Annotated in this window: 54 protein-coding genes (2 of these 54 running past the window's edge); 24 read left to right on the top strand and 30 right to left on the bottom strand. The window is 72.1% G+C overall.

Annotated elements, in window-relative coordinates; genetic code table 11:
• From lhgO to ACZ4UV_RS20715, 4 genes are all read left to right on the top strand, one after another.
• A protein-coding gene (gene lhgO, locus ACZ4UV_RS20730; protein WP_451016823.1) for an L-2-hydroxyglutarate oxidase crosses the window boundary here: on the top strand, positions 1-570 show its final stretch. 630 nt of this gene lie to the left of the window's left edge; the window shows 570 of its 1,200 coding nt (coding positions 631-1,200); its start codon lies beyond the left edge, outside the window; it ends in the stop codon at positions 568-570.
• A gap of 140 nt (positions 571-710) precedes the next feature.
• On the top strand, positions 711-1,571 hold the full coding sequence (locus ACZ4UV_RS20725) for an amidohydrolase family protein (protein WP_351502495.1): 861 nt from the start codon (positions 711-713) through the stop codon (positions 1,569-1,571).
• A 13-nt stretch (positions 1,572-1,584) separates the two neighbouring features.
• The gene (locus ACZ4UV_RS20720; protein ID WP_467839644.1) at positions 1,585-3,285 is read left to right on the top strand and encodes a thiamine pyrophosphate-dependent enzyme; all 1,701 of its coding nucleotides are present in this window, start codon (positions 1,585-1,587) and stop codon (positions 3,283-3,285) included.
• A gap of 20 nt (positions 3,286-3,305) precedes the next feature.
• A complete protein-coding gene (locus ACZ4UV_RS20715) occupies positions 3,306-4,358 on the top strand; it encodes an Ldh family oxidoreductase (RefSeq protein WP_467839641.1) in 1,053 nt (350 codons plus the stop codon).
• Between the two features lie 276 nt (positions 4,359-4,634).
• Here the strand turns inward: ACZ4UV_RS20715 and ACZ4UV_RS20710 are convergent, their stop codons facing one another.
• Positions 4,635-5,573, bottom strand: a complete 939-nt coding sequence (locus ACZ4UV_RS20710; RefSeq protein WP_451019082.1) for an alpha/beta hydrolase fold domain-containing protein — start codon at positions 5,571-5,573, stop codon at positions 4,635-4,637.
• 483 nt (positions 5,574-6,056) lie between these two features.
• Between ACZ4UV_RS20710 and ACZ4UV_RS20705 the strand changes: the two genes are divergently transcribed.
• The 6 genes from ACZ4UV_RS20705 (at position 6,057) to ACZ4UV_RS20680 (ending at position 12,199) form a co-directional block, all read left to right on the top strand.
• The gene (locus ACZ4UV_RS20705; protein ID WP_467839637.1) at positions 6,057-7,520 is read left to right on the top strand and encodes a glycosyltransferase; all 1,464 of its coding nucleotides are present in this window, start codon (positions 6,057-6,059) and stop codon (positions 7,518-7,520) included.
• Positions 7,517-8,242 (top strand): polysaccharide deacetylase family protein, encoded by a 726-nt coding sequence (locus tag ACZ4UV_RS20700; RefSeq protein WP_390044893.1) that lies wholly within the window; start codon positions 7,517-7,519, stop codon positions 8,240-8,242. Before ACZ4UV_RS20705 ends, ACZ4UV_RS20700 begins: the two co-directional genes overlap by 4 nt.
• An 89-nt stretch (positions 8,243-8,331) precedes the next feature.
• Positions 8,332-8,868: a MarR family winged helix-turn-helix transcriptional regulator gene (locus ACZ4UV_RS20695; RefSeq protein ID WP_351500758.1), complete on the top strand. Its 537-nt coding sequence runs from the start codon at positions 8,332-8,334 to the stop codon at positions 8,866-8,868.
• Between the two features lie 97 nt (positions 8,869-8,965).
• A complete protein-coding gene (locus ACZ4UV_RS20690) occupies positions 8,966-9,343 on the top strand; it encodes a DoxX family protein (RefSeq protein ID WP_467839633.1) in 378 nt (125 codons plus the stop codon).
• Positions 9,344-9,811 carry a peroxiredoxin gene (locus ACZ4UV_RS20685; protein WP_467839629.1) on the top strand — a complete coding sequence of 156 codons (468 nt, stop codon included), beginning with the start codon at positions 9,344-9,346 and terminating at the stop codon, positions 9,809-9,811.
• A 57-nt stretch (positions 9,812-9,868) separates the two neighbouring features.
• A complete protein-coding gene (locus ACZ4UV_RS20680) occupies positions 9,869-12,199 on the top strand; it encodes an ATP-binding SpoIIE family protein phosphatase (RefSeq protein ID WP_451019078.1) in 2,331 nt (776 codons plus the stop codon).
• 44 nt (positions 12,200-12,243) lie between these two features.
• Here ACZ4UV_RS20680 and ACZ4UV_RS20675 read toward each other — a convergent pair whose 3' ends face one another.
• The 4 genes from ACZ4UV_RS20675 to ACZ4UV_RS20660 all read right to left on the bottom strand — a co-directional run bounded on the left by ACZ4UV_RS20675 (position 12,244) and on the right by ACZ4UV_RS20660 (position 15,358).
• Positions 12,244-12,678, bottom strand: a complete 435-nt coding sequence (locus ACZ4UV_RS20675) for a cupin domain-containing protein (protein ID WP_390044883.1) — start codon at positions 12,676-12,678, stop codon at positions 12,244-12,246.
• 133 nt (positions 12,679-12,811) lie between these two features.
• Positions 12,812-13,420 (bottom strand): DNA polymerase ligase N-terminal domain-containing protein, encoded by a 609-nt coding sequence (locus tag ACZ4UV_RS20670; protein WP_467839624.1) that lies wholly within the window; start codon positions 13,418-13,420, stop codon positions 12,812-12,814.
• Between the two features lie 48 nt (positions 13,421-13,468).
• Positions 13,469-14,299 (bottom strand): aldo/keto reductase, encoded by an 831-nt coding sequence (locus tag ACZ4UV_RS20665; protein WP_451019076.1) that lies wholly within the window; start codon positions 14,297-14,299, stop codon positions 13,469-13,471.
• 78 nt (positions 14,300-14,377) lie between these two features.
• The gene (locus ACZ4UV_RS20660) at positions 14,378-15,358 is read right to left on the bottom strand and encodes a phosphotransferase enzyme family protein (RefSeq protein ID WP_451019075.1); all 981 of its coding nucleotides are present in this window, start codon (positions 15,356-15,358) and stop codon (positions 14,378-14,380) included.
• Positions 15,359-15,697: 339 nt separating this feature from the next.
• Between ACZ4UV_RS20660 and ACZ4UV_RS20655 the strand changes: the two genes are divergently transcribed.
• Together ACZ4UV_RS20655 and ACZ4UV_RS20650 are read left to right on the top strand one after the other, a co-directional pair.
• Complete coding sequence (locus tag ACZ4UV_RS20655) at positions 15,698-16,321, top strand: lasso peptide biosynthesis B2 protein (RefSeq protein WP_467839620.1); 624 nt, start codon at positions 15,698-15,700, stop codon at positions 16,319-16,321.
• 1 nt (position 16,322) lies between these two features.
• A complete protein-coding gene (locus ACZ4UV_RS20650; protein WP_467839617.1) occupies positions 16,323-18,122 on the top strand; it encodes an asparagine synthase-related protein in 1,800 nt (599 codons plus the stop codon).
• Here the strand turns inward: ACZ4UV_RS20650 and ACZ4UV_RS20645 are convergent.
• Positions 18,106-19,392 carry a hypothetical protein gene (locus tag ACZ4UV_RS20645; protein ID WP_451019072.1) on the bottom strand — a complete coding sequence of 429 codons (1,287 nt, stop codon included), beginning with the start codon at positions 19,390-19,392 and terminating at the stop codon, positions 18,106-18,108. The two genes, ACZ4UV_RS20650 and ACZ4UV_RS20645, sit on opposite strands and share 17 nt — an antisense overlap.
• A gap of 221 nt (positions 19,393-19,613) precedes the next feature.
• Here ACZ4UV_RS20645 and ACZ4UV_RS20640 point away from each other — a divergent pair, with 221 nt between their 5' ends.
• Entirely contained in the window at positions 19,614-20,573 is a 960-nt protein-coding gene (locus ACZ4UV_RS20640) for a TauD/TfdA dioxygenase family protein (protein WP_467839614.1), read from the top strand.
• Position 20,574: 1 nt separating this feature from the next.
• Here ACZ4UV_RS20640 and ACZ4UV_RS20635 read toward each other — a convergent pair whose 3' ends face one another.
• From ACZ4UV_RS20635 to ACZ4UV_RS20620, 4 genes are all read right to left on the bottom strand, one after another.
• Positions 20,575-21,609 (bottom strand): LLM class flavin-dependent oxidoreductase, encoded by a 1,035-nt coding sequence (locus ACZ4UV_RS20635; RefSeq protein WP_467839611.1) that lies wholly within the window; start codon positions 21,607-21,609, stop codon positions 20,575-20,577.
• 66 nt (positions 21,610-21,675) lie between these two features.
• Positions 21,676-23,178 carry a metallophosphoesterase family protein gene (locus tag ACZ4UV_RS20630; protein WP_467839608.1) on the bottom strand — a complete coding sequence of 501 codons (1,503 nt, stop codon included), beginning with the start codon at positions 23,176-23,178 and terminating at the stop codon, positions 21,676-21,678.
• Between the two features lie 59 nt (positions 23,179-23,237).
• Positions 23,238-24,224 carry an MHYT domain-containing protein gene (locus ACZ4UV_RS20625; protein ID WP_467839605.1) on the bottom strand — a complete coding sequence of 329 codons (987 nt, stop codon included), beginning with the start codon at positions 24,222-24,224 and terminating at the stop codon, positions 23,238-23,240.
• A gap of 159 nt (positions 24,225-24,383) precedes the next feature.
• Complete coding sequence (locus tag ACZ4UV_RS20620) at positions 24,384-25,034, bottom strand: NADPH-dependent F420 reductase (RefSeq protein WP_390044861.1); 651 nt, start codon at positions 25,032-25,034, stop codon at positions 24,384-24,386.
• Between the two features lie 184 nt (positions 25,035-25,218).
• Here ACZ4UV_RS20620 and ACZ4UV_RS20615 point away from each other — a divergent pair, with 184 nt between their 5' ends.
• Both ACZ4UV_RS20615 and ACZ4UV_RS20610 read left to right on the top strand, forming a co-directional pair.
• The gene (locus tag ACZ4UV_RS20615) at positions 25,219-25,671 is read left to right on the top strand and encodes a GNAT family N-acetyltransferase (protein WP_451019067.1); all 453 of its coding nucleotides are present in this window, start codon (positions 25,219-25,221) and stop codon (positions 25,669-25,671) included.
• A gap of 258 nt (positions 25,672-25,929) precedes the next feature.
• Entirely contained in the window at positions 25,930-28,332 is a 2,403-nt protein-coding gene (locus ACZ4UV_RS20610) for a M4 family metallopeptidase (RefSeq protein WP_467839602.1), read from the top strand.
• 65 nt (positions 28,333-28,397) lie between these two features.
• On the opposite strand, the gene ACZ4UV_RS20605 is transcribed toward ACZ4UV_RS20610, so the two are convergent.
• The 3 genes from ACZ4UV_RS20605 to ACZ4UV_RS20595 form a co-directional block, all read right to left on the bottom strand.
• Positions 28,398-29,597, bottom strand: a complete 1,200-nt coding sequence (locus tag ACZ4UV_RS20605; RefSeq protein WP_451023153.1) for a glycoside hydrolase family 64 protein — start codon at positions 29,595-29,597, stop codon at positions 28,398-28,400.
• A gap of 160 nt (positions 29,598-29,757) precedes the next feature.
• Positions 29,758-30,513 (bottom strand): dienelactone hydrolase family protein, encoded by a 756-nt coding sequence (locus tag ACZ4UV_RS20600; protein ID WP_390044855.1) that lies wholly within the window; start codon positions 30,511-30,513, stop codon positions 29,758-29,760.
• A gap of 115 nt (positions 30,514-30,628) precedes the next feature.
• Entirely contained in the window at positions 30,629-31,249 is a 621-nt protein-coding gene (locus ACZ4UV_RS20595; protein ID WP_293995093.1) for an L-threonylcarbamoyladenylate synthase, read from the bottom strand.
• A 472-nt stretch (positions 31,250-31,721) separates the two neighbouring features.
• Here ACZ4UV_RS20595 and ACZ4UV_RS20590 point away from each other — a divergent pair, with 472 nt between their 5' ends.
• Positions 31,722-33,251, top strand: a complete 1,530-nt coding sequence (locus ACZ4UV_RS20590; protein ID WP_467839598.1) for a helix-turn-helix domain-containing protein — start codon at positions 31,722-31,724, stop codon at positions 33,249-33,251.
• Between the two features lie 123 nt (positions 33,252-33,374).
• Here ACZ4UV_RS20590 and ACZ4UV_RS20585 read toward each other — a convergent pair whose 3' ends face one another.
• From ACZ4UV_RS20585 to ACZ4UV_RS20555, 7 genes are all read right to left on the bottom strand, one after another.
• Positions 33,375-34,607, bottom strand: a complete 1,233-nt coding sequence (locus ACZ4UV_RS20585; RefSeq protein ID WP_467839595.1) for a cytochrome P450 family protein — start codon at positions 34,605-34,607, stop codon at positions 33,375-33,377.
• On the bottom strand, positions 34,604-35,830 hold the full coding sequence (locus ACZ4UV_RS20580) for a cytochrome P450 family protein (RefSeq protein WP_451018003.1): 1,227 nt from the start codon (positions 35,828-35,830) through the stop codon (positions 34,604-34,606). Before ACZ4UV_RS20580 ends, ACZ4UV_RS20585 begins: the two co-directional genes overlap by 4 nt.
• Positions 35,827-36,450 carry a GTP-binding protein gene (locus tag ACZ4UV_RS20575; RefSeq protein ID WP_351502561.1) on the bottom strand — a complete coding sequence of 208 codons (624 nt, stop codon included), beginning with the start codon at positions 36,448-36,450 and terminating at the stop codon, positions 35,827-35,829. The genes ACZ4UV_RS20580 and ACZ4UV_RS20575 overlap by 4 nt, the downstream gene beginning before the upstream one ends.
• Positions 36,422-36,784, bottom strand: a complete 363-nt coding sequence (locus ACZ4UV_RS20570; protein WP_351502559.1) for a DUF742 domain-containing protein — start codon at positions 36,782-36,784, stop codon at positions 36,422-36,424. The genes ACZ4UV_RS20575 and ACZ4UV_RS20570 overlap by 29 nt, the downstream gene beginning before the upstream one ends.
• A complete protein-coding gene (locus ACZ4UV_RS20565; protein ID WP_390044848.1) occupies positions 36,781-37,203 on the bottom strand; it encodes a roadblock/LC7 domain-containing protein in 423 nt (140 codons plus the stop codon). Before ACZ4UV_RS20565 ends, ACZ4UV_RS20570 begins: the two co-directional genes overlap by 4 nt.
• The gene (locus ACZ4UV_RS20560) at positions 37,200-38,711 is read right to left on the bottom strand and encodes an ATP-binding protein (RefSeq protein WP_451018004.1); all 1,512 of its coding nucleotides are present in this window, start codon (positions 38,709-38,711) and stop codon (positions 37,200-37,202) included. Before ACZ4UV_RS20560 ends, ACZ4UV_RS20565 begins: the two co-directional genes overlap by 4 nt.
• Positions 38,712-38,927: 216 nt before the next feature.
• Positions 38,928-40,175: a serine hydrolase domain-containing protein gene (locus ACZ4UV_RS20555; protein WP_467839590.1), complete on the bottom strand. Its 1,248-nt coding sequence runs from the start codon at positions 40,173-40,175 to the stop codon at positions 38,928-38,930.
• 236 nt (positions 40,176-40,411) lie between these two features.
• Between ACZ4UV_RS20555 and ACZ4UV_RS20550 the strand changes: the two genes are divergently transcribed.
• Positions 40,412-40,585 (top strand): hypothetical protein, encoded by a 174-nt coding sequence (locus tag ACZ4UV_RS20550; RefSeq protein WP_451018006.1) that lies wholly within the window; start codon positions 40,412-40,414, stop codon positions 40,583-40,585.
• Between the two features lie 2 nt (positions 40,586-40,587).
• Here the strand turns inward: ACZ4UV_RS20550 and ACZ4UV_RS20545 are convergent, their stop codons facing one another.
• Positions 40,588-41,058: a hypothetical protein gene (locus tag ACZ4UV_RS20545; protein WP_351502333.1), complete on the bottom strand. Its 471-nt coding sequence runs from the start codon at positions 41,056-41,058 to the stop codon at positions 40,588-40,590.
• 333 nt (positions 41,059-41,391) lie between these two features.
• Here ACZ4UV_RS20545 and ACZ4UV_RS20540 point away from each other — a divergent pair, with 333 nt between their 5' ends.
• Together ACZ4UV_RS20540 and ACZ4UV_RS20535 are read left to right on the top strand one after the other, a co-directional pair.
• A complete protein-coding gene (locus ACZ4UV_RS20540) occupies positions 41,392-42,741 on the top strand; it encodes a transaminase (RefSeq protein WP_451018007.1) in 1,350 nt (449 codons plus the stop codon).
• A gap of 42 nt (positions 42,742-42,783) precedes the next feature.
• Positions 42,784-43,224, top strand: a complete 441-nt coding sequence (locus ACZ4UV_RS20535) for an Lrp/AsnC family transcriptional regulator (protein ID WP_293995112.1) — start codon at positions 42,784-42,786, stop codon at positions 43,222-43,224.
• 28 nt (positions 43,225-43,252) lie between these two features.
• On the opposite strand, the gene ACZ4UV_RS20530 is transcribed toward ACZ4UV_RS20535, so the two are convergent.
• On the bottom strand, positions 43,253-44,350 hold the full coding sequence (locus ACZ4UV_RS20530; protein WP_451018008.1) for a PP2C family protein-serine/threonine phosphatase: 1,098 nt from the start codon (positions 44,348-44,350) through the stop codon (positions 43,253-43,255).
• Positions 44,351-44,593: 243 nt separating this feature from the next.
• Here ACZ4UV_RS20530 and ACZ4UV_RS20525 point away from each other — a divergent pair, with 243 nt between their 5' ends.
• Both ACZ4UV_RS20525 and ACZ4UV_RS20520 read left to right on the top strand, forming a co-directional pair.
• The gene (locus tag ACZ4UV_RS20525) at positions 44,594-45,502 is read left to right on the top strand and encodes a GNAT family N-acetyltransferase (RefSeq protein WP_451018009.1); all 909 of its coding nucleotides are present in this window, start codon (positions 44,594-44,596) and stop codon (positions 45,500-45,502) included.
• Between the two features lie 44 nt (positions 45,503-45,546).
• Positions 45,547-45,867, top strand: a complete 321-nt coding sequence (locus tag ACZ4UV_RS20520; RefSeq protein ID WP_467839584.1) for a hypothetical protein — start codon at positions 45,547-45,549, stop codon at positions 45,865-45,867.
• Positions 45,868-45,879: 12 nt separating this feature from the next.
• Here the strand turns inward: ACZ4UV_RS20520 and ACZ4UV_RS20515 are convergent, their stop codons facing one another.
• The 5 genes from ACZ4UV_RS20515 to ACZ4UV_RS20495 form a co-directional block, all read right to left on the bottom strand.
• Positions 45,880-46,767, bottom strand: coding sequence for a Gfo/Idh/MocA family protein (locus ACZ4UV_RS20515; protein ID WP_467839582.1), 888 nt, complete (start codon positions 46,765-46,767; stop codon positions 45,880-45,882).
• A 47-nt stretch (positions 46,768-46,814) separates the two neighbouring features.
• The gene (gene tgmB / locus ACZ4UV_RS20510) at positions 46,815-47,798 is read right to left on the bottom strand and encodes an ATP-grasp ribosomal peptide maturase (RefSeq protein ID WP_390044831.1); all 984 of its coding nucleotides are present in this window, start codon (positions 47,796-47,798) and stop codon (positions 46,815-46,817) included.
• Positions 47,799-47,813: 15 nt separating this feature from the next.
• Positions 47,814-48,005 carry a putative ATP-grasp-modified RiPP gene (gene tgmA / locus ACZ4UV_RS20505; protein WP_089102565.1) on the bottom strand — a complete coding sequence of 64 codons (192 nt, stop codon included), beginning with the start codon at positions 48,003-48,005 and terminating at the stop codon, positions 47,814-47,816.
• 165 nt (positions 48,006-48,170) lie between these two features.
• Complete coding sequence (locus ACZ4UV_RS20500; protein WP_467840691.1) at positions 48,171-49,007, bottom strand: fructosamine kinase family protein; 837 nt, start codon at positions 49,005-49,007, stop codon at positions 48,171-48,173.
• A gap of 57 nt (positions 49,008-49,064) precedes the next feature.
• Complete coding sequence (locus tag ACZ4UV_RS20495) at positions 49,065-49,544, bottom strand: hypothetical protein (RefSeq protein WP_467839578.1); 480 nt, start codon at positions 49,542-49,544, stop codon at positions 49,065-49,067.
• 301 nt (positions 49,545-49,845) lie between these two features.
• Between ACZ4UV_RS20495 and ACZ4UV_RS20490 the strand changes: the two genes are divergently transcribed.
• The 3 genes from ACZ4UV_RS20490 to ACZ4UV_RS20480 all read left to right on the top strand — a co-directional run bounded on the left by ACZ4UV_RS20490 (position 49,846) and on the right by ACZ4UV_RS20480 (position 52,703).
• On the top strand, positions 49,846-51,234 hold the full coding sequence (locus tag ACZ4UV_RS20490) for a glycoside hydrolase family 43 protein (protein WP_467839575.1): 1,389 nt from the start codon (positions 49,846-49,848) through the stop codon (positions 51,232-51,234).
• A 235-nt stretch (positions 51,235-51,469) separates the two neighbouring features.
• Positions 51,470-51,898: a hypothetical protein gene (locus ACZ4UV_RS20485; protein ID WP_390044823.1), complete on the top strand. Its 429-nt coding sequence runs from the start codon at positions 51,470-51,472 to the stop codon at positions 51,896-51,898.
• Between the two features lie 109 nt (positions 51,899-52,007).
• A complete protein-coding gene (locus ACZ4UV_RS20480; RefSeq protein ID WP_390044821.1) occupies positions 52,008-52,703 on the top strand; it encodes a class F sortase in 696 nt (231 codons plus the stop codon).
• Positions 52,704-52,724: 21 nt separating this feature from the next.
• Here the strand turns inward: ACZ4UV_RS20480 and ACZ4UV_RS20475 are convergent, their stop codons facing one another.
• The 3 genes in view from ACZ4UV_RS20475 to ACZ4UV_RS20465 are tightly spaced (at most 17 nt apart) and all read right to left on the bottom strand, a layout consistent with a single transcriptional unit that may run on beyond the window.
• Entirely contained in the window at positions 52,725-53,732 is a 1,008-nt protein-coding gene (locus ACZ4UV_RS20475; protein WP_451019610.1) for a LacI family DNA-binding transcriptional regulator, read from the bottom strand.
• A 2-nt stretch (positions 53,733-53,734) separates the two neighbouring features.
• The gene (locus ACZ4UV_RS20470) at positions 53,735-55,036 is read right to left on the bottom strand and encodes an alpha-galactosidase (RefSeq protein WP_467839570.1); all 1,302 of its coding nucleotides are present in this window, start codon (positions 55,034-55,036) and stop codon (positions 53,735-53,737) included.
• Positions 55,037-55,053: 17 nt separating this feature from the next.
• On the bottom strand, positions 55,054-55,439 hold the 3' end of the coding sequence (locus ACZ4UV_RS20465) for an alpha-N-arabinofuranosidase (protein ID WP_451019612.1). 1,138 nt of this gene lie beyond the right edge of the window; the window shows 386 of its 1,524 coding nt (coding positions 1,139-1,524); its start codon lies beyond the right edge, outside the window; its stop codon occupies positions 55,054-55,056.

Raw genomic sequence — 55,439 nt, 5'->3', positions numbered from 1 at the left:
AAGCTGGCACAGGACAGGCAGGAGCCCCGGATCATTCCGTTCCGCGGCGAGTACATGCTGCTGAAGCCGGACCGGGCCCATCTCGTGCGCGGGCTCGTCTACCCGGTGCCCGACCCCCGCTACCCCTTCCTCGGCGTGCACTTCACCCCGCGCGTCGACGGCTCGGTGGAGGTCGGACCCAACGCCGTCCTCGCCCTCGCCAAGGAGGGATACACCCGGACCACAATCTCGCCCCGCGACCTGCTGGCCCTCGCCGCCTACCCCGGCGCATGGCGGATGGCTGCCCAGCACTGGCGTACCGGCATCAGGGAGTACCGCGGGTCCTTCTCCGCGGCCGCCTTCATGGAGGACGCCAAGCTGTACGTCCCGGGGGTCGGCGTCCGTGACGTGGTGCGCGGCGGCGCGGGCGTACGCGCCCAGGCGCTGGACCGCGACGGCACGCTCGTGGACGACTTCCGCATCCACCGGGTCGGCCGGATCACCGCCGTCCGCAACGCCCCCTCGCCGGCCGCCACGGCCTCCATGGCGATCGCCGAACACATCACCGCGGCCGTCTTCGACGACGCCTGAAACACCGGCGACATGCCCCGCGAACAGCGCACTTCCGCGCAACAACAGCTTGCGCGCCGGGATCTCCGCAAGAGCGCACCGGCCGCCTAGCGTTCCTTCCACACCGCTCCACCACCCCCTTCGAGAGAAAGAGTTCGGACATGTTCGTCGTCGACACGCAGATCCACATCTGGAAGGAAGAGACCCCGGACCGCCCGTGGGTGCCCGGCGCCCGGGAGCGGATCCGGCTCAATGGCCATCGCGAGGACCCCTTCTCCTACGAGGAGGCCCTGGAGCTGATGGACGAGGCCGGCGTGAACCGGGCGCTGATCCTGCCGCCGTCCTGGGAGGGCGACCGCATCGACTACGCCCTGGAGGCCTGCGAGGCCCACCCGGACCGGTTCGGCATCATGGCCCGCATCCCGCAGAACAAGCCCGAAGAGGGCAAGGCCATGCTCAAGGACTTCGCGCAGAACCCGCACGTCAAGGGGACCCGGCTCACCTTCCACCGGCCGCAGGACCGCAACTGGATGATCGACGGCACCAACGACTGGTACTGGCCGATCGCCGAGGAACTGCGCATCCCCACCATGGTCCACGCGCCGATCTGGAAGCGCGAGCTCGGCGAGATCGCCGCCAAGCACCCCGAGCTGAAGATCATCATCGACCACATGGGCATCATGGCCCGCTGCGTCGACGACGCCATCGGCTACTGGGTGTCGGAGACCGCCGACCTGCATGTGCACCCCAACATCTACGTCAAGGTGTCGGCGCTGCCGGGCTACTCCACCCAGCCGTTCCCGAACAACAACATCCAGAAGTACGTGCGCGAGATGGTCGACAAGATGGGCCCGCAGCGCTGCTTCTACGGCACCGACATCACCCGCCTGCTCGGCCACGGCATCACCTACACCGACACGATCGAGCAGTTCACCAAGCACTGGGACTTCACGCCCGAGGAGCTTGAATGGATCATGGGCCGCGGTATCTCCGAGGTCCTGAACTGGCCGATCGAGGGCTGAGGAAACACCGGCGATGACCAACAACCCACGAATCGACGGCGGGGACGCCGTCGTCTCCGCCTTCAACGCGGCGGGCGCCGACTACGTCTTCTGCTCCTCGGGGTCCGAATGGGCCCCGGTGTGGGAGGCGCTGGCCCGCCGCCACCGCGACGGCGAGCCCGCCCCGCGGTACCTCGACCTGACCCACGAGACGGTCGCCGTCGGCATGGCCACCGGCTACGGGCTGGTCGAGCGCCGCCCGCAGGGCGTCCTGCTGCACGCGGCGCCGGGCCTGCTCCAGGGCTCGATGGCCGTGCACGGCGCGCTGCTGGCCGGCGTGCCGATGGTGGTCGCCTCGTCCGAGTCGACCACGTACGGCGACGCTCCCGGGCACGACCCGGGCGGTCAGTGGTACCGCAACCTGTCGATCGTGGGCGGCCCGCACGGCATCGCCCAGCCCTTCACCAAGTGGTCGACCGAGGCCGCCGGCGTGCACACGCTGCCCACCATGATCACCCGGGCGGCGGAACTGGCCTGGCGGGCCCCGGCCGGACCGGCGTACCTGAACATCCCCCTGGAGATCCTCCTGGAGGAGTGGGACGGCCGCGAGGCCAAGCCCGTCGTCCCGCCGGGCTCCACGCACAGCTCGCCGGAGGAGGTCGACCCGGTCGCGCAGCTGATCCGCGAGGCCGCCAACCCGGTGATCGTCACCGAGACGGCGGGGCGCGAGGCGGGCGGCTTCGAGGCCCTCGTCGCCTTCGCCGAGGCCTGGAACATCCCGGTCGTGGAGCCGGACTCGGCGGTGTGCGGCAACTTCCCGCGCACCCACCCGCTGCACGCGGGCAGTGACATCGGCCCCTGGATGGACTCGGCCGACCTGATCCTCCTCGTCAACTGCCGCGCCCCGTTCTATCCGCCCTCGCGCCGCCCCGCCAAGGCGAAGATCGTCGTCGTCGACGAGGTCCCGCAGCGCCCGCACGTCGTCTACCAGGTGCTGTTCGCCGACGCCTACCTGGAGGGCAACGTCGCCAACACGCTGCGCCAGCTGGCCAAGCGGGCCAAGGACCTCGACGAGGAGGCGGTCGAGATCCGCAGGGCCGCCCAGCAGGAACGGCACGCCGCCGAGCAGTCCGCGATCGCGGCGGCGGAGACGAAGGCGGCCGAGGCCAAGGGCGTCGACCCGGTGCTGGTCGCCGCCACCCTGCGCCGGCTGCTGCACGGGCAGGACGCGATCGTCGTCGACGAGACCATCACGCACAGCCGCGTCGTCAAGCGGCACGTCCAGACCGCCGACCCGGACTCCTACTTCTACGTCCAGGGCGGACTCGGCCAGGGCATCGCGGTCGCCCTCGGCGTCAAACTCGCCGCGAAGGAGCGGCCGGTGGTCCTCACCATCGGCGACGGCGCCTTCACCTACAACCCGGTGATCCCGTCGTACGACGCCTCCAACGCGTACGAACTGCCGTTGCTGATCGTGGTGTTCAACAACCGTGTCTACAAGTCGATGAACCTCAACCACCGCCGCTTCTACCCCGACGGAGCGGCCGCCGAGACCGGCGAGTGGCTCGGCACCGATCTGCACCGGCTGCCCCGGCTCGCCGACTTCGCCGAGCCGTTCGGCATGCACACCGAGACCGTCGACACGTCGGAGGCACTCGCGCCGGCGCTCGAACGCGCCCTGAAGGCCGTGGCCGAGGGCACGACCGCCGTCGTGGACGTCCTAGTCACCCGCTAGCCAGGAGACACACCGCAACCATGTCCAACACCCCCACCAAGATCTTGGTGCCCGCCGACGACCTGCGCGCCTTCTCCGCCGCCCTCCTCGAAAAGGGCGGCCTGAGCGCCGAACACGCCCGCACCACCGCCGACGTGTTCGTCTGGGCGGCGCAGCGCGGCGTCGACTCGCACGGCACCGCCCGCGTCCCCGCCTACCTGGACCTGCTCGCCAAGGGCGTCGCCAACGCGCGGCCGGAGATGACGATCGAGTCGACGGCCCCGGCCGCCGCCGTCCTCGACGCCGACCGCGCCCCCGGCCCGGTCGCCCTGACGGCCGCCGCCGACGAGGCGGTACGGCGTGCCCGCGAGACGGGCATCGCCTCGGTCGGCGTCCGCCGCACGGTGCACACCGGCGCCATCGGCTACTACGTGTCCCGGATCGCCGAGCAGGGCCTGGTCGGGCTCGGTTTCGTGGCCGGCATGCCCAACATGGGCTACACCGGTGTCAAGGGCGCGGCCGTCGCCACCAGCCCCCTCGCCATCGCCGTGCCGGCCCGTGACCACGCCCCGCTGCTGCTGGACATGGCCACCGCCACCATCGCCCTCGGCAAGATCCGGCAGGCCAAGGCGAGCGGCACGCCGTTGCCGGAGGGCGCGGCCGCCACGGAGGACGGCACCCCGACGACCGACCCGGAACTGGCGGTCATGCCCCTGCCGTTGGGCGGCGCGAAGGGTTCCGGCATGTCCCTCGCCTTCGAACTCCTCACCAGTGTTCTCGTCGGCGCGCCGATCTTCGCGTCGTTCCACGCGGGCGACCGCAAGCACCGGCAGAACGCCCTGCTCATCGCCGTGGACCCGGCCGCTTTCGGTGACCCGGAGGCTTTCACCGCGAACGTGGACGACACCCTGAGCACGCTGAAGGGTCTGCCGGTCGCGGCAGGCGCGGACGGGGTGTTCTACCCCGGTGAGCGCAGCGCGGCGGTGGCGGAGGGGCGGGGGACGAAGGGCATCCCCGTGGCCGCGAAGGTGTGGCGTGAACTCGCCGAGCATGCCGACCGGTTGGGGGTCACTGCGCCGCGGTTCGAAGGGTAGATGCTCCACTGGAAGGGCTGCGATCGGCCGACTGCGGCGCCGTCGTGGCCGGTCGCGCAGTTCCTCCCCCAGCCTTCGGCCGGGGGTACCCCCAGCGCCCCGATGGGGCGCTGCCGAACCGCAGCGGACTTCGACGGATGCACCTGGCCCTGTGAGCAACGGTCCGTCGGTGCCCCGTCAGGGCGCGGGGCTGCAGTGAATGTGCGGCTACCGCCGCGTGGGCGCGACCAGCCACCGGCAACGGTCAGCCGCCCACCGGCAGCACACCCCGATCTCTCAGGCGCCCGGCCCCCCGACTGACCGCACATGACGCGCGATGAGCGCATACACCTCCCGCGCCTTCACATCGTCCGTGCCGTCGTACCCGTGGTCCACGCCCGCCACCTCGTGGTGTTCGACCAGTGCCCCCACGGCCTCCAGCCGTGAGGCGTACCGCTCGCCCTCCGCCCTGAGCAGGTCGTGCTCGGCGGTGATCACCAGCGCCGGCGCGATGCCGGTCAGGTCGGCCGTGTCGGACGGGTGCGCGGGGGACACCAGCGGGTCGGCGCGCCGCTTCGGGTCGGGGACGTACGCCGTGTCGAACACCTCGGCCATCCAGGGCCGCAGTACCGGTCGGGCGACGGCGGACCGCTTGTCGGTGGCGCTCGTCGCCAGGTCCAGCGGGGGATAGTGCAGGACCTGGAGGGCGATCGAGGGGCCGCCCTCGGCCAGCGCCTGCCGGGCCACCGCCGCCGCGAGGCCGCCGCCTGCGCTCTGCCCGCCGACGGTGAGCCGGGCGCCGTCCCAGCCCTGCTCGGCCGCGTGTCCGGCGATCCAGCGGACCACCTCGTAGGCCTGGCGCGGCGCGGCCGGGAAGGGGTGCTGCGGGGCGACGACGTAGTCGACGTTGACGACGGCCACCCCGGCCTGCGCGGCCAGGAACCGGCAGAGCGGGTCGTCGAGTTCGGTGAGCGACATGACGTAACCGCCGCCGTGGAAGTTCACGTGCACCGGGGGAGCGGGATCCGTGGTCGTCGGCAGGTACACCGTGGCGCGGGCCGGGGCGACGGCGGTGGGGATGGTCAACGTCCGTACCGTGCGGGGGAATTCGGGGAACCGGGCGTGCGCGGCGGCGTCGGAGCCCGGGCCGCTGGGGCGCCTGCTCGCGAGCAGGGTCAGCCGCTGCATGGTCTTCGCGGCGAGCGCGGCGACCCAGGGACGGGCCAGGAGGGACATGGGGCTCCGATCGGAAGGGGCCTGCGCCACGGGGCGGCACCCGGCGGGCGACGGAACGACCATCAGGAAACCTGACGATCGTCGGGTGACGATAACCCTCGTTCAGATCGTGGTGTCAAGCCCTGCGGCGATCAGCGCGGGTCCCGGAACGGCCCGTCGTGGTCGCGGGGCCGGTGCCCGCAGGGGCTGTGCGCGGGCGGCTGTGCCGGCCAGTCCGGTGTCCTTCGGCGCGGTCACGCACGCGGCGAACCGGACGCCTCGCCGGTCTCGTCGATCTTCCGGTCGCGCACCGTTCACCATCCTTCAACCTGCGTTCGAGACCACAGCCCACCCGGACTGCTACTACGGCATGCAGGAACGGGGGGCGGGCGCTGCCTAGCTGCACGAAACTGTCTACTACGAGTTGTACGAGTTTACCTACTACATGTTGTAGAGTTTCGCCGCTCCACTCCACCTGCGGAGTCTCTGCGGAGGAACCCACCCATGCCCCACCTCGGAAGTACGGTGCATCTGCGTGCCCTGGCGGCCGCCGCCCTGCGTCCCCGGCCCGCCCGCGCTCCCCGGCCCGTGCCGCCGGCCGAGCGCGTCGTGATCGTCTCCGCGAGCATCGGCGCGGGTCACGACGGCGCCGCGCGCGAACTGGAACGCCGGCTGACGGCGGCCGGTGTCGCGGTCGACCGGTACGACCTGCTCGACCTGCTGCCCGCCCGGCTCGGCCGGGCCGTCCGCGACGGCTACCACCGGATGCTCGTCCGGGCGCCCTGGGCCTACCAGCGCGTCTACACCAGCACCGAACGCGCCGGAGGCGGCGGCCCGTTGGCCCGGGCCCTGCTGCGCACCGCCGAGAACCGCATGCGCGCCGCCCTGCCCGCCGACACCGGCGCCGTCGTCTCCACCTACCCCGGCGCCAGCCGCGTCCTGGGCATGCTGCGGCTGACCGGCCGCCTCGACGTGCCGGTGTTCACCTATCTCACCGACTTCTCGGTGCACCCGCTGTGGGTGGCCGAGGGTGTCGATGTCCACCTCGCCGCCCACGCCGTACCCGCCGCGCAGGCCCGCGCCCTGGGTGCCCGGGACGTCCGGGTGGGCGGCCCGGTGGCGGACCCGCGCTTCCGCCCCGCCGACCCCGAGCGGCGCCGGGCGGCCCGGGCCCGCTTCGGGCTCCCCGCGGACGACCCGCTGGCCCTGCTGGTCGCGGGTTCCTGGGGGGTCGGCCCGGTCCGGCAGGTGGCCCTGGAACTGCGCGACTGCGGCGCGGCCGTACCGGTCGTCGTCTGCGGCCGCAACGAGGTCCTCGCGGCGCAGTTGCGCGCCGACGGCATCGAGCACGCCTACGGCTGGGTCGACGACATGCCGGGCCTGATGCACGCGGCCGACGTGCTGGTGCAGAACGCGGGCGGTCTGACCTCGCTGGAGGCCTTCGCCGCCGGCCTGCCCGTCGCGAGCTACCGCTGCATACCGGGGCACGGCCTCACCAACGCCGCGGCGCTCGACGAGGCCGGGGTCGCCGCCTGGATCCGCGACCCGGGCGAACTCAAGGACGTCCTGTACGAGTTGATCGACGGCCCGCGCGGCCTGCTGCAACGCGAGGCGGGCCGCGCCCTGTTCGCCGCCGCCGGGGCGGGCCCCGCGGACGAGATAGCCCGCGCCTGCCGTACCGGCGGCCCGCTGCCCGCCCCGCCCGGCCCCGGCCTGCCGTCGACGCCCGCGGCGGGCCCGGTCGTCCGCGCTCCGCGCGTCGTGCCCGCCCGGCGTGGGCCGCGCCCGGCGCTCCGGCGTCTCGCCGCCAGCGCGGCCGTGGCCTGTGCCCTCTGGGCCGGCGCGGTCGGCACCGCGGTCGCCACGACCGGCAGCGCGCCGGGCGTCATCCACGCCATCGACCACACCCTCGACCTCGACGACGACACCCACCCCGGCGGCCCGCACCAGGAGGACCACCACTCGTGACCGCCCCCGTACGGCTCCTGCGCACGGCCGCCCTCGCCACCCTCCCGGCGCTCGCCCTGCACGCGGCCCCCGTGATCTCCACCTTCGGACCGCTGCGCAACCGCGCCATGCCCCGCCTGGCCGGCCGGGGCCGGGCGGACCACGTCGCCCTCACCTTCGACGACGGCCCGGACCCGCTGTCGACCCCGTTCTTCCTGCGTGCCCTGGACGAGCGGCGGGTCCGGGCCACCTTCTTCCTGCTCGGCTGCCAGGCCCGCCGCTCACCCGGCCTGGTCCGGGAGATCGCCGCGGCCGGACACGAGGTGGGGATCCACGGCTGGCTGCATCGACCGCTCCTGCTGCGCGGCCCCCGGGCCACCCACGACGACTTCGCGCGGGCCCGGGACACCGTCGGCGAGCTCACCGGACAGGCGCCGCGGCTGTTCCGGCCGCCGTACGGAGTGATGTCCACGGCGGCCCACCTGGCCGCCCGCAGGCTCGGTCTCACCCCCGTGTTGTGGACCTGCTGGGGCGAGGACTGGACTGCCCGCGCCACCCCGGACTCCGTCCATCGCACGGTCGTCCGGGACCTGGACGGCGGCGGCACGATCCTGCTGCACGACTCCGACTGCACCTCGGCGCCGGGCGCCTGGCGCTCGGCGCTGGGCGCGCTGCCCCGCCTCCTGGACAGCTGCGACCGGCGGGGACTCACCGTCGGGCCGTTGCGAGAGCATGGAATCTGACCCCCGGGGTGTACGCGCCCGGCAGTACGGGGGGTAAACCCACGCAGTAACTTACTTGAGTTACGCAACGATATGGTAAACTGGCCGGTATGCCCACAGAACCGCTGCCAGACGTCCCCGCCGCCACCCCGGAGGTCGTGGAGATCGAGCGCGCCCTGACGCGCATCACCTACCTGAGTACCCGGGCCCGCCAGCACGAGCGGCTGATGGCCCTGGCCGGGGTGCCGCTGGACCGCGCCGCGGTGGCCCTGCTGCGCCAGGTCGCCGACTCCGAGCCGCTGCGCCCGGGGGAGCTGGCGCAACGGCTCGGGGTCGAGGCGTCCCACGTGACGCGGACGGTGCAGCAGCTCCAGCGGTCGGGCTACGTCACCCGCGTCCCCGACCCCGACGACCGCCGCGCCCAGCGGATCGAGCTCACCGACGCCGGCCGGGCCGCCGTCGACCGGGTCCGGGACGCCGGGGCACGGGGCATGCAGCTGGCCCTCGGCGACTGGGAGCCGGAGGAGCTGCGGCAACTGGCCGTGCTCTTCCACCGCATGGTCGACGACTTCCTGGCCTACGCGGTCGAGGACGAGCCCGGCCAGGAGAGCGCCGAGACGGCGCCGCCGGCGTCCCGGGCCGTGTGAGGCGGCGGCAGGCGCGGACGAGCGGACGGCCCACCCGGCGCGGAGCGGGCCGGTACCGACCGGTAGTATCCGGCGGCAGGTCGTCAGAGGAGGCTTCGTGGCCCGGTCCGAACGTTCACCCCTGCTGCTCGCGGGACTGCTCGCCACCGCCGGGGTCGCCCACTTCGCGGTGCCGAAGCAGTTCGACGCGACGATCCCGAAGGCGCTGCCGGGGTCCCCGCGCGCCTGGACGTACGGCAGCGGGGCCGTGGAGCTGGCGCTGGCGGCGGGGATCGCCCTGCCGCGGACCCGCAAGGCGGCGGCCCGGGCGGCCGCCGCCTTCTTCGTGGGTGTGTTCCCGGCCAACGTGCAGATGGCCGCCGACTGGCAGAAGCGGCCCGAGCCGCACAGGACCGCGGCCCTCGTTCGCCTGCCGCTCCAGATCCCCCTGGTGCTGTGGGCGCGCGGGGTCGCACGCAACGAGGAGGGCCGATAGATGGCGGCACCTGTCGAGGTGGGAAGCAAGGCCGAGGACTTCGCGCTGCCGGACGAGACCGGTACGACGCGGACCCTCACGGAACTGCTGGCCGACGGGCCGGTCGTGCTCTTCTTCTATCCCGCCGCCCTGTCGGCCGGCTGTACCGCCGAGGCCTGCCACTTCCGGGACCTCGCCGCCGAGTTCGCGGCCGCCGGCGCCCGGCCCGTCGGGATCAGCGGGGACAGCGTGGAGCGCCAGCAGGAGTTCTCCGGGAAGCACACGCTCGGCATGCCGCTGCTCTCCGACGTGGACGGCACCGTCCGGGAGCTGTTCGGCGTGAAGCGGGGCTTCTCACTCGCCCCGACCAAGCGGGCCACCTTCGTGATCGCCCAGGACCGTACCGTCCTGGAGGTCGTCCGCAGCGAGCTGCGCATGAACACCCACGCCGACCGGGCGCTGGCCGCCCTGCGGTCCCACCAGGCCTGAGCGGACGGCCCGGGACCGCGCTTGATGCCCCGGGGCACAGGTCTCATCCTGGGGCGTATGGAGCGTGTCGCTGCCACGGCGGTCATCGATGCCCTCGGCCGGGTGACGGGGTGGAGCGAGGGCGCGCGGGCGCTCACCGGTCACCGGGCGGAGGAGGTCGTGGGCAGGCCCGCCACCGCCCTCCTCGCCGAGCAGGTGCCCGCCGAGGCGCTGGCCGCCCGCTCCGGGACCGTCGCCCTGCGCCGCGCCGACGGACGCCGCACGGAGCTCGCCCTGACCGCCTGCCCCGTCCTCGGCTCCGACGGCGCGACCACCGGCTACGTGCTCACCGCCGACCCGCCCTTTCCGGCCGCCCCCACCCTCGCCGACCAGGCCTTCCAGCAGGCCTCGATGTCCATGTCGGTCTTCGACGTACGCCAGCGCCACCTCCGCTCCAACGACGTCGCCTGCCACGTCATGGGCGTCCCCGAGGCGGCCCTGCTCGGCCGCTTCTTCCTGGACACCGTCGAGGAGGCCCCGCACAGCGAGGGCTTCGTGCGCCATCTGCGGCAGGTCGTCGAGACCGGCCGGCCCGTCCGCTACGAGAGCTTCACCGGCGCCCCCACCCTGAACCGGGAACACGCCTGGAGCATCGAGATGTGGCCGCTGCGCGACCCCGCCGGCGAGCTCATCGCCGTCGCCCTCGCCGCCTTCGACAGCACCGAGCAGTACCTGGCCCGGCTCCGGCTCGCACTCCTCAACGAGGCGGCCACCTCCATCGGCACCACCCTGGACGTGGTGCGCACCGCCGAGGAACTCGTCGAACTCCTCGTCCCCCGGTACGCCGACTTCGCCAGCGTCGACCTCCTCGACTGGGTCCTCGGCGCCGAGGAACCGCCCACCGTGCCGGAGGGCGACATCTCGCTGCGCCGCGTCGCCCACGGCTCCGTGACCGAGGGCACCCCCGAGGCCGCCGTACGGCTGGGCGACGCCGAGGTGCACCCGGCGGCCTCACCGCCGGCGCGGGCGCTGCGGGAGCGGCGGGCCGTGGTCAGCCAGGCGGGCGAGCCCGAGTTCCGCCGCTGGGTCGACGAGCGCAACGCCCGCGCGCCCGAGGGCCGCCCCTACCGCGCGGGCGTCCACTCCATGATCGCCGTACCTCTGCAGGCCCGGGGCGTCCTGCTCGGAGCCGTCGTGGGCGTGCGCATGCGCCACCCCGACGCCTACGTCGTCGACGACACCCTCTTCGCCGAGGAACTGGCCAGCCGCGCCGCCGTCTGCATCGACAACGCCCGCCGCTTCGCGCGCGAGCGCGCCACCGCCCTCGCCCTCCAGCACAGCCTGTTGCCCCGCGGCCTGCCCCAGGCCGCCGTCGAGGTCGCCCACCGCTACCTGCCCTGCGGTTCGCTGGCCGGCATCGGCGGCGACTGGTTCGACGTGATCCCGCTCTCCGGCAGCCGCGTCGGCCTGGTCGTCGGTGACGTCGTCGGCCACGGCATCCGCTCCTCCGCCACGATGGGCCGCCTGCGCACCGCCGTACGCACCCTCGCGGACGTGGACCTGCCCCCCGACGAACTCCTCACCCACCTGGACGACCTGGTCACCCACCTGGCCGCGGACGGTTCCGGCGAGGAGGTCGCCGAACTCGGCGCCACCTGCCTGTACGCCGTCTACGACCCCGTCTCGCGGCGGCTCAGCCTCGCCGCCGCCGGGCACCTGGCGCCCGCGGTCGTCCTGCCGGGCGGCCAGGCCGAGCTGATCCCGATGACCGCGGGCCCGCCGCTCGGCGTCGGCGGTCTGCCCTTCGAGGCGACGGAGCTCGAACTGCCCGAGGGAGCCGTCGTCGCCCTCTACACGGACGGTCTGATCGAGGACCGCGACCGGGACGTGGACCGCGCCACCGAGGAGATGTGCCGCGCCCTGAGCGCACCCGCCGACTCCCTGGAGGACCTCACCGACAACGTGCTCAAGGCCGTCATGCCGGAAGAGCCGTCCGACGACGTCGCCCTGCTGCTGGCCCGGACCCGCGCCCTCGGCGCCGACCGGGTCGCCACCTGGGACGTGCCGCGCGACCCCGCCGCGGTGGCGCACTTCCGGCAGGCGGCCACCGAGCAGCTCACCCACTGGGGCCTGGACGAGGCCGCGTTCGTCACCGAACTCGTCGTCAGCGAACTCGTCACCAACGCCATCCGCTACGGCGAACCGCCCATCCAGCTGCGGCTGATCCGCGACCGCGCGCTCATCTGCGAGGTCTCCGACGGCAGTTCGACCTCACCGCACCTGCGCCGGGCGCACGCCTTCGACGAGGGCGGCCGCGGCCTGCTCCTGGTCGCCCAGCTCACCCAGCGCTGGGGAAGCCGGCAGACGGGCAGCGGCAAGACGATCTGGGCCGAACAGCCGCTGCCCTGAGGCCCGTTGCGGCTGCCCCCCCGACAGCGACACGACGCCCGGCGCTACTCGAAGTCGCAGCCCGGGTTCGGCACCGACTCCGAGTACGGCGAACCGTGCGGCAGGATGTACAGCACGTCCAGGACCAGGTCGGTGTCGCCGAGGTTGGCGCCCAGGTGCACGTCGTCCGGCCCGCCCGACTCGTACACCGCGCCGCCCCGCCGGTAGACGCCGTCCTCCTTGCAGTCGGAGTGGAAGTGGCTCAGCGTGCCCTTCTGGACGTACCCGTAGACCGGGCCGTCGTGGTAGTGCCAGCCGGTGGTCTGGCCGGGCGGGACGGTGATCTCCCGCAGCACGTAGTCGGTGTCGCCGACGGTGGTCTGGCTGATCACCCTGCCGGTCACGCCGGGTCCGGCGGGGGTGGCATGGGCGGTGCCGCAGGTCAGCAGAGTGCCGGCGGCGACCGCCCCGGCCATGGCGGTACGGAGCGCGGTACGCATGTGTGGGGGCCTCCTGGACCGAAGGTCGAGTACCTTCGTGAACATAGGCCCCCGCCCGGCCGGCCGGGGCAGGAACGGCTCAATCCGCGTACGCGCAGGAGGCGTTGCCGCTCACGCGGCCGGACACCGCCCGTCACGCCTCGCCGGCGTCCGCCGCGACCTGGGCGAGGGTGCGCCCGGACCGCACCGAACGGGCCCGCCGGGGGTCGGGCGTGCCGTGGCCGTCCGAGCGGCCGGCCCCCTTCTTCACCAGCAGCCAGGCGTCCTCGCCGTCCCGGCCCCGGAACCGGGTCAGGGCGTACTCGCCGTGCAGCTTGGAGCCGTGCAGCCGGAAGGTGGCGTGCCCGCGCTCCAGCGACTCCCCGAAGCCGACCGGGCGCCCCCTGCGGTCGTGACCGAGCGGCTCGTACCAGCCGTGGTCCCAGACGATCACGGTGCCACCGCCGTACTCGCCCTTCGGGATCACGCCCTCGAAGTCCTCGTACTCCAGCGGATGGTCCTCGGTGGGCACGGCCAGCCGCTTGTCGCCGGGGTCGGCGGACGGGCCCTTCGGGACCGACCAGGACCTCAGGACGTCGCCGACCTGCAGCCGGAAGTCGAAGTGCATCCGGCGCGCGTCATGGATCTGCACCACGAACCGGAGCCGGTCACCGGCCCCCGTCGCCTCTCCCGACGGCTCCCTGGTCCGCTCGAAGTCACGCTTGTCACGGTACGTACGCAACCGGTCGTCGTCGCCACCCACCACGGCTCCTTCCCTCGGACGCGCGTCCCGAGTACCCAGGCGGGCGGCTCAGAACTCCTCGTGGCTGTCCGGGTCGCCGCCGAGCCGCCGGCGGGACCGCTCGGAGACCGCGGCCATCTGGGCGGCGTCCAGTTCGAAACCGAACAGGTCCAGGTTGGCCCGCTGCCGCCCGGGGTCCGCCGACTTCGGGATGGGCAGGGCACCGAGCTGGACGTGCCAGCGCAGCACCGCCTGGGCGGGCGTCACCCCGTGCGCCTCCGCGACGGCGGCGACCGCCGGGTCGTCGAGGAGCCGGACGTCCCGGCCGAGCGGGCTCCAGCTCTCGGTGACGATGCCCTTCTCCGCGTGGAAGGCCCGCAGCCCGTCCTGCGGGAACAGCGGGTGCAGCTCCACCTGGTTCACCGAGGGCAGCACCCCGGTCTCCTTCTCCAGCCGGGTGAGGTGCTCCTCGGTGAAGTTGGAGGCGCCGATCGAGTGCGCGAGCCCCTCCTCGCGCAGCTTGATCATCGCCCGCCACGAGTCGACGTACTTGCCGACCCGCGGGTTGGGCCAGTGGATCAGATACAGGTCCACGTACTCCAGGCCCAGCCGGTGCCGGGACTCCTCGAAGGAGGCGAGGGTCTCCTCGTAGCCGTGGTGGCGGCCCGGCAGCTTCGTCGTCACCACCACCTCCTCACGGGGCACGCCGCTGCTCGCGACACCCCGGCCGACCCCGGACTCGTTGCGGTAGTTCACCGCCGTGTCGACAAGCCGGTAACCCAGCTCCAGGCCGTGGCGAACGGCCTGCTCGGCCTGCGTGTCGTCCATCGGCCAGGTGCCGAGGCCGACGGCGGGGATCGTCGTACCGTCGTTGAGCGTGTACGCCGGAAAGCTTGTCACGATGGGACCTTCCGTCGACTGTGTCCTTCGCCCACCCTCACCGATGGGGTGCGCGGTGATCAAGCGGACCGGGCACGGCTACTCGTCCGTGACGGCCGCGACCAGTCGGAACACGGCCGCGAGGTCCGGCACGTCGGCCAGCCGGGCCACGACCTCGCCGTTCGCGAACGCGCGCTGCGCGGCCGTCAGTTCGGCATCGACGGCGGCCTCGGCCTGGACCCGGATGTAGTTCAGCGCGGTCGCGAAGAGCATGGAGAACGACTCCGGGCCCCGGACGGTGGCGGGGCCACCCGCCTGCCGGTAGGCGTGGACCAGGCGCCGGGCGGCCGCCGGGTCCCCGTGGTTGCCGCCCGACCAGACGAACAGGGCCTGTGCCAGCTCCCGTTCCGCGGACGTGGGTCCGGCGTTGTCCCAGTCGAGCAGGACCGGGCCGGCCGGGCCGACCAGGACGTTCTGGGGTTGCAGATCCAGATGGGAGATCACCCGGTCGGCCGCGTCGGACGGGCTCACCCAGCGGGCCAGCTCCACCGCCGAGGTACTGATGAACCGGCCGAGCGCGTCCTCCCAGGGCAGCCCGGCCTCGGTCACCTTCCCGTGCAGGTCCTTCCAGTCGCCGTCCCGGGGACACCGCTCGTACCACTCGTTCGGTGCCTCCGTCGCGCCCGCGCCCGCACGGTGGAGCAGGCCCATGGTCCGGCCGAACCAGTCCAGGAGCGCCGGGTCGGCGACGTCCGCCCGGGTGCCCTCGACCCAGTCGTACAGCTTCACACGGGTCACCCCCTCGGCGGTCGGGACCCGCGTGAGACGGGCGCCGTAGCGGTTGGCGAACAGGCGGGGCGCGGAGATGCCCAGGCGCTCGCCGGCGAGCCGTAAGGCGGCCTCCCGCGCCACGTCCTCCTCGTCGCAGTCGAACAGGAGCTGCTTCGCCGCCCGGGCGGGGCCGTCCGGGCCGGTGAGCCTCCAGATCTGCCCGAGCGCGCCACGGGCCACGGGGGTCAACGTCCAGGGCCCCGGACCGAGTTCATAGGCCTCGGCGATGAAGTCGGCGCTGTCGTGCATGGGCGGCTCCTTCGGTATGGGTGTACTTCGATCATGGCGTTGCCGACTGCTTCCGCAACGCCTTTTGTCCCGCGCGGCGCCGTCACGCGCACGACTCGGGCGTCGGCGGGCTCCACGGTTGCGAGGCGCCGGGGGCGGAGTAGCCTGGACATGATCGTTGCCACCTGGCTCTGGAGGTAGGCGATGTTGATCCGATTCCTGCGGCGCCGTATGCCGCACGGCCTCGTCCTTCTCGGGAACGGCCGTCTGATCCGCGGGTTCAGCGGCGGCGACTACGACGGTCACGGATACCAGTCCTGACGCACCCGCACCCGCACCTGTGACACGGGAGGAGGCGCGGTGGAACAGGACACCGATGCCCTCGTGGCCATGACGCGCATCCTTTCACCGCACTGCCGTGTCACCAGGCTGTCCGGCGGAGCCCTGATCGCCGACTGGAGACGGACGCGCTTTCTCGGCATGACGACGGCCGATGTGCAGACGTTCGCCGACGGCAACGCCGAGAAACGCGCCGAACTCGTCACCGGCCTCGTCCGCGCCGGATGCGCGCCGGCGCGCCGGAAGGCCTATACCGACGGCGAGATCGGGATCTGGCTGTGCGGCGTGTACCTGCTGATCCGCACGCTGGGCTTCGGACGGGTCCTTCGGCTGCTGCCCTTGGCCGCGCCCGGATACGCCCGTGCGGACGTCCCTCCCGCACAGGACGTGGCCAGGCTGAAACGAGCGGTCCAGTCGCACAGCCGTGGCAGCTGGTTCGTCGACGACGACTGCAAGGCCGAGGCCGTGACGGCGTTCGTCCTGCTGCGACGGCGCGGCTTCGAGGCCACACTGCAGGTCGGCGTCCGTGAGCACCCGTTCGCCCTGCACGCCTGGACAGCCGCGGCCGGACTGTGCATCCCGGATGCCGATCCGCGGGGGCATGCCTTCACACCGGTCCTCTCGATCGGCTGCGGAAGCCAGTGAGATGGAAGCGCTCCGACTCGACTGGCACGGGGATGCGGCGAGCCTGTGGACCGCCGACGCCATGGTGCGACAGGGACTGGTGACGACGGTCACCGCACCGGCCGGCACCGCGGCGGTCGTCGGCTGGGTCGGCTCGGTCCAGGACCGCCTGGCAGGTGCTCGCGCGCTCCTCGACGCCTTCGACCGTCCCGGAGCCGAACCGCCGCTGCCGGCCGGTGACTTCGCGGCTGTCCTCGTGTACCGGGACCGCGTGTTGCTGATGCGGGACGCGCAGGCCCGCATCCCGCTGTTCTTCAGAGAGACCGGGGGCCGCGTGAACGCCGTGAGCACCGCGGCGCGCGGCCTGGGCCGCACCACGGACTTGGAACCCCGTTACCTCTGCCGCCACCTGACCGGGAACATGGCCCAACCGCACACGCGGCTGACCCCGTTCGCCGGGGTGCACCGTGTCCTCGGCGGCGAGGTGGTCGAGCTCTCGGCCACCGGGCGGCTGCGCGGCCGTCGGGCCGGCTGTCCGGCGGCACCGCCCCCCGTACTCCGTCCCGGTGGGGCCGGGCAGGATCTGCGCCGGGCCCTGGAGCAGGCTGTCGGGCGCCGCCTCGGCAGGACGACCGCATGCCACGTCTCCGGCGGCACCGACTCCACCAGCGTCGCCTTGCTCGCGGCGCGCCTGCTCGCCGAGGGCGAAGACCCCGACGCGGACCTGGTCCTGCTCGCCGGTCGCTTCGACGGGGGAGAACTGGCCGGTGAGCGGCCGTATCTCACGGAAGCCGTGGACGCGGTCCGCCGGCTTGCACCAGCGGCCCGTCCGGTGATCGTCGAGGCCGACGACGTGGCCGACTTCGACGACTTCGAGCACCACGCGGGCGACTCGGACGAACCCCACGCGCACGCCTTCCGCGCCCCGTTCTGGAAACGGCTGCACGGCACAGCGGCGGAACTGGGCTGTGACATCCTGCTGACCGGTTGCGGAGCCGATCCGGTCGTCGACACCAACCTGCTGCACCTGCACCGGCTTGCCCGCTCCGGCAGGCTCCGGGAGCTGACCCGGCAGGCACGAGCCCTGGCCGCGGTCAATGAACGGGGTGTCCGTGAGATCGTCGGCACCCACGTGGTGCGGCCGGCCCTTCCGCTCGCGGCCGAACGGTGCGCGAGGCTCGTTCATCGCGGAACCGTACTCGGGGGACTCGGCCCCTTCACCCGCCCGCCCTGGCTGCGACCCGGATTCGCGCGGGCTCACGGCTATCGGGCGGCCAGCATCGCCGAGAGCCGCTTCGTGTTCGGGAGCCGGCCGGAGCAGTCGCTCTACGACGCGGCCAACTACCTCGCCGCGCCGGACCCGTTGTCCTGGCGCTACGCACAGCAGAACGGGTTCTTCCTCTCACACCCCTTCCTCGACCCTGAGGTGATCGCGACGATGCGGCGCCTCCCCGCCGAAGCCACGACCCGAGCGGGCCGTTCGAAGGCGGTTCTCCGCGAGGCCATGGCGGACCTGCTCCCGCCCCGGATACACGGCCGAACGGCCAAGATCCCTTTCAACGACCTCTACGTCCGCGGCCTGCGGGCCCACGGCGACGAACTCGTCGACCTCTGCCGCTCCGCACGGCATCCCCTCGTCGGGGAGATGTTCGACGTCGACACGCTGTGCCGGGCCGTGCGGGAGGCGCAGTGGGGGATGGGCGACTCGTACGCCTGGGACCGCGTGAACTGCTCGCTCGCGCTCGTGATGTGGCTGGAGAGGCTGGGGGAAGGGCGCTCTGCCGAACCCGGGACTGATGTGCCGGTCACCGTTTGCTCTTGATGCCCCACAGGGTGAGTTCCACCGGTCCTGTTTCGGCGATGCGGATGCCATACCGGTTGTGCGTCACGGGCTCGGGCTCGTCCTTGCCACTTCTTGAGCTGATGGATTCCGTGATGTTGACGCCGTGCATGCCGAAATTCCAGTAGACGGTGATGTGACGCGTGTCCCTCGTTTTCGCGTCGATCGCGTTGTTCTCGTGGAGCGGGCTTTCATAGATGAGGGAATCAGTACTCTTCTTGACCCATCCGGGTACATGCCCGCCGCCCCAACTCGTGAATCCGGCTGCGGGATTGAGGTGGTCGAGGGCCACGCGGTCCTTGCGCGTGAGGTGTGCGCTGGCGTAGAAGGCCATCTGGTCGTACTTCGTGTCCATGGGCAGCTGTACGACGACTTTGGCGTTGACGGTGTCGTTCGCGTCGATAGAGCCTCCGTAGGGCATCCACGGCTGGGCGTCCACGAGGTCGCCGGGCTGGTAGATCTCTGTGCGCGACAGCGGATTCGTCTCCTCGAATTTCCTCCACTGTTCGGCAGTGGCTCGCCATTGTTCGCGAAGCCGGCCCTGCCGGGCCAGCGGCACCTCTTGCCCCATGGCGTGGAATTCGGTGCCGAGCACGTCGAAACCCAGGTCGCTGTGGTTTTCGAGGGTGATGTCGACCGGCACGGAAAATGCCTTTCGATCGGGACTCAGTACCGGAGCCCCGGTGGTCAGCCTGATGACCGGCCTGATCTCGTGCTGGGACGGCAGGTAGAGACTCTGGTAGCCGAAATTTCCTGCCGCGATGGCGGTGGTGACGATCAACGCCGTGGCCACCCGCTTCGGAGCGGGAATCACGGCCAATGTCCGCCACACGGCGAAGACGGCCCACGCCGAACCCGACGCGAGGGCGCCGAAGAACGCCTTCCAGAGGACCGAATCGGCGTTGCACAGCAGTTCGAGGAAGAGCGTCACATTGGCCACGACGGCGGCGAACGCGCCGACCAGGGCCACCATGCCGGAGTTGGCGAAGGTCCGGAACAGCCAGTGGTCCACGAGCGCCGCGGCGCCCAGGAACGAGGCGAAGGCGACCGCGATGAGCACCGCGCCGGTGAGGCGACCGGGAAAGGTGAAGGCACTGGTCAGGTCCCCGACACCGAAATAGCCCAGCGCAGCGGCCGTCAGCAGGAGGACCAGCAGGACCGGCACGAGGCACACGCGTGAGCGTCCGTTGTGGGCCAGAGCCCGCTGCGCCCGCTCACGCGAGGAGTCCCGCGCGTTCTTGCGAAGGTTCACGCGGCCACCTGCCGACCTGTGGCAACGGGTTTCACGGGTGCCTCCTTCGCAGACCACAGCAGACCGAGACGCCTGCCACCAGGAAGTTCGTGATCATCGTCCGTGACGATCCGCCCGCTCGCCATCCGCGTGCCTCCGGATGCAGGAGTGCCCGGTGCATCACCGCGTCCCGCGCCGGGGTACTTCTCCAGTGGCCGGTACCGACGACCCTCGGAGCACGCATGACGACGGAGAACAGCACGCGAATCCAGGCGGTCGGGGCGAACCCCGTCGCCGGGCACATCGGCGCCGAGATCACCGGGGTCGACCTCGCCCAGGACCTCGACGACGCCGTGGTCGCGGCGATCCGGGAGGCCGTGCTGCGCTGGAAGGTCGTCTTCTTCCGGGACCAGCGGCTCGACCACGCCGGGCACGTCGCCTTCGCCCGCCGCTTCGGCGAACCGGTCGTGCTCGGGCGGCGCGGCAGCGCCTCACCGGCCGGCCACCCCGAGGTGGAGACCACCGCCGACCGGCTGGAGCTGGGCGGACGCTTCGGGATGGAGCACGAGGAGTGGCTCCAGCGGCGCCGGCACACCCTGCTGCGCGGCTGGCACTGCGACCACGGGGCACGTATCGACCCGCCCGCCGCGACCATCCTGCGCGCCGAGACCGTCCCGCCCTACGGCGGCGACACCACCTGGGCCAACCTGGCCGCCGCCTACGCCGGGCTCTCCGCGCCCGTGCGCGCCTTCGTCGACGGCCTGCGCGCCGAGCACCGCCTCGGCGTCGGCTACCAGCCCCGCCCCGGCGACGACTCCTACCTGCGCCACCTCCTCGACCACCAGGTGGCCTCGGTGCACCCGCTGGTGCGCGTCCATCCGGAGACCGGCGAGCGGGTGCTGTACGTCAACGGCTACTACGTCGAGCAGATCACCGACGTCTCCCGCCCGGAGAGCGCCGCACTCCTGGAGATGCTGCTCGAACAGGCCGTACGGCCCGAGTACACGGTCCGCTTCCGCTGGGAGCCCGGCAGCGTCGCCTTCTGGGACAACAGGGCCACCATCCACCTCGCGCCGAGCGACAACGCCCACCTCGGCTTCCCCCGCGTCATGCACCGGGTGATGCTGCACGGCGAGGTGCCGGTCGGCGTGGACGGCAAGCCGTCGGAGCCGGTGACCGGCACGGAGGTGCGCCGCTGGTGACTCAGGCGGTGGCCGTCGGGCTCCAGCCGAGCGCCGGGCCCAGGTGGGTCGCCATGTCGGTGAGGATCTGGACGTAGTCCTCGTGCTCGAAGGTGAACGGCAGGGCGAAGGCCACCTCGTCGACCTCGCGGAAGGCGGCGTGCGCGTGCAACCGCTCGACGATCTCCGCCGAGGTGCCGACGACGTCCGGCGCGAAGAGCAGCCGCCCAGGACCCTGCGGGGCCGTGGTGCGCGGCAGTCGCTTGGCCGCGTACGCCTCGTACTTGGCGCGCTGCTCCGGCGTGGCGGAGTCGGTGGGGATGACGACCAGGCCCTGGGAGACCCGGGCGGCCTCGCCGTCCGGGTGATGGGCGCGGAACTCGCGGATGTGCGAGAGCTGGATCTCGGCGAAGTCGTACGCGTCCGCCGGGTCCCCGGCCCGTACGACGCTGCTGGTCAGGAAGTTCATGCCGTGCTCGCCCGCCCAGCGTGCCGAGCCGAGGCTGCCGCCGCCGTACCAGAGCCGCCGTCCGAGGCCGGGGGAGTGCGGCTGGACGACGTCGGAGAACACCTCGAAGCCCTCCACCCCGCTGAAGTCGGTGGCCGGCTTGCCCCGGACGAAGTCCAGGAGTCGCCGCACCCGCTCGTAGCTGAAGTCCTCGACGTCGGCGGTGTCCGGGTAGAGGGCCTCCTTGATCTGCTCGTAGTGCATGGGCGGGCCCACGCTCACACCGGGGTTGAGGCGGCCGCCGGACAGGAGATCGACGGTCGCCAGGTCCTCGGCCAGCCGCAGCGGGTTCTCCCAGCCCAGCGGGATCACCGCGGTGCCGAGCTCGATCCGGCTGGTGCGCTGCGAGGCCGCCGCGAGCACCGCGACCGGCGACGATATGCCGTACTGGAGGTGCCGGTGGCGCACCCACGCGCTGTCGAAGCCCAGCCGCTCGCCCAGCTCGATGATCTCCAGCGTGGACTCGTGCCCCCGCCCCGGATCCGCGCCGTCGAACAGGCCGATGGTGAGGAAGCCCAGTCTGCGCAGGGGGCGGGGGGTGGACGGCACGGGTCCTCCAGCGGTCGTACGTCAGTTCTGCCCCGATTGTGGCACCCGAACATTGCGGGAGTGTGATCAGCGCAGCGGGATGGTGATCTCGTCCTCGACCGGCGGGTCCAGCTCCTGCGGGCGGTTCCCGGTGGCGGCGAAGCAGCGCAGCCGTACCGCCTCGGGGCCGACGTCGAGGCGCAGGAAGCACTTGAAGAAGGGCGGGGTGTAGGTGGCCGAGCCGGGGGAGAACAGCTGGGTGTAGATCTTCTTCACGGGCAGCCGGAAGCGCGGGCCGCGATCCGGGCGGCTGCCGGCGCCCAGCAGGGTCGCGACCAGGCGCGTGCGCCGGGTGCCCCGGGTGTCCGGGGCGGGCGTGCGGCCGGGTCTGATGCCGAGGCGCTCGGCGATCACGGCCGTCGCCTCCGCCTCGGTGAGGGTGAACAGGCGGCGGAGCCGCAGCCGCCGGCCGTACAGCCGGCTGTAGAAGGCGAGGGAGTCGCCGCGCAGCGGGTAGCAGCGGAAGTCGTCCTCGGTGACGTTCGCGATCGACACCGGGGGGATGGTGTGGGTGGCGTGCATGAAGGCGCCGCCGCCGCCGGCGACCACGTACTGGATGGTGCGGCCGTCCACGTCCACGGGGTAGCGCTGGTAGTTGTGGATGTCACCGCCGATCGCCGCCACATAGTGGTGGGCCGGGTCGCGGACGATGTCGTCGACCGTGCCGCCGCCCTCGATGGCGCAGGGGTGGTGCTCGCCGTCCACGTACAGCGGGGAACCGGTGACGAGGATCTTCGGACGCGGTCCCCGGGACACCTCCCGCAGCCAGGCGCCCTGTTCGGCGTCGATGGTGCCGAGCAGGCCGGTGTCGATGCCGACGATCCGGACCGGCCCGGCGTCGATGGCCCAGTACGGCCCCGGCTGCACGGCCGCCTGCTCCGGCCTCGGCCGCAACTTCCGGGCTCCCGTGAGGAGTTGCTCGTCCGCCGGACGCGGGCGGTGCCACAGCAGGGCGCGCCACCAGGCGCGGGTGAGCGGGCGCGGCCTCGGTTCGGCCGGGAGCGCCGGGGCGTCGTCGCAGAAGACGCGCATGAACGCGCCGAGGTCCTCGTACCAGTCGTGGTTGCCGGGTATCGCGTAGATCGGCGCCGGATAGTCCCGGTAGGGACGGAAGAACTTGGTGCCGTAGTCGTCGGTGGTGCCGACCGGATAGATCACGTCGCTCGCGATCACCGCGAAGTCGGTGTCCTGACTCGCCTTCAGGAACCCCGGCACGACGGCGTACTGGGAGTCGTCGCCCTCGCCGGTGTCGCCGATCACCATGAACGAGAAGCGGTCCGCCTCATGACGCCGGATCACCTTGTCGACGGGCGCCCCGGCAGCCGTCTGCTGCGCCACCCAACGACTGCGGGTACGGCCCGTCGGGTCGCCGAACCAGGACGCCAGTACCCCGTTGCGGGCGGCCCACATGGTCCTCGGGTTGAACCAGAACAGCTTCTCGACATGGTCCGGCATCAGTTGGCGGTAGCTGCCGCGCTCGGCCTCGCCCCAGCCGGCGCCTTCTGCGGTCTTGCGTGAGGAGTCAGACACCCGGGAACGGTACAACGATCAACGGGTGGCTTCGGGACGGGGGTTCGGGCGGGACCCGGTCACCATTCACAGGGGTTCGAGGGGGTGCCGTTCGGGCGCCCCGGGGTGCCGTACCGGTCCTTGCCGGACGGAGCGGTGCGCGTCGCCCTGCCGTGCCGGCCCGCGCCGGCCCGTGCCGGGCGCGGTGAGCGGCCACCGTGGTTCCGGGGCGTGCGCGCGCCGTGCCGGCCCGTTGGGCGTGAGCGTGCCGCTCCCGCCGGTGCTTTCGGCGGATCGTTCTCGGGAGCCGCCTGTCGGTTCCAGTCCCCTTCGCCGAGAACGAGCAGCGGGTCGAACATCACCACCACCCCGGCCAGCAGCAGGAACACGATCGGGCCGAGCAGCATGGGCAGCAGCAGCGAGGTCGGTGACGCGCTCGACCAGGAGGTGGCGGATGCCGGGTGCACGTCGACGCTCACCGCCGCCATGGCGGTGTAGTGCATGCCGGACACCGCGAGGCCCATCACCAGGCTGGCGCCGAGACTCGCGGTGAAGCCCCGCACCGACACGGCCGCCCACAGCGCGGCCGTCGCCGCCGCGATCGCGATCAGCACGGAGAGGCCGACCGTCACCCGGTCGTAGTGAATCGTTCCGTCAAGGCGGAGTGCGGCCATGCCCAGGTAGTGCATGGCGGCCACGCCGAGACCGGTGATGACGCCCGCCGTCCAGAGGGTCCCCGAGGTCGCGCCCCGGTAGCCGACCGCGAAGACGCCGATACCGACGACCAGGATCGCCACCGCCAGACTGAGCAGGGTCAGGCCCACGTCGTAGCGGATCGTGGTCTCCTGGACATGGAAGCCGATCATCGCGATGAAGTGCATCGTCCAGATGCCGCAGCCGATCGAGGCCGCCCCGAGGGCGAGCCAGCCGGGCCGCCACGACTCCCCGTGGTGGTACAGCGACCTGACGATGCAGCGAAGCCCCAGCGCCCCGCCCAGACAGGCCATCAGATAGGCCGCGACCGGAGTCACCGCGCCGTAGTGGAAACCGTCCGTCGTCCCGTGCATGTGCAACTCCCCCCAGAGCCACGGCTGTTGTGCGGGAAGGTACTACGCGCCGGGGGCTACGGAGGGGCGTTCACCGGGACTTCGGCCGCCTCTCGGGAACCAGGGATCGACACAGCTGCCGCAAGGGCGGTCTCCAGGCAGGGCACAGTGGGGGAGGCCTCAGGGTGCGACGATCTTGATCGCGCTCATCCAGCCGTGCCCGTCGGGCCGCGTCTGCAGGGCCATGTGCAGCAGCTGGATGCCCTCCAGCTCCCGGGCGTGCCGCAGTCCGCCGACGACCACCGGGTTGAGCCCGCCGGAGGAGACCAGTTCCGCCACCTGGTCGCGGGCCGCCGCGTCGTCTCCGGCGATGAACACGTCCAGCGGCAGCCCGCCGACCTCGCCCGCGACCAGCGCGCCCGCGAACGTGGTGTTGAAGGCCTTCACCAGATGCGTGCCCGGGGCGGCGGCCTCCGCCAGCTGCTGGGCGCCGGAGCTGTCCGGGGGCACCGTGAGCGCGTCGAAGGTCGAGAAGTCCACCGGGTTGGAGATGTCGACGACGGTCTTCCCGGTGAGCCGGTCCCCGTACTCGGTCACGACCTCCTTGGCGGCGTCGAACGGCACGGCCAGCACCACCACGTCCGCCGACCCCACCGCGTCCGGCACGGCGGGCGCCACGTCCGCCCCCGGCGTCCGCTCGACCAGTGCGTCGGCGAGCGTCGCGGCCTTGGCCGGATCCGTGCCGACCAGCCGGACCGTGTGCCCGCCCGCCAGGGCCCGGGTGGCGATACCGCCCGCCATGTTGCCAGTGCCGACGATGAAGACACGCATGCGTGAGCCCCTTCCGTGGGGTGGGAGCTGCCGACGGTCGGTCCGGGGGCGCGCGGTTGGCGCATTTCCCCTGAATCAGGATAAAACGGTCGGCCTGGCACGGCTCGGGCTGGAACGCGATGCCCGCACCGGGTACCCGGCCCCGCTCTCCGGGTGGCCGGCCGCGGTGGATAGCGTGGCGATCATGGCGAGTGCGGCGGACTGGAGGATGCGGCCGGCGTCGGACGCGGACGTCGAGGCGGTGGCCGAACTGCGGGCCGTCGTGCTCCGGGACGATCTGGAGCGGCTCGGGCGGTACGACGAGCGGCGGGTCCGGCAGCGGCTGTGGGACGGGTACGACGCGGACCACACCTGGGTGATCGAGGCGGGCGGCGCCTTCGCCGGCTGCGTGGCACTGCGGCCGACCGGGGACGCCCACTGGCTGGAACACTTCTATCTGGCCCCGCATGCGCAGGGCGGCGGCATCGGCTCGGCCGTGCTGCGCGAGCTGCTGGAGCGGTGCGACCGCGACGGCGTCACCGTCCGGCTGAACGTGCTGCGGGGCAGCGCGGCCCGGAGGCTGTACGAACGGCACGGGTTCCTGGTCGAGACAGAGGATCCGGTGGACGTGTTCATGGTGCGCCCGCCGTCCCCGTGAGCGACGTTCCCGCTCGACCCCTCACCGTGCATAGGGAAAACCCTCGAACGACCTCTACGTGGCTGACATGCGCGGGTCAAATCTGGAATCCTCGCTCAGCACACGCTCTCTCCCTCGCGTGTGCACGGATCACGGACCACGCACCCCCGGTCCCCGGATCCCGGTTCCCGCACAGCTCAGCTCGTCCCGGACAGCACATCCCCGTCTGCCCGGTCTGTCACCGGCCGCGACCCGGCGGCCGCAGCAGGAGGAGTACGAGTGAGACGTCTTCCCCACAGACGGGCCACGGTAGGAGCCGCCCTGGTCTCCACCGCGGCCTTCCTCGCCGTCGGCATCCAGTCGGTCCCGGCGAACGCCAAGCCCGCCACCCCCCACCCCAGCCCCGTGCGCACCGGAGGCCTGGAGGCCAAGCTCACCCCCGCCCAGCACAGCGCACTGCTCAAGAGCGCCCGGCAGAAGACCGCCGCGACCGCCCGCACGATAGGCCTCGGCGCCAAGGAGAAGCTGGTCGTCAAGGACGTCGTCAAGGACAACGACGGCACCGTGCACACCCGTTACGAGCGCACCTACGCCGGCCTGCCGGTCCTCGGCGGCGACCTGATCGTGCACACCCCGCCCGCCACCCTCGCGGCCGGAACCGTGAGTACGACCTTCAACAACAAGCACACCATCACGGTCCCGACGGTCAGCGCGTCCTACAGCAAGTCGGCCGCCCAGACCAAGGCGCTCAGGACGGCCAAGGCCCTCGACGCCCAGAAGCCCGTCGCCGACGGCGCCCGCAAGGTGATCTGGGCCGGCAACGGCACCCCGAAGCTCGCCTGGGAGACCGTGATCGGCGGCTTCCAGGACGACGGCACGCCCAGCAAGCTGCACGTCGTCACGGACGCCACCACGGGCAAGGAGCTCTACCGCTACCAGGCTGTCCAGACCGGTACGGGCAACACCCAGTACAGCGGCACGGTGACGCTGAACACCACGCTGTCCGGTTCGACGTACCAGCTGTACGACACCACGCGCGGCGGCCACAAGACGTACAACCTCAACAACGGCACGTCGGGCACCGGCACCCTGATGACCGACTCCGACGACGTCTGGGGCACCGGATCCGGCTCCAACACCCAGACCGCCGGCGCCGACGCGGCCTACGGCGCCCAGATGACCTGGGACTTCTACAAGAACACCTTCGGGCGCAGCGGCATCAAGAACGACGGCGTCGCGGCCTACTCCCGCGTCCACTACAGCAGCAGCTACGTCAACGCCTTCTGGGACGACGACTGCTTCTGCATGACCTACGGCGACGGCTCCGGCGGCACCCACGCGCTGACCTCCCTCGACGTGGCCGGCCACGAGATGAGCCACGGCGTCACGTCGAACACCGCCGGGCTCAACTACACAGGTGAGTCGGGCGGTCTGAACGAGGCGACCTCAGACATCTTCGGCACCGGCGTGGAGTTCTACGCCAACAACTCCTCCGACGTCGGTGACTACCTCATCGGCGAGAAGATCGACATCAACGGCGACGGCACCCCGCTGCGCTACATGGACAAGCCGAGCAAGGACGGCTCGTCGGCCGACAGCTGGTACTCCGGGGTCGGCAACCTCGACGTGCACTACTCCTCGGGCCCGGCGAACCACATGTTCTACCTGCTGTCCGAGGGCAGCGGCAGCAAGACCATCAACGGCGTCACGTACAACAGCACCACCTCCGACGGTGTCGCCGTCGCCGGGATCGGCCGGGCCGCGGCCCTGCAGATCTGGTACAAGGCGCTGACGACGTACATGACGTCGAGCACCAACTACTCCGCCGCCCGCACCGCCGCCCTGAACGCGGCCGCGGCGCTCTACGGCACGAGCTCCACCCAGTACGCGGGTGTCGGCAACGCGTTCGCCGGCATCAACGTCGGCAGCCACATCACCGTGCCCACCTCGGGCGTCACGGTCACCAACCCGGGCAGCCAGTCCTCGACCGTCGGCACCGCGGTGAGCCTGCAGATATCGGCGAGCAGCACCAACAGCGGCTCGCTGACCTACGCGGCGACCGGCCTGCCGACCGGCCTGTCCATCAACAGCTCGACCGGCGCCATCACCGGAACACCCACGACGTCGAGCACCTACAGCACCACCGTCACGGTGACCGACTCGACGGGTGCCACCGGCACGGCGTCCTTCACGTGGACCGTCAGTTCCAGCGGCGGCGGGGGCACCTGCACCTCGACCCAGCTGCTGGGCAACCCGGGCTTCGAGTCGGGCAACACCACCTGGACGGCGTCCAGCGGTGTCATCACCACCGACAGCGGTGAGGCGGCCCGTACCGGTTCCTACAAGGCGTGGCTCGACGGCTACGGATCGACCCACACCGACACGCTGTCCCAGTCGGTGACGATCCCGTCCGGCTGCACCGCCACCACGTTCACCTTCTACCTGCACATCGACACGGCCGAGACCACCACCAGCACCCAGTACGACAAGCTGACGGTCACTGCCGGTTCGACCACGCTGGCCACGTACTCCAACCTCAACGCGGCCTCCGGGTACGTGCAGAAGTCCTTCAGCCTCGGGTCCTACGCGGGCTCGACCGTCACCCTGAAGTTCAGCGGTGTCGAGGACTCCTCGCTCCAGACCAGCTTCGTCGTCGACGACACCGCCGTCACGACCGGCTGACATAGCTGACATCCGGCAGTCGAGCGTCCCGCACCCGCGAGCCGGGTGCGGGACGCCCGCGCGAGTCAGCTCAGCGGGTCGAGCGTGAGGTACGCCTGCTGCGGACTGCCGTCGTTGACCAGCGACTCCTGGTTGCCGACGTCGTCGAAGGCGAAGGCGTACGCCTTGCCGTCGGCCATCTGGGCATGGATCCCGCGGGCGTACTGGTTGGTGACCGGGTCCAGGTAGAAGTCGGCCGGGTCGGTGTCCGGCTGGCTGGAACTGGTCAGCAGCGTCGACCGGTTGAAGCCCGCGCACAGGGTGCGTGAGATCGGGCCGCGGACCTGGTCGTTGGGCGCGTCGAGCAGGTTGTGGCAGCCGAAGATGCTGTTCGCGTCGGGCTTCTGGAAGCTCGTCACCACCGCTCCGGCCGCGTTGGTGAAGTTCATGACGTTCCCCGAGACGCGGCCGTAGTACTTGGTGTTCGGCTGGTCGGCGAACGGCGTGACGGTCAGGGTCGACGTCGCGTACTTCGACCAGACCCGGTTGACGTAGTCGTCCATGACGGTCGAGGCGAGCGCCCCGGTCTCCACGCCGTAGAGCGGGGAGAGCGCGCGGAGCACGGTGCCGTCGGACCGCGTCTGGACCAGGTTGGCCCAGCCGCCCGCCTGTCCGCGCAGGGCGCTGAAGAACCCGTTGTAACCGCCCGACTTGAGGTGCCCGGTGCCGGCCGTGCTGCCGTCGGCGCGCTGCACCCCGACCGCGTACGGCACCGAGAACATGTCCACCTGGGTGCTGTTGATCCACAGACCCGAGTCGTTCAGCGTGTACTCGGACCAGTTGAAGAGGATGTTCCGGTTCGGGTCGCTCGGATTCTGGACGGCGGGCTGCACCAGACCGCCGGTGGTCAGTCTGAAGTCGAGCTTCTGGCCGTAGGAGAAGTAGATCCGGCCGGAGAACTTCGGGATCCGGATCGTCTTCGACTGGCCCGCCGCCGGGCCCGTGATCGAGGCGTCCGGTGCCGGGGTCGGCGGGTTGCCGCCGGCCGGCCAGGCGTGGAAGGTGCCGTTCGCGTCGGCCCAGCCCTGCTGTCCCGAGGAGAGCTGGGTGCCGAGGTCGTAGACGTACACCTGGTCGCCGCGGCCGGAATTGTTGGTGATCTTCAGCGGGATCGTGTCCGGCACGGCCGCGCCGGCCGGTGCCGGCGTGCCCAGCGTGAGCACCCCGCCGATCAGCGCCGCCGCAGCCGTGAGCGGCAGCGCCCGGCGTACGAGTCCTGTGCGCACTCTCCACCTCCGTGTGGGGTCGGGGTTGGTCCGGGAAATTGGTCCGGACCAATTCTGAGAGCGCTCTCAGGTTGGCTGCGGGGCGGGTGCATGTCAATGGTGCGGACGAAATCGGGGCCCGCCGGTCGACGGGCCCCGGAAACCGGATGGACCGGGTGGATCAGAAGGTGCGCTTCAGGAGGTCGAGCAGCGCGGACCAGTGCCGCTCGTCGGCCTCGGCGGAGTAGGCCGGAGTGTCGGCCTGCGTGTAACCGTGGTCGGCGCCCCGGTAGATCTCGCAGGTGTTGCGGACTCCGGCGGCGTCGAGGGCCGCTTCGAAGGTGCGGATCTGCTCCTCGGTCATCGACTGGTCCTGGTCGGCGAAGCCGAAGTACAGCTCCGCGGTGATCCGGTCGGCCAGCAGGTGCGGGCTGTCCGCGTCGTCGGTGACCATCCGGCCGCCGTGGAAGCCGCCCGCGGCCGCGACCCGGTCCGGGAACGCGGCGGCAGTGCGCACGGCCAGCCGGGCGCCCATGCAGTAACCGGTGATCGCCACCGGCCCGTCGGCCACCAGCGGGCTCCCGGCCAGCCAGTCCAGGTAGGCGGCCGAGTCCCGCTCGCTGAGCTCGGGCGTCAGCGACATCATGATCGGCATGATCCGCTGCCAGATCGTCGGGTCCACCGAGGGGTCGATGAACTCGGGGAGGTCGATGACCGGCGTGCGGCCGCTGCGGTAGAAGACGTTGGGGAGCAGGACCGTGTAGCCCGCCCCGGCGAGCCGGTCCGCCATCGACTTCAGGTGCGGGCGGATCCCGAAGGCGTCCTGGTACAGCAGCACGCCCGGGTGGGGGAGTCCGTCGGCGGGGTGGGCCAGGTAGGCGTCGGCGACACCGTCCTCGGTGGTGATGTCCACGTCGGATCCCTGTACGGCGGTCATGGCGCAAGTGCCTCTCTGTGGAGTCGGCGTCGGGGTGGGGGACACCCGGCGCGGCATGTCCTGATCATCGTGGCACGCGAAGGTGAGAGGCCCGCTCCGGGGGAGCGGGAACTGGTCACTCGAAGCGCGAGGTGTCGCCCGCGCCACGGCGGACGATCTCCGCCTCGCCGCCGGAGAAGTCGATGACCGTGGTCGGCTCGGTGCCGCACTCCCCGGAGTCGACCACCGCGTCCACCTGGTGGTCCAGCCGGTCCTTGATCTCCCAGCCCTGGGTCAGCGGCTCCTCCTCGTCCGGCAGCAGCAGGGTGCTGGACAGCAGCGGCTCGCCCATCTCCGCCAGCAGTGCCTGGGTGACCACGTGGTCGGGGATGCGGACGCCGACGGTCTTCTTCTTCGGGTGCAGCAGCTTGCGCGGCACCTCGCGGGTCGCCGGGAGGATGAAGGTGTAGCTGCCGGGCGTCGACGCCTTCACGGCCCGGAACACGTCGTTGTCCACGCGCACGAACTGGCCGAGCTGCGCGAAGTCCCGGCACATCAGCGTGAAGTGGTGCCGGTCGTCCAGATGCCGGATGGTGCGGATCCGGTCGATGCCGTCCCGGCTGCCGAGCTGGCAGCCCAGCGCGTAGCAGGAGTCGGTCGGATATGCGATGAGCGACCCCGAGCGGACCGCGTCGGCGATCTGCGAGATGCTGCGCGGCTGCGGGTTGTCGGGGTGCACGTCGAAGTACTTCGCCATCCGCCGAGCTTATGCCGTACGGCGACTTCCGGCCGAGCGGGGCGCTCCGCGGGTGGTGCCGCGATGTGCCGCCGTGTGCCGTCTGTCGACTGCCGCGCCGTCGTGGCTGGTCGCGCAGTTCCTCCCCAGCCTTGGGTCGGGGGTACCCCCAGCGCTCCTTCGGGGGCGCTGCCCAGCTGCGGACTTCGCGGGATCCGGTTGGTACCGGGAGGCGTGCGGCCCTGCCTGGCCGCCGTCGGTCACGGGGCCGGCGGCTTCGGAAAATCGGTGCGCATACCCCGTGGATTCCTGGGCACCCGAAGAATCAGCCACCCCGGGGCCCACCCCCCGGCCCCGGGTGAGGCTTTCTCCGTCGGCGGCCCCTCCCCCGAGGGCCGCCGGCGGAGCCGTGCCCGCCGGTCGGGACCGGGCTTCGTTCATCGGGTAACGTCCGTGGACCGAGGCCGACGCGAGGGACGAGGGGCAGGGCGAGATGGCAGGCCGAGCAGGCGAGGGCCCGCAGCACCCGGTACTCCATGACGACGGCTGGGCCGAGCGGCTGCTCGACCATCTGCGTCCCGGCGCCCGCGACCCGCGCCGGGTGGTCGCCTGGCTCGCCGGCGCCGTGCAGGGGACCGTCTGCCTCCAGGACGCCGACGGCACCCTGCTCGCCGGAACCCCGGTTCCCCTCGACGCAGGTCTCGCGGCCGACGTGACCGCCGGGCGGATCTCCGCCGCCGCCGTCCAGGACGGCGACCGCCACCTGCGGCTGGTCGCGGTCCGCGCCCCCGACCCCCGTCCGGCGGCCGCCGGACTGCTCGCCGTGGCCCGCACCACCCCCTTCGACCGGCGCGCCGCGGAGATCGTCACCCACACCGCCGGAGTCGTCGAACTCCTGCTGCGCGAACGGGAACTGACGGCCGCCGGGCACCGGCTCCGGCGGGCCACCGCCGACCTGCGCCTCGCCATCCTGCAACTCCTGATGGTGGAGGACACCGTCTCCGCCCGCCGCGTCGCCGCCGGCCTGTGGCCCGGACTGCTCGACACCGACAGCGCCTGCGTGTACATCGTCGAGGGGCAGCCGGCGGAACGCGACGGCCTCGCCGAGGACTGCCTTGTCGTGACCCGCGGCCAGGCCCTCGTCGTGCGCTGCCCCGCGATGGACGGCCACGTCATCGTCCTCAGCCCCGCGCCCGCGACGGCCGAGCGGCTGCGCTCCCTCGTCGACGGCCGCCCCGGCACCTTCCTCGGCGGCAGCGTCCGGCAGAACCTGGCCCAGACGTCCACCGCCTACGGCCAGGCCGTCAGCGCCCTCGCCGTCGCCCGCTTCCGCCCCGACCAGGCCGCCGTCTACGCCGAACGCACCCACCCGGAACGGCTGATGGACCCGGGCGCGCTGCACGCCTGGTCCGCCGCCGTGCTGCGACCGCTCGACACCCTGCCCCACCACACCCGCGCGGAACTCCTCGCCACCACCCGCCTCGGCCTGGAGTTCACCGCCGTCAGCGCGGCCAAGGTCCTCGGCGTCAGCCGCAACACGGTGCGTGCCCGCATGGACCGGGTCGAGGCGCTGCTGGGCGCGGACTTCTCCGACCTCACCGTGCGTGCCACCGCCCATCTGGCCCTCAACACCCAGGCGGCCCTGACGGAGGATCTCGCCGCCGCGGTGCCCCGGCCGTCCGGCGTCCGGCTGGGCGACCTGCTGGCCGGTCCGGCGCTGCGTTCCTGGGCGCACGACCTCCTGGACCGCCTGGTCCGGGACGGCCGCGACCTGCGCGGCACCCTGCGCGCCTGGATCGCCGCCGGCGGCAACGCCGAACGCGCCGCCCAGGACCTGGGCGTGCACGCCCAGACCGTCCGCGAACACGTGCGGGGCGCCGAACCCGTCCTGGAACGCCAGCTGCTGGCCGCCGGTACCGACCTGTACGAGGTGGTGCTGGCCCATCTCGCCCTCGGGGACCTCGCCGCACCCCTCCTGCTGCGGGCGAATCCGGGCCAACCGGACTCACCTGTGCACGGGTGAGTCCTCGGCGGGTACGAACGGGCATCGGCGCGATACCCAACGGCCGGATCCGGACGTATGTTCACGATGCGCGGGGGCACGACCGGAACGGGGGACCGGTCGAGGCCCCCGCGACCTCCGGGTTCACCCTTCCAGACGTACCGGGATCTCCTGCCAGCCGCACGCGATGAACGACGGCACCTGCCGCAACTCGTCCGCCCCGGCCGCGAGCCGCAGCCCCGGGAACCGCTCGAACAGCGCGGGCAGCGCGGCCAGCGCCTCCGCCCGGGCCAGCGGCGCGCCGATGCAGCGGTGCACGCCGACACCGAACGCCAGGTGGTCGTCGCCACCCCGAGCGGCGTCGAACGCGGCCGCGTCCGGCCCGTAGTGCGCCGGATCCAGGCCGGCTGCCGCGAACGTCGTGATGATCGCGTCCCCTGCCGGGATCGTGACGTCCCCGGCCTTCAGGTCGCTCACCGCGAACCGCAGCGGCAGCGAGGCGATGGACGGATGCACCCGCAGCGTCTCGTCGATCACCGCGTCCCAGCCGACCGTTCCGGCGCGCACGGCGGCCAGCTGCACCGGATCCGTCAGCAGCGCCACGACCGCGTTGCCGATCAGGTTGACCGTGGTCTCGAAGCCGGCCCCGATCACCAGCAGCAGCGTGTACAGCAGCTCCTCGTCGCTGAGCCGGTCGCCGTCCTCGTCGCGGACCCGGATCAGCTCCGTGGTCATGTCGTCGCCCGGGTGCTCCACCTTGTACGCGATCAGCCCGCCGAGGACCGTGCCGATCCGCTCCTGCACGAACGCGGCGTGCTCGGGGGTCGGGTCGGAGGTGTCCATGATGGCCGCGATCAGCGCACCGGTGTCGTCCCGCAACTCGTCGGGCACCCCGAACAGTTCGCAGATCATCCGCATGGGCAGCGGCTGCGCGAGACCGGCCCGCAGATCCACCACCGCGCCGTCGGACCCGGCGGCCGCCACGCCGTCGAGCAGTTCCGCGGCGATCGCCGCGACGCGCGGCCGCATCGCCTCGGTACGGCGGTGCGTGAAGCTCGGCGCCACCAGCTTGCGCAGCCGCGTGTGGTCGGGGCCGTACGCGGAGAGCATGTTGACCACGCCGATCCAGCCCAGCACCCAGCCCCAGGAGGGGTGTTCGCCGATCTCCGGCCAGAGCCGCCAGTGCTTGCGCGGGTCCTTGCTGACCCGGGGGTCGAGGATGAGTTCCTTGAGGACGTCGTAGCCGGTGGGCGCCCAGGCGGGTATGCCGCCGGGCAGTTCGACGGGCACCACGGGGCCGAGGGCGCGCAACCGTGCGCTCTCGGCCGGGATGTCGGAGCCGAACGGGTCGAGGGCGATGCGGTCGGTGACGGTCACGACGACTCTCCAGGCTGGTCGGGGGAGCGGGGACTGAACCGGACGGGCAGCGAGGTCAGCGAGCGGTGGAACGGGCCGGGCCGCCAGCTGAGCTTCTCGCGGGGCAGGACCGGTTCGAGGTCGGGCAGCCACAGGGTGAGCCGTTCGATCGCCTCGGTCGCGATGAGCAGCGCGTGGTGCCGGACCGGGCAGGCGTGCGGGCCGGCACCCCATGACAGGTGCGAGGCGTCCGAGGCGCGCCGGCCGCTGGTGACCTCCCGTTCGGCGAACAGCCCGACCGCACCGAAGGAGACCACCACCGGGATCGCCGGCCTGACCCACGCCCCGTGGAAGGAGACCGGCCGACGGGCGTAGTAGATGCCGTAGTTGGCCAGCGGGGTCTCGTGGTGCAGCACCTCGACCACCGCGTCCATGACCGGACGGGCGCCGCTGGTCAGCGTGGAGTAGTAGAGCGGGTTGCCGAGGATCCGGGAGAGCGCGTTGGAGACGAGGTTCGTACTCGGCTCGTAGCCGGCGCCCAGAGTGAGGAACACCTGCCAGGTGACCTCCTCCGGGGTCAGCTGGGCGGGATGGTCCAGGAGCATGCTCGGCAGGTCTTCGCCGGGCTCCTCGACCTTGGCGGCGATCAGCCGCAGCACGTACGCGACGAAGTCCGCCTCGCCCTCCGCCGCCTGTGCGCCGCCCTCCATCATCTTCAGGAGGCCCTCGTTGAGCCGGTCGCCCTGGCTGTCCGGCAGCCCGAACAGGTTGTTGAAGACCAGGGCCATCAGGGGCCGGGTGAAGTCGGTGACGAGGTCGGCCTCGCCCCTTGGCCCGAACCGGTCGACCAGCAGCCGGACCGCCCGGTGCACCAGCTGGCGCAGGTCGTGGGGCTCGATCAGGTCGAACACGTCGATGAGGGCGGTGCGGTAGCGGATGTGCGCGTCGGCGTCGGAGAACAGGGCGTTGGGCCGCCAGCGCATCATGCCGAGCAGCGGGGAGTCCTCGGGGACGGTCGCCTCCCAGTCCCGCGGGTCGTGCGAGAAGGTCTCCACGTCCCGCAGCACGTCGAGGGCGGCGCGCCGCTCGGTGACCACGTACGCCGGGGTGCCCGGCGCGAGCTCCGCCCAGCCGACCGGACCCTGGGCGCGCAGGGCCGCGTAGTAGCCGTGCGGGTTGCGGGCGAACCCCTCCTCCCACAGCCGTACCGGACCCGAGACGGTGAAGGACTGCTGCGCGGTCATCGGGCCTCCGCCGGCCGGTCGTCTATCAGATGCTGAACGAGGGCGAGCAGCGCGTCGACCGAGGAGTGCGCGTCCCGGGCGTCGCAGGTCACCATCGGGGTGCCCGGCGCCAGGTCCAGGGCGGCGCGCAGCTGGTCGCCCGTGTAGTGACTCGGCGCGTCGGGAAACGCGTTGAAGGCGACCGCGTACGGCAGCCCCGCCTCCTCCACCAGACCGAGCACGTCGAAGGAGGCGTCGATGCGGCGGCTGTCGACCAGGACCAGGGCGCCGAGGGCGCCGTAGGAGATGTCGTCCCACAGCGTCCGGAACCGGTCCTGTCCCGGTGTCCCGAACAGGTACAGCACGATCCCGCCGGACAGGCTGATCCGCCCGAAGTCGATGGCGACGGTCGTCGTCTCCTTCTCCCGTACTCCGTCGAGATCGTCGACGGGGACGGAGGCCTCGGTGAGGTGCTCCTCGGTGTGCAGCGGGTGGATCTCCGACACCGAGTCGATCAGGGTCGTCTTGCCCACCCCGAACGGCCCGGTGACCAGGATCTTCACCAGGTCGCGGGCGCCGTCGGGGAGATGGGTGCCGCCCGCGCGGGGCAGCTCACCGGTGCTTGAGGGCGCGGAGGCCATCGGCCACTCTCTTCAGCAGGTCGGGGTCGAACCGTTCGGCGGGCGGGATCGGCGCGCGGGCCAGGACCAGGTCCCGGTCGACGAGGTCGGCGGCCAGCACCCGCACGGCGGAGAACGGCAGCCGCAGCAGCGCCGCCGCCTCCACCACCGTCAGCGCACCGCCGGACAACAGCTCCAGCAGGGCCTGTTCGGCCGCCGGCAGGCCGGCGGGCAGAGGAGTCCCGTCACGGCTGAGCACCGTCAGCCGTTCCAGGTACGGACGGCTGGGCCGGGCCACCCCGCCGGTCGACAGGTACGCGGGGACCAGGGGACGGCCGCCACGGCGGCCGGTCATGCCGGCGCGCCGCCGTCGGAGCCTCTGGGCGCGGCCGCCATCGCCTTCTCGCCCAGCCGGGCCACCTGCGAGTGCACCCGGTGCGCCAGCAGGTCCAGGCGCACCTCGGGGTCGCCGTAAGCGGCGACACAGGTGCCGTGCTCGGTCGGCACGATCAGCACGTATCCGTGGTCCGACTCGATGACCACCTGCCGGACGTCGGCCCGTTCCCGGTTCGCGAACGCGGCCGCCGCGGCCCGGCAGGCGCCCTGCACGGTACTGGTGATCGCGGCGACCCGCTCGGCACTCGCCCGGGACAGGCCGTCGGTGTAGCCGGTCGCGAGGCCGTCCCGGGTGAGCAGGACGGCGGCCAGTACATGCGGAACCTGCAGGACGGGGTCCAGCACCCATGCCGTCTCGCCCACATCGCGGCTGGTCATCTGGCCGCTCCTCCTTCGTCGTCGGTCCGCTGGGGTTCGGGCGCGCTCGCCCGTTTGGGGGCCCGCGCCGCCGCGGTGCCGTACTGCAGGGCCGCGAGCGCGGCGGCCGCCTCCTCGGGCCGGCGCGCGGCCGGCTGCGGCTGCGGCACGCCGGGTGCGGCGGCCGGGGTACGTCGGCGCCGCCGCGGCAGACCGCCCAGGTCGCCCGGGGTCTCGCGGCCGGGTGCGGGGGCGGGGGTGCGTTCGTGCTCGGGCCCCGGCCCGGACCCGGCCGGCGTCGGCTCGGCGACCGCCGGGGACCCGGCCGGAACGATCTCGGGCACGGGCGTCTCGGACCCGGGGGCCTGGGGCACGGGCGTCGCCCCCACGGCTTCCTCGCGCACGGGCGTCGCGCGCACAGTGACCTCACGCTCCGGCTCCCTGCGCACCACGCGCTCCCGGGTCGACCGTGGCGCGCTCGCCGAGGGGGGCCGTTCGCCCGGGTCGATCCGTCCGAGCAGATGGCTGTCCACCCGCAGCACCGCGCGCACCCCGCCGTAGGGCGAGGGGGAGGAGACGTCCACGTTCAGGTCGAACTGGCGGGTGAGCTGGCCGATCGCGGCCAGACCCATGCGCGGCGGGTCGCCGAGGTCGGTGAGCAGGATCGGGTCGCTGCCCGCCACCAGCCGCTGGGCGCGGGCTCGTTCGTCCTGCGTCATGCCGAGGCCCGCGTCGTCCACGGTCACGCACACCCCGTGGTGGACGTGTTCCAGATTGACCACGACGTCGGTGTCCGGCGCCGAGTGGCGCAGCGCGTTGTCGAGGAGTTCGGCGACGATGATGGCGGCCGGCTCGACCGCGTGCGACACCAGGGCGGTGCCCGGCTCCAGGTGGTTGTGGACCCGGACCCGGTGGTAGCCGGAGAGCCGGGCCTGGCCGCCGGTGACGGCGTCCACCACGTGGGACTCCTCACGGGCCAGCCCTACCCAGGCCCCGCACACCACGGCCGCGACCTGTGCCCGCCGCAGCGACTGCTCGTTCTCGTGGTCCAGCGCGAACAGCGTCTGCGCCAACTCCGGTTCGTCGTAGCGCTGCTGGAGCCCCCGCAGGGCGTCCTGCAGGCGGTACAGGGCGGCCTGGATCTCCCGGGTGGCGCCGCGCATACCGGCCTGCGCGGCCGCGTCGATCCGGGTGCGCTGCGCGGTCAGCTCCTCGCGCAGCGCGGTGAGCACGTACTCCAGCGCGATCCCGGTGGGGGTCCCGGGCGTGTGCTGCCCGGCCGGGCCGGGCACCTTCAGGTGCGGGTGGGCGAGCTGGGCCGCGGCCGCCGGCATCCGGCGGGCGGCGAGATGCTCGACCTCGGTGACGAATGCGCCCTCGGCGCCCTCCAGCCGGGCGCGCAACTCCGTCACCTCGGCCCGCAGCGCGGCCTTCTGGCGCCGGGACCTCAGCAGGCTGCCACCGAGGGCGAGCGCGGAGAGCGTTCCGGCGGCGAGACCACCGGCCACCAGTTCCGGTAATTCGATCATGGAATCGGTTTCCAGGGGAGTAGGGCAGCAGTGGGCAGGGGGGAGCCCGGGGCCCTCCCATGTGGCGCTCGCTGCACAGTACACACCGTCATTGACCGGCCCCGCACGGTGAATCGTTACATCCCTGCGAATCCGTTCGGTGACTGTTCGCTTCTGTGTCAAGTGTCGGAAATGCCGTGCAGGCCAAGTGAGTTGAGGTTCAGTCACCGCGTGCCGTCACCGCGTGACTGAGGCAGGCGCGGGGAGGTCGAAGACGTGGGCCGGGGAGATGATCCGGGTGACCGCCTCGCCGAACAGGGTGCTGGGCTCGATGTCACCCTTGTAGCCGATGTCGGTGTTGAGCAGCACGACCACGGACGTCCGGGCCGAAGGCAGATGGACGGTCAGCGACTCGTAACCCGGCAGCGAGCCGTTGTGCCCGATCCACCCCTGGACGTCGAAGATGCCGAGGCCGTACCCGGCCCCCTGGATGCCGGTCGACGGGGTGGTCAGCCGCTGCTTCTGGACGGCCGGCCCGACCATGGTCCTGCCGTCGGGGAAGACCCCGGTGGCCACGGTGCGTGCCCAGGTGTGCAGATCGTCCAGGTCCGAGATCATCGCGCCGGCGGCCCAGCCCCAGGACGGGTTCCAGCCGGCGGTCTCCTCGACCTTCCCGGTGGCCGTCTGGTTCGTGTAGCCCTGGGCGTGCGGCGTGGGGAACTCGTTCCCGGTCGGGAACAGGGTGCGGCTCATGCCCGCAGGCTCCAGGACGTGCTGTTCGAGGTAGTCGCCGAGCCGCTGCCCGCTCTCCTTCTCGACGAGCAGGCCGAGCAGGATCAGATTGGTGTTGGAGTAGGAGAACTTCTCCCCGGGCGGGAACATCGCCGGGTGCCGGAAGGCGTACCCGAGCAGCTGCCGCGGAGTGAAGGAGCGCTGCGGATCCGAGGTCAGCGCCTTGAAGAAGTCCGCGTCCTCGGAGTAGTTGAACAGTCCGCTGCGCATCCCGGCCAGCTCCCGCAGGGTGATCCGGTCGCCGCCCGGCACGCCGTCGAGGTACGTGCCGATGGGGTCGTCCAGGCCGACCTTGCCCTGGTCGACCAGTTGCAGAACGGCGGTCACGGTGAACGTCTTGGTCTCGCTGCCGATCCGCACGTACAGGTCGGGCGACATCGTCTGCCCGGTCGCCTTGTTCGCGACCCCGAAGGAGCGAACGTAGTCGCGCTGCCCGGGTGTCCAGACGCCCACGGTCACGCCGGGCACGTCCGCCTCACGCATGACGTGCTGTACGGCCGCGTCGAGTTGGCGGGCCACCGCCGGGGTCATCGCACGGACGTCCTGGCTGCCGGACGGGGAGGGGACGGGCGACGGCGCGGCGAACGCGGCCGGTGCGGGGGCGGGCGCTGCGACGACGGGCGGCACGGTGAGTGTCCCCAGCACGACGGCGACCGCTGCCCCTCGGCGCAGCACGGCGGACGGGTACGGCATGGGCTGACTCCAAGCACGTGAGAGGGAACGTGCGGTGGGGTCGGACGTCAGAACCCTGAATTCACAGGATACGAGCACGGCCGCGAGGCCGCCTGCCGACCGCGAGCCGCCGGAATGCCTGCAGCCGGAATGGTTGTAGGACGGGCGGAGGGGGCCGATCGGGGGGTGCGCTCACCCGCCCCGGTGAGCGCGTCGGGCGGCGCGTACCACCCGTGCGTTCCCTGCGTTGCCCCGGCATGGACGGAACCCCTCACGCTCCCTGGCGCACGGTCCAGGAGCCGCGCGCCCTCCTCTCCCGTGAGCCGATCTACGCCCAACTCGTCCGGGAGTGGCGGGAGCAGGGCCGGACGGTGCCGGCCGAAGCGGAGGCCCGGTGGGCCACCGTCCTCATCCTGCTGCCCCGTCGCTGACCTCACTGCTCCTCGCACACCGGCCGCAGCACCGCCAGGGTGCCGTTGGCCTCGCGCAGCGCCGACTCCAGCGTGGCCGGCCTGTGCAGCGCGCCACTGCCGTCGGGCGGCACCAGCCACTCCAGGAATCGCGTGGGCCGGTACGGCGGCGGTACGGCGACCCACGCCCCCTTGGTCGCGTACCGCAGCCCGCCCCCGATCCAGCCGCCGGACGGGTCGGGCGGCAGGAAGAACCCGACCCGGCGCGCCGCGCTGTCCACCAGGGTCGGCCCGGGCACCGGCAGGGACGGCCGCCACAGCAGGTCCAGCGTGAGCAGGCCGAGCCGGTCCGGCACGCTCAGCACATCCCAGAAGCGGCCCGCCTCCAGCAGCGAGACGCCCTCACCGTGGTCCCACTCCCACTTGCACGCCCGGGGGTCCGCCGAGGCCGCCGCAAGCCATTCCACGCCCTGCATCCACATCCTGTTCGTCATGCACCGCTCCGGGATATCTCGCTCACCTGTTTCACGCGCAGGGGAGCGACCGACACCGGGCGCTCGGCGCGTCCGCACGCCAACCCGGCATATGCATGCTGGTAGATATTTCTAACTGGCGGAAGGGGTGGCGAACCGTGGCGTTTGAGGGCGAATGTTCGAGCACCGCACAGTGGTGCGAGTGCTGCTCAAAACGGCGGAATTTCCCCAATGAGCGGGCGCGCTCGATTCGGGTGTCGTGGCAATCGATTCGATCGTTAGATCTTGATTTGTGGGTGGTATCGGTCGTACTCTCCCGTCATTCCGTCGTCTCCGCTCGACCAGAGGTACTCCATGGACCGCACCCGACTGCACGCCCTCCTGGCCCGCGAGAGCGCGGAGGCGGAGCGGCGGAACCCCAGCTCCCGAGCGGCATATGCCGATGCCGGCCATCTCTTCGGCCGGGTCCCGATGACGTGGATGAACAAGACCGCCGGCGCCTTCCCCCGGTACCTGGCGACCGCTCGCGGTGCCCGGGTCACCGACGTCGACGGGCACACGTACATCGACTTCTGCCTCGGCGACACCGGCGCGATGGCCGGTCACTCGCCGGCCGCCGTGACCGAGGCGGTGCACCGCCGGTTCGCCGAGCTGGGCGGGGCCACCGCGATGCTGCCGACGGAGGACGCGGAGTGGGTCGGCGCCGAACTGACCCGGCGCTTCGGGCTCGCCCGCTGGAGCTTCTCGCTGACCGCGACGGACGCCAACCGGTGGGCGATCCGGCTCGCCCGCGCCGTCACCGGGCGCCCGAAGATCCTGGTGAACAGCTACAGCTACCACGGCAGTGTCGACGAGTCCCTCATCGTGGTGGGCCCCGACGGCAAGGGAGCGCCGCGCCCCGGGAACGTCGGCGCGCCCTGCGACGTCACCCTGACCAGCCGGGTCGCCGAGTTCAACGACCTGGACCAGCTGGAGCGCGAACTCGCCCACGGCGACGTGGCGGCCGTCCTCATGGAACCCGCCCTCACCAACATCGGCATCGTCCTGCCCGAGCCCGGCTACCTGGAGGGCGTGCGCGCCCTCACCCGGCAGTACGGCACGCTGCTGATCAACGACGAGACGCACACCTTCTCGGCGGGACCCGGCGGCTGCACCGCCGCCTGGGACCTGGAGCCCGACCTGCTCACCATCGGCAAGGCCATCGGCGGCGGCATCCCGGCCGGCGCCTACGGCCTCTCCGCCGACCTCGCCGAGCGCCTCCTCGCCCGCGCCGACCTGGACCTGGTGGACATGGGCGGGGTCGGCGGCACTCTCGCCGGAAACGCGCTCTCCGTGGCGGCGACCCGGGCCACCCTGGAGCACGTGCTCACCGACGAGGCGTTCGAGCACATGGCACGGCTCTCCGCGCGCTTCGAGTCCGGCGTCCGCTCCGCCGTCGAGGCGCACGGCCTGCCCTGGTCGGTCAGCCGCCTCGGCGCCCGCACCGAGTACCGCTTCGCCTCCCCGGCCCCGCGCACCGGCACGGCGTCCGAGGCCGCCGCCGACCCCGAGCTGGAGGACTTCCTGCACCTGTACCTCGCCAACCGGGGCATCCTCCTCACCCCCTTCCACAACATGGCCCTGATGTGCCCCGACACCACGGAGCAGGACGTGGACACCCACACCGCCGTGTTCGGCGCCGCCCTGCTCGAACTGGTCGGCTGAGGAAGACGAGAAGAGACGAGGAAGGGGAGGGGCATGGTGCACATGGACGACATCGACCGGGCCATCCTGCGCGAGCTCCAGGCCGACGGCCGTATCGCCTATGCCGACCTCGGACCCAGGGTCGGCCTCTCCGCCTCCGCTGCCCGGCAGCGGCTGCAGCGGCTGCTGGACTCCCGGGCCGTGCAGGTCGTCGGCGTCACCGACCCGATGGCCATGGGCGGCCAGGCGATGGCCCTGCTCGGCATCGGCGTGGACGGCGACCCCCGAGCGGTGGCCGACGCGCTCGCCGGACACCCTGCGGTGGTGTACTCCGTCTTCACCTCGGGTGGCTTCGACCTGTTCGCCGAGGTGGTCACGCCCGGACCGAAGGACCTGCTCGACTTCGTCAACGACGTGGTCAGACCGATCGAGGGCGTCCGCGAGGTGAGGCCCTTCCCGTACTTCGGCATCCACACCCACCGGTTCCTGTGGGAGGTGGGCTGAGCGCGCGGCCGACGGCGGTGCCCGGACCTCAGCCGATGGCCGGTGTCAGGACCAGCATGGTGGCGTCGTCACGCACCTCGTAATGGCGGGTCAGGTCCGTCCACACAAGTTCGGTGAGCGCGGCCGCGTCCACGCCCGCGAACCCGGCGAGCCGCTCCGGAAGCGGATAGAAGCCGCCGGCCCCGTCGCGTGCCTCCCAGACGCCGTCCGAGGCGAGGAACAGCCGGTCGCGGGACCCCAGCTCCACGGTGACCTCCTTCGCCTGCTCCACTCCCACCAGCCCCAGCCCCAGCGGCGCCCCGGGTGCGACGGTCACTTCCTGGGCCAGTCCGTCCCGCAGCAGCACGGGCGCCGGGTGGCCGCAGGCCACGATCCGCACGGACCGCAGGTCGGCGGAGAACTCCAGCAGCAGGGCCGTGGCGAACAGCTCCGCGTGCGGGACGTCGGCGGAGTCCACCGTCAGTCTGCGGTCCATCCGCGCCGCCACCGACTCCAGGTCCTCCAGGTCGAGCACCGCCTCCCGGAACGCGCCGAGCAGCGACACCACCGTGGCGACGGCGGCCAGCCCGTGCCCCCGTACGTCCCCCATCACCGCCCGGACCCCGTACGGGCCGTCGCGCACGTCGAAGAAGTCCCCGCCGACCAGCGTCCCGTGCTGCGCGGCCCGGGACAGCCCCACGCACCCCACCGCCCCGACCCGCTCCGGCAACGGCGGCAGCACGGCCCGCTGCACCGCCTCGCCCACCGCCCGTTCGGTGAGCAGCTGGGCGTCGCGGTGACTGCGCACGTAGGACACGAACACGCTCAGCAGCGCCACGAAGGTGACGGTGAGGAGGTCGGTGTCGCCGGGATGGTTCAGGTGGGTGGCGGGCACGTTGAGCAGCAGCACCACCAGGCAGCTGAGTACGGCGGTCGCCAGCGGGCCGTAGGAGAGGACGGCCAGCGGCGGGATGGCGCCGAGCAGGAATCCGAAGTCGTCTCCGTCGGGGCTGATCAGCGTCGCCGCCGTCACGAGACCGAGCAGGGCGACGGGCAGCACCCTGATCCAGCGTGGCGGCGGCGCACCCTGCAACCAGCCACGACCGTCCCGGTAGCCACGCGACGACCAGCCGCGCACCGAAGTCACATCCCTAAGCTACGCCCGTGACCGGTCGCCGCACCCGTCCCGATCTTGAAATGCCGCGCCGGGAAAACCCGTGGACGCGTCGGTGCCCGGGCTCTAACGTGTGACCGCACGCCCAGGACCGGACGGAAGGAGGCGAGTGCGATGTCCCACACACCCATCCCGCGCTCCCTCCCCGTTTCCCGGGCGTGACAGGTCTGAGCTGACCCGGGAGCGCTCCCCGTAGCACGCATCCCGGAGGAATCCGTGACCGATCCGGTCATCCGTACGCTCGACGACAGCACCGCCCGTCTCTTCGACGACCTGCCCGACCCGCTGCGCATGCGGGAGAAGCACCAGCGCACCCAATTCCGCCCCGACTGGCAGCGCGTCGCCCTGCGCGACGGCCGTGTGGTCGCCCGGGCCGCCTGGTGGGGCGTTCCCGGGGCCACCGAGCCGCTCGTGATCAATTGGTTCGACGTGGCCGAGGGCGAGGAGGAGGCCGGCGCCGAGCTGCTGCTCGGCGCACCCTGGCAGGTCGAGGAACTGGAGCTCGACCTGCCCCCGGGCTGGCACGACGTGCCAGAGCTGCGCACCGCCGCCGAGACCCGCTTCGCCGCCGCCCGCAAGGCGGGCTTCGAGCTCCTGGTGGAGCGTTACAACTATCGCTGGACCCCCGAGTGCGGCCTGCCCGAGCGGCCCGGCCGCCTCCTCTTCACCCCCGAACCCGATGACGGGGTGTTCTTCGACGCCCTGCGCCGCATCCACTCCGTCACCCTGGACGCCCACGCCCGCCGCGCCATCGAGCAGGGCGGAGTGGACCAGGCGGCCCAGGAGGAGATGGACTTCTTCCACTGGATGCCCTCGCCCCGGGAGTGGTGGCAGATCGGCCGCACGCCCGACGGCGAGCCGGTCGGCATCCACATCCCCGGGCGCAACCCGGGAGGGCCCTGCGTCGGGTTCATCGGCGTCCTGCCCGAGCAGCGCGGGCACGGCTACGCCTACGACCTGCTCGTGGAGTGCACGCACTTCCTCGTCGAACAGGGCGCCGATGTCATCGCCGCCGCCACCGACCAGGGCAACACCCCCATGGCCGCACACTTCGCCAGGGCTGGATACCCCGTCGTCCGGGAGCGGGTGAACTTCTGGGCGGCGGGCGCTGTCAGTGCCGGGTGACATGCTGACAGCGCGGTGATCGACAGCTGACGGGAGGAGCCGGCATGGGGTTCGAGGGTGACGTCTGGCGGGTGCGCGGCGGGCGGGAAGCGGTCGGCGAGATCGTCGTCGACGAGGCCGACTTCCCCTGGCTGCACGGCACCTTCACCCCCGGCCCCGGCTTTGCGGGCGTCCGGGGCCTGTTTGCCCGGGAGCTGGTCCTGGCGGCGGACGAGGACTGGGAGGCCTGGGAAGAGGCCCACGGCGAGATCCGCCGCCAGGTGTCCCTGATCTCGCCGGACGGCCCGGTCCCCGAGTTCCTGCTGCACATCGAGGGGGACCGGGCGTGGTTCAGATGGAGCGACGAGCCGTTCGACGAGAACTAGCCGCGTGAGCGTCTAGCCCACGTCCTTGCCCAGCACGGTCTCCGCCTCCGCGAGGATCTCGGTGACCCGCAGGCCGAAGGCCGCGTCGCACGGGTGCGCCCGCCCCGTGCGCGCGGCCTCGACCAGGGCGTCGGCGGCCCGCGTCAGAGCGGGAACCGCTCCCTCCGCACTCCTCGGAAGGAGCGTGACCCCCGCCTCGCCCCGCAGCTCCACCTCGGCCCCGGCGGCCGCAGGCGGCGCGGTCAGGCTCAGCGTCACCGTGCTCGACGCCCCGCCCGCGTGTTCGAGGACGAGATGAACGGTGTCCACGGGACCGTGCACGGCGGCCGCCACCCGCCGTACGTCGCCCAGCACCGGCAGCAGCACGGACAGGGCGTGCGGACCCACGTCCCAGAGCGCGCCCTTCTCCCGCCGCCACGGCGAGTCGGTGGCCGGGCCCGCACCGGCGAACAGGGAACCCAGCCAGTGCGCCTGGGCCGTGAACCACCCCGTCGCGGCGGCCTGTTCACCGATCCATGCCTCCGGCTCCTGCTGGAACCGGGTGGTGAAGAACACCACCGAGGCGACCCGGGCCCGCTCGGTGGCCTCCACCACCGCCCGCCCCTCGGCGACGCCGATCGCGAGCGGCTTGTCCAGCAGCAGGTGCCGGCCGGCCGTCGCGGCCCGCACGGCCAGCTCCGCCTGGACGAGCGGCGGCAGCGCCACGGCCACCGCGTCCACGTCGCCGAGCAGCGCGTCCACGTCGTCGTACGCCCGGACGCCGTACTCCCCGGCCAGTTCCGCGGCGGCCTCGGGGCGGCGGCCCCACACCCCGGTGAAGTCCAGCGAACCGTGCCCCGCCAGCGCGGGGGCGTACGCCGCCCGTGCCCAGGGCCCGGTGCCCAGCAGTCCGATGCGCATCTCGCGTTCCTTTCTCCGTACCCGGTCCCACATCGTCGCCCAGCCGGTCAAGGCGTCGTGCTCCGCCCCCGCTCGGCGTACGACCGGCACCGGTCGCCGCCGTGCGCCAGCCATCCGGCGATGGTCTCGGCGATCGGCTGACCGGTGTCCATCTCCACGAACCCGAACTGACCCGACTGGTTGCACTCCAGGAACCACCAGATGCCGTCGGCGTCCTCCGCGAAGTCGAAGGCACCGTAGGCCAGCTCGGCGTCCTTCATGTACGTGTGGACGGCCTCGGCGACTCGCGGCGGCACCTCCGCCTCCTGCCAAGGGAAGTCGGACGGCGCGAACCGGACGTCCACGTCGTCGGGGTGGGCGTCCGGGCTCACCGGCTTGCGGGCGGCCAGCAGCCGCTCGCCGACCACCGTCAGCCGGATGTCGGCGCGCTTGGCCACCCGCCGCTGCAGCAGCGTCGGGCCGAACGCCACCGCCGCGAAGTCGGTGTCCGGTGCCACCCGGCTGGTCGGCACCGCCCGCGGCGGCTCCTGCGGATGCGCGCCCGACACCGGCTTCACCACGAGGTCCGGGAACCGCTCCGCGAACTCCCGGGCCGCCTGCGGAAACGTGGTGATCAGCGTCGCGGGCACGGCGAGCCCGCTGTGCTGCGCCAGCCGCAGCTGCCACGGCTTGTGGCGGGCCCGGCGGGCCGCGTCCGGATCGTTCATCCAGCGCGCCTCGGTCCCGCGCAGCATGCCGTACAGCGCCTGCGCGGACTCCTCGGTCAGCCAGGGCGACGGCTGCGCCGCCCGGGCGGCCGCCGCCCCCGGCCTGCGCACCCAGATGGAGCGCAGGCCGTTCATGCTCACCAGGCGCCCGTTCACGGACAGGTGTCCGCGGCTGACGCCCTGCACATACTCGCCCGACAGGGCCACACCACTGGTCAGATCGGCAGGATCGAGGCGGACGACGGGCACTCCGGCCTCGTGCAGCCGGAGGACCACCATGTCCGCCGTCACGTCCTCGTCACTGGTCAGGATGAGCACGGTCATCGTGAGGATCCGCGATCAGTCGTCGAAGTGCGTCTTGGAGCCCGCGGTGGAGGTCGTGGTCCCCAGGGCTCTGAGCGTTGCGTGATCGGTGGCTGCGATCCGGCCATCGTGGAGAACGTTCAACTGCAGTCCGGAGTCATACGCGTACGGAGTGGTGACGTCCAACTGCACTGCGGGGCGTGCGTAGTTGAGCGCGAACGGTTGCATGGTCTCTCCCTGTTTCGTTCTTCCATGCACTTATACGATTCGAACGCGTGGTTGGTTTCCTTACTCTGCGTAATCTCAGGCCGAATTAAGAGCTTGTTAAGGGAGAACCGGCGAATCGCTCCCGCACGTGGCCGATTTCACATTCCCGGCGGGCACATGACGGGGTCACATGTCCGCGAAATTCCGGGATGTCACCAAAGCCTGTTCGGCATAGCTCCGTCCGAAGAGCACCGTGTGCACCAGCAGCGGGAACAACTGGTGCAGGCCGATCCGCTCCGCCCAGCCGTCAGCCAGCGGCGCCCGCTCCTGATAACCCGCCACGATGCGGTCCAGATACGGGCAGCCGAAGAGACGGAGCATCGCGAGGTCGGTCTCGCGGTGCCCGCCGTGCGCGGCCGGGTCGATCAGCCGGGCCCGGCCGTCGGCGCCCCACAGGACATTGCCGCTCCACAGGTCGCCGTGCAGCCGGGCGGGCGGCTCGGGCGGCCCTGTGAGTTCCGGCAGCCGTTCGCAGACCCGCTCGATCACGGCGGCCTCGCCCGGCCGCAGGGTCCCCCGGTCGACCGCCTCGCGCAGGTACGGCAGCACCCGGTGCTCGGCGTACCAGTGCGGCCAGTCGGTGCCGGGCTCGTCGCGCATCGGGGCGAGACCGATCCAGGCGTCCCGCGGACCGCCCGGCGGAGCGGACCCGAACGCCGGAGCGCCTGCCGCGTGCAGGACGGCCAGATCCTGGCCGAAACGCGTCGCCGCTCCGGCGTCCGGGCGCCCGGTGCGGATCAGTTCGGTCACCATCCACCGCTCGTCGTGCCCGAGCACCTCGGGTACCGGCACCGCCCGGGCGGCGGCCAGCCAGCGCAGCCCGGCCACCTCGGCCCGTACCGCCCCGGGACCGTTACCGCGCTTGACCATGACCGCGGGACCGCCCGCGAGCGTCACCTCCGCCAGGCCGCCCGAGCGTGCCCGCTCACCCGAGACCGGCCGCCCGGTGAGCCGGGCGGCCACCGCGCCCGGACCCTCGCCGCCGTCGACCACGGCCACCAGGGTATGGGCCGGGCGGGATCAGGAGCCCCAGGTCCCCTGGTCGACGGCGCAGTTCCACCCCGAGCCGTGCAGCGTGAACCGCACCTTGTAGGTGTGGGTGTTCAGCAGATGCGTCTGCACCTTCACCCCGAGAGCGCCCTTCTTCTTCAGCGTCGTCGTGTACACCGAGACCGTCTTCGAGGTCTTGTGGCTGACCTTGCCGCCCTTGGCCGTGGCACTGCCGAAGCGGATGTTCTTGACGTCCGTCACGGTGAACGTGACCTTCTTGAAGCTCGTGGCCGCGCTCTTGTTCTTGACCCCGAAGTACAGGCCGCCGTCGGTGACCCAGCCGCTCGCGTTCACGGAGAAGCGGCTCGGATAGACGATGTCGACCGGGCAACCGGTGCTCTTCGCCGTCTCCGCCCCCGTCTCCGCTCGCGCCGACGCGCCGGTGGCGAGCGCGACCTGGGCGGCGGTGACGAGGCCGGCGACGGCCAGCACGCGGAAAGACGTGTTCATACGGTTCACTGCGGTGATACCTCCCCCTGCGGTACTCATCGGACCGTAGAGAAGAATCCCATCCCTCTCGCCCGGAAGCAGGCGAATTTAGAGGAGATCCGCCGCAAGGCGGTGAAGAGCGTGCGCGGAGTGCGCGCCGATGTCCGCAACGCCGTCGCGGAGGCACCGCCGCACACAGTGAATTCCCAGTAACTCCCTTGTTGCGCAAGCATTGACGTGCCCCATGCGCCCCTCTAGTTTCTGATCGGTTTCCCGAACCATGTCCGAAATCCCGGACATCCCCCCCTCGTCTGGAGCGCACATGAACGGCACCCCCCTGTCGCGCCGCCACTTCCTCGGTGCGGCCGCGACCGTCCCGCTCGCCGCCACCGGCGCCCTCGCCCTCGGCGCCGGATCCGCTCAGGCCGCGACCAACTCGGCCTACGTGATGTGCTACTTCACCGAGTCCCCGGACATGCTGGCCGCCAACTACGGCCTGCACCTGGCCGTCAGCACCGACGGCCTCCAGTGGACCCCGCTCAACCAGAACGACCCCGTCGCCACCCCCACCGCGGGCTCCCTCGGCCTGCGCGACCCGTTCATCCTGCGCAAGCAGGACGGCACCTTCGTGGTGCTCGCCACCGACCTGTACGGCACCGACTGGTCCTACGTCAGCCAGTACATCCACGTCTGGGACTCCACCGACCTGCGCAGCTTCACCGGCTACCGGCGGATGAAGCTGCACGACATGGACACCCACGCCTGGGCGCCCGAGGCCTTCTGGGACGCGGGGCGCGGCACGTACGGCGTCATCTACTCCGCCGTCAACGCCAGCGGCCACAACGTCATCATGATCAACTACACCGGCGACTTCGTGACCGCCGGCGACCCGCAGGTCTTCTTCGACCCCGGCTACGACGTCATCGACGGCGACCTCGCCGTCGGCGTGGGCGGCGTCAACTACCTGTACTTCAAGAAGAACTCGACGCTCGTCGGCGCCCGCTCCACCTCACTGGACCCGGGCAGCTTCACCGAGTTCTCCACGGCCGTCTCGCACAACGGCACCGAGGCCCCGACCCTGGTCAAGTCCCTCACGTCCAGCTCCACCTGGTACCTCTGGGGAGACACCTGGGACCCGAACGGCGTCTTCTACGCCTGGCAGACCGGTGCCCTGTCGGCCGGCACCTGGACCGCCCTCGACCAGAAGACCTACACCCAGCCGCTCAACTCCAAGCACTGTGGCGTCCAGCCCATCACCGCGACGGAGTACAACAACCTCGTCGCCAAGTGGTCCGCCCCCACCTGGAACCGGCTGAAGTCCTACAACTACCCGGCCAGATACGTCCGGCACGGCAACTTCGTCGGCCGGATCGACGAGTACGCCTTCGACCCGTACACCGACGGCATGTGGAAGCTGGTCCCCGGCCTCGCCGACAGCAGCGGCGTGTCCTTCCAGTCGGTGAACTACCCGACCCGCTACCTGCGCCACTACGACTACCAGCTGCGGCTCGACGAGAACGACAGCACCACGACCTTCGCCCAGGACGCCACGTTCTACCGGACCGCCGGTCTCGCCGACTCCTCCTGGTCCTCGTTCCGCTCGTACAACTACCCGACGCGCTACATCCGCCACTCCGACTTCGTGCTGCGCATCGATCCCGTCTCCACGAGCACGGACCAGGCCGACGCCACCTTCTACGTCGGCTACTGACACCACGCCGGGCCCGTCCCGCGGCGACACGCCGACGACGGGCCCAGGACCGCCCGAATGGCGGTGTGCCCGACCGGGGGATTGACCCAGCCGGGCGGAGTTGGGCGTGTCGTGACCACGGATGGGCGGCCTGGATGGTGCGCGCCGCGGGGCTGGCTGACGGTGGTTCATGTCGGGGCCGGGTCGTTACAGCTGATGGAGTATCGGCGCCCGGCCGCGGCGGAAGGACACCGAGATGCGTTCTGCCCGCATGATCCTCGCGACCACGGCCGCCACCGCGGCCCTCGCGTTCTCCGCCCCAGCAGCCCACGCCGCGGGCTCGGGCGACCGGGACGACGGAGGCCGCGACGACTCTTCCTACAGCAGCAACGACAGCAGGTTCGACCCCGATTCCTACAAGGGCCAGGACGACGAGGAGAAGGGGGACCAGGGAGGCAAGGAGAGCCAGGGGGGCAAGCAGGACCAGGGCGGCAAGGGGAAGGACGAGGGCGGCTCCTCGTGGGGCGACGACGGGGAGAGCGACCGGCCGCACGGCGGTATGCACACCGGCGGCGGCGCCCTCGCCACGCCCGGTGTCACCGCGGGCGGGCTGGCCGTGCTCGGCGTAGCGGCCACCGGTGCCTACGCGCTGCGGCGCAGGAGAGTCCCCGGGTCCGCGTCCTGATGGGCCCACGCATGCGGGGCCGCGGTGCCGTCGGCGCTCCACACTCCGACGGCACCGCGCCCCCTGTGTCCCGCCCTCCCGCTGCCGTGCCCCAGAAAGGTGACCTCCGATGGCAGCTGGCCCCACCACCCCCACCAAGCCCGACCCCGATGCACCCGCCGTCCCCGACGACCGGGACGGCTCCGGCAGTCCCCCCTCGGGCGGACGACTGCCCGTGTGGGGCATCGCCGTCCTGCTCCTCGCCGTGGCGCTGATCGGCGGACACACCGGCGGTTCCGACACGACCGGCACCACCAGGGCCGAGAGCACGGACGCCGTCCCCTCGGCCGATCCCCGCCGGACCGGCGAGGCGCTGCCCCGGTCCACGCCGACCCGCCTGCTCATCCCGAAGATCGCCGTCGACGCTCCCTTCACCGCCCTCACCATCGGTTCCACGGGCCAGCTCCAGCCCCCGCCGGCCGCCAACACCAACCTCGTCGGCTGGTACTCCAGGGGCGCGGCACCCGGCGAGGCGGGCACCGCGATCATCGCGGGCCACGTCGACACCGTGACCTCCGCGGCCGTCTTCGCCAGGCTGGACGAACTGGAGCGCGGCGACCGCTTCTCGGTGAGCCGGGCCGACGGCACGGACGCGAACTTCGTGGTCGACGACGCCGAGACCTTCGCCAAGGACGACTTCCCCAGCGACCGCGTCTACGCGGACACCCGCCGCCCCGAGGTGCGCCTGATCACCTGCGCCGGCGACTACGACCACGATGTCAGGGACTACACGGCGAACCTGGTGGTCTTCGCCCACCTGGTCTGACACCGCACGGGTGCCGCCGGGTCAGCCGCCCGTGGACTCCCGCACCACCAGACGGAACGGACCGGCGAACTCCTCCCGCTCCGGTCCCGGCCCGCCCCGGTCGATGCGGGCCGCCAGCAGGGCGACCGCGCGCTCGGCCATCAGGTCGTGGTCCGGGTCGACGGTGGACAGGGAGGGGACGAGGTACGCGCTCTCGTCGACGTTGTCGAAGCCGATGACCTTGACTCGTTCCGGCACCCCGATCCCGGCGTCGGCGAGAGCGCGCAGCACGCCCATGGCCACCGTGTCCGTCACACAGAACACCCCGTCGAAGGCGAGGCCGCGTGCCATCCGCTCCCGGACGCGGCGGGCGGCCTCCTGCATGGTGAGCGGCCCGGCGGTCACCACCAGCTCCGGGTCGGCCGGCAGCCCCGCTGCCGCCAGCGCCCGCAGATACCCGGCGTGCCGCAGGCTCGACACGTCGACCTCACCGCCCAGCCGCCCGCACACGATGGCGATCCGCCGGCAGCCCCGCTCGACGAGATGGCGTGTCGCGGCCTCGGAGGCGGCCTCGTTCGGCATGGCGACATGGTCGACGGGCCCGCCGAAGATCCGCTCGCCGAGGATCACCACCGGATGGTCGACGTCGAGCGCCCCGACATCGGCCGGGCCCATGCCGACCGTGCTCAGGATGAGCCCGTCGTAGAGCCGGTTGCGGGACAGGGAGAGCGCCGCCAGCTCGCTCTCCCGGCGGGCGCCGGTCTGCTCGATGCTCACCCGCAGGCCGTGCCCGGCCGCCGCCGCGATGATCGAGGCGGCCAGCCGGCCGTAGTAGGGACGGTTGATCTCGGGGACGGCCAGGCCGATGGTCCCGGTGCGGCCCTTGCGCAGGTTGCGGGCGGCCACGTTGACCCGGTAGCCGAGCCGGTCCATCGCCTCCAGGACCCGCTCCCGGGTGGCCGGGCGGACGTTGGGGTGCCCGTTCATCACGTTGGAGACGGTCATCGCCGACACCCCGGCCGCCTTCGCCACGTCCTGGATCGTCGCCACACTCACTCCCGCCGGCTGTCCTCGGCAAGACGATAGAGGGCGGCGCCGTGGGCGGGCAGCACGGCGACCAGTTGCCGGCCGTCGTGGGCGGTGTCGGTGCCGGTCCACACCTCGCGGACGCGGTCGCGGGAGGTGGCGCCGACCGCGCCCAGCGGCACCTCGAAGCGCCGCTCCTCGTCCGCGAGCGAGAACACCGCCGCGTACCGGGTGTGCCCGTCGGTGTCCCGGGCGGTCCACAGCACCAGGTCCCGCTCCCGCAGCACCTCCTGGTTGCCGGTGCTGTGCCACAGCACGTCCAGTGCCTCGTCGTTGGTGAGCAGCGCGATGGTGCCGGGAGGGGAGGTGGGCAGGTCGCCGCCCATCATCAGCGGCGACCGCGAGATCAGCCACAGGGTGAGCAGGCTGACCTGCTCGGGATGGGTGAGGGCGCACTGGCGGTCCGCGCCGCGCTCGGCACGGATCCCGATGTGGCCGAGCGGCAGCATGTCGGCGTCCGCCCAGCCCCGCTCGCCCTGCCAGGGGGCCCAGCGGGCCATCCGCGCGAACTGCGCCTCGACGTCCTCCCAGCGGTCCCAGAGGTCGTCGCAGACCCGCCACATGGTGGCGTGCTCCCGCAGGTGGTCCAGGCGGGCGAGGGACATGTCGGTACCGGGGGAGAGGCTCAGTTCGATCGGCCGTCCGCTGCGCTCGATCGCTCGTGCGTAGGCGGCGATCTCCCGCTCGTGGTACGGGAAGAGCATGTCGTCGGCCTTGACGAAGTCCACGCCCCAGGCGGCGAACTGGGCGACCTGGGCGTCGTAGTAGGCCTGGGCGCCGGGGTGGTCGTGGTTCAGGCCGTAGTTGTCCGAGTTCCAGGGACACACGGAATCGGTGTCGGCCACGTCCGCGGCCGTGAACTCCGTGCCGAGCACGGGCAGTGCGGCCTCCACCGCGCGCCGTGGGATGCCCCGCATGATGTGCAGCCCGAACCGCAGGCCCATGCCGTGCACCCGCGCGGCCAGCGGACCGAAACCCGCCCCGTCCGCGGCGGAGGGGAACCTGTTGGGGGCGGGCAGCTGGCGGCCGTGGCCGTCGAGGACGAGCGGGGCGTCCGGGTTGTAGCCGTGGGCGCGGGCGGTGGGCTCGTACCACTGGATGTCGACGACGACGGTGTCCCAGCCGTGCGGGAGCAGGTGCTCGCGCATGAACCCGGCGTTGGCGAGGACCTCCTCCTCGGTGACGGTGGTGCCGTAGCAGTCCCAGCTGTTCCAGCCCATGGGCGGCCGCAGGTGGCGGGCGGGCTGCGGGCGTGCGGATCGGGTCATGTGCGCGCTCCTGCGGGTCAGCGCCGGTCCAGGGGAGCCTGGACGGTGACGAACGAGTGGGGCGGGAGGGTGAGCCGCAGTCCGCCGGCGGTCACGGACACGCCGTCGAACGCGGTGGGGGAGACGGCCGTCGAGGCCTCCGGGGTGTTGTGGGCCTGGAGCTTGTCGGCCGTGAGGATCCGGGCGGCCGGCTCGCCGAGGCTGCCGCCGCGCAGGTCGAGGGTGACCTCGGCCGGTTCCGCGGCGTCCAGGTTGCTCAGCGAGATCAGGACGGTGCCGTCCTTGACGCTGGCCGAGGCGGACACCGTCTCCAGTTCCGCGTCCCCCACCGTGCGCCGGGTGCCCTCGCCGCGCAGGTGCACGGGGAGCGAGGTGGCGTCCTGGTGGCCCTTGTTCATCTCGA

This window comes from Streptomyces sp. NPDC028289 (assembly GCF_055565975.1).
The sequence above is the reverse complement of the archived record's forward strand: the minus strand, read 5'-3'. Positions and strand labels throughout refer to the sequence as shown.

Coding starts and splice junctions, on each gene's coding strand:
- tgmA (WP_089102565.1), bottom strand. CDS start 48,005: ATGCAACCGTTCGCGCTCAACTACGCACGCCCCGCAGTGCAGTTGGAC.
- ACZ4UV_RS20725 (WP_351502495.1), top strand. CDS start 711: ATGTTCGTCGTCGACACGCAGATCCACATCTGGAAGGAAGAGACCCCG.
- ACZ4UV_RS20650 (WP_467839617.1), top strand. CDS start 16,323: ATGGAAGCGCTCCGACTCGACTGGCACGGGGATGCGGCGAGCCTGTGG.
- ACZ4UV_RS20515 (WP_467839582.1), bottom strand. CDS start 46,767: ATGCGCATCGGACTGCTGGGCACCGGGCCCTGGGCACGGGCGGCGTAC.
- ACZ4UV_RS20495 (WP_467839578.1), bottom strand. CDS start 49,544: ATGAACACGTCTTTCCGCGTGCTGGCCGTCGCCGGCCTCGTCACCGCC.
- tgmB (WP_390044831.1), bottom strand. CDS start 47,798: ATGACCGTGCTCATCCTGACCAGTGACGAGGACGTGACGGCGGACATG.
- ACZ4UV_RS20535 (WP_293995112.1), top strand. CDS start 42,784: ATGGACGACATCGACCGGGCCATCCTGCGCGAGCTCCAGGCCGACGGC.
- ACZ4UV_RS20615 (WP_451019067.1), top strand. CDS start 25,219: ATGGCGAGTGCGGCGGACTGGAGGATGCGGCCGGCGTCGGACGCGGAC.
- ACZ4UV_RS20695 (WP_351500758.1), top strand. CDS start 8,332: ATGCCCACAGAACCGCTGCCAGACGTCCCCGCCGCCACCCCGGAGGTC.
- ACZ4UV_RS20560 (WP_451018004.1), bottom strand. CDS start 38,711: ATGATCGAATTACCGGAACTGGTGGCCGGTGGTCTCGCCGCCGGAACG.
- ACZ4UV_RS20580 (WP_451018003.1), bottom strand. CDS start 35,830: ATGACCGCGCAGCAGTCCTTCACCGTCTCGGGTCCGGTACGGCTGTGG.
- ACZ4UV_RS20595 (WP_293995093.1), bottom strand. CDS start 31,249: ATGGCGAAGTACTTCGACGTGCACCCCGACAACCCGCAGCCGCGCAGC.
- ACZ4UV_RS20485 (WP_390044823.1), top strand. CDS start 51,470: ATGCGTTCTGCCCGCATGATCCTCGCGACCACGGCCGCCACCGCGGCC.
- ACZ4UV_RS20555 (WP_467839590.1), bottom strand. CDS start 40,175: ATGCCGTACCCGTCCGCCGTGCTGCGCCGAGGGGCAGCGGTCGCCGTC.
- ACZ4UV_RS20715 (WP_467839641.1), top strand. CDS start 3,306: ATGTCCAACACCCCCACCAAGATCTTGGTGCCCGCCGACGACCTGCGC.
- ACZ4UV_RS20570 (WP_351502559.1), bottom strand. CDS start 36,784: ATGACCGGCCGCCGTGGCGGCCGTCCCCTGGTCCCCGCGTACCTGTCG.
- ACZ4UV_RS20660 (WP_451019075.1), bottom strand. CDS start 15,358: ATGCACGACAGCGCCGACTTCATCGCCGAGGCCTATGAACTCGGTCCG.
- ACZ4UV_RS20680 (WP_451019078.1), top strand. CDS start 9,869: ATGGAGCGTGTCGCTGCCACGGCGGTCATCGATGCCCTCGGCCGGGTG.
- ACZ4UV_RS20590 (WP_467839598.1), top strand. CDS start 31,722: ATGGCAGGCCGAGCAGGCGAGGGCCCGCAGCACCCGGTACTCCATGAC.
- ACZ4UV_RS20540 (WP_451018007.1), top strand. CDS start 41,392: ATGGACCGCACCCGACTGCACGCCCTCCTGGCCCGCGAGAGCGCGGAG.
- ACZ4UV_RS20600 (WP_390044855.1), bottom strand. CDS start 30,513: ATGACCGCCGTACAGGGATCCGACGTGGACATCACCACCGAGGACGGT.
- ACZ4UV_RS20545 (WP_351502333.1), bottom strand. CDS start 41,058: ATGACGAACAGGATGTGGATGCAGGGCGTGGAATGGCTTGCGGCGGCC.
- ACZ4UV_RS20720 (WP_467839644.1), top strand. CDS start 1,585: ATGACCAACAACCCACGAATCGACGGCGGGGACGCCGTCGTCTCCGCC.
- ACZ4UV_RS20640 (WP_467839614.1), top strand. CDS start 19,614: ATGACGACGGAGAACAGCACGCGAATCCAGGCGGTCGGGGCGAACCCC.
- ACZ4UV_RS20575 (WP_351502561.1), bottom strand. CDS start 36,450: ATGGCCTCCGCGCCCTCAAGCACCGGTGAGCTGCCCCGCGCGGGCGGC.
- ACZ4UV_RS20620 (WP_390044861.1), bottom strand. CDS start 25,034: ATGCGTGTCTTCATCGTCGGCACTGGCAACATGGCGGGCGGTATCGCC.
- ACZ4UV_RS20710 (WP_451019082.1), bottom strand. CDS start 5,573: ATGTCCCTCCTGGCCCGTCCCTGGGTCGCCGCGCTCGCCGCGAAGACC.
- ACZ4UV_RS20705 (WP_467839637.1), top strand. CDS start 6,057: ATGCCCCACCTCGGAAGTACGGTGCATCTGCGTGCCCTGGCGGCCGCC.
- ACZ4UV_RS20470 (WP_467839570.1), bottom strand. CDS start 55,036: ATGACCCGATCCGCACGCCCGCAGCCCGCCCGCCACCTGCGGCCGCCC.
- ACZ4UV_RS20685 (WP_467839629.1), top strand. CDS start 9,344: ATGGCGGCACCTGTCGAGGTGGGAAGCAAGGCCGAGGACTTCGCGCTG.
- ACZ4UV_RS20565 (WP_390044848.1), bottom strand. CDS start 37,203: ATGACCAGCCGCGATGTGGGCGAGACGGCATGGGTGCTGGACCCCGTC.
- ACZ4UV_RS20520 (WP_467839584.1), top strand. CDS start 45,547: ATGGGGTTCGAGGGTGACGTCTGGCGGGTGCGCGGCGGGCGGGAAGCG.
- ACZ4UV_RS20480 (WP_390044821.1), top strand. CDS start 52,008: ATGGCAGCTGGCCCCACCACCCCCACCAAGCCCGACCCCGATGCACCC.
- ACZ4UV_RS20625 (WP_467839605.1), bottom strand. CDS start 24,224: ATGCACGGGACGACGGACGGTTTCCACTACGGCGCGGTGACTCCGGTC.
- ACZ4UV_RS20490 (WP_467839575.1), top strand. CDS start 49,846: ATGAACGGCACCCCCCTGTCGCGCCGCCACTTCCTCGGTGCGGCCGCG.
- ACZ4UV_RS20550 (WP_451018006.1), top strand. CDS start 40,412: ATGGACGGAACCCCTCACGCTCCCTGGCGCACGGTCCAGGAGCCGCGC.
- ACZ4UV_RS20675 (WP_390044883.1), bottom strand. CDS start 12,678: ATGCGTACCGCGCTCCGTACCGCCATGGCCGGGGCGGTCGCCGCCGGC.